This is a genomic window from Nitratireductor sp. J20-h4 (assembly GCF_056780505.1).
This window is the reverse complement of sequence record NZ_JBQUVI010000001.1, coordinates 115,343-171,721: the sequence shown is the minus strand read 5'-3', so window position 1 is coordinate 171,721 and position 56,379 is coordinate 115,343. Positions and strand designations below refer to the sequence as shown.

Genomic DNA, 56,379 nt, shown 5'->3' with positions numbered 1-56,379 from the left:
AGCTTGTCATTCCGGCTCAGCACGCTCGACAGGGCGCGGCCGCCCCGCAGGAATTTGACGGCATGCTCAGTGCCGAGCAAATAGAGATATTTTCTCTTCGCCGTCGGATGTTCGGCGAGCAACAGATAGTCCTTGAACACCGAATTCTGGCGGATCGATTCCGCGCCGCCCCGCCATCGTATGAACTTGAACTCGGCGACCCGCAGGTTGGTCTCCAGATCGAACTCGCGCCCCGTATTGCCAGCACCGAGCGACACATATTCGACCCGCTCGTCTTGCTCCAGGATGTGCGGAAGGCATAGCAGGATGCCGAGCGCATGGATGGTCACATTGATCTGCCCTGCCAGACGCTTCATTTCAGCGGCCGCGGCCAACGCCTCCCGACCTACGCCAGCGCTCTCGAGAAAATCTGCGCAATCCTCCGCCGCAACGCCGCGAACGCCGCTTTCGATCCGCGCAAGCGTCTGTGTCAGGTCCGGGCCGGTGAACCGTAAGAGCAAATCGCGGATATCGGCTGGGTTCGTCATGCGCTTGCCTGGCCGGCAAAACGAAGCCGATCTATCTGATTGTAGTTGATCACCGCGGGGTCGGCGCCGATCACCGGAAAGCGGCTGACCACATAATGCACGACCTCATCCACGCCCAGTTCCTGCTTTAGCAAATGTTCGCGACCACGTTCCTTCTTGAGTGCGCGCGCATAGTAGTTTGTCAGCGATCGGTTATATCGAACGTAAAGGGTGCGATCAGCCTCGATCTTCGAAAGATCGATCCAGTTGTTTTTGCACTGAATGTTGAAGATGACGCCGCTGCGTGTGGCGACGACATCGAATTCCTTCCGATTGATCCGCCTGATGTCCGTCACTAAAAAACCCATGCGCCGGAGATCGCGTTTCACCATGTCCTCGAAGATGAAGCCCGCGTGGATCTGAAAGCGTCGTCGGCTGCCCAGGTGAACATTCTTGAACGCATAGAGAAAGCGCGACAGAAGATTGACGTTTGAGACCACACGATCCCCCATATCCAGGAACGGCTGATAGGCATTGGTGTTCGTCGCATAGTCCGAAGGCTTGTTGACGAGGAGTATCTCAAGTTCGGCAGGATCCAGTTCGGACTGCGAGCGCAGCATCGAGCGAAACTTCTCCTTTCCGATCTCGATGTAATAGTCGTCGCGGCAATGGCGCGCGAAGGCGACTATCAGCAGGCCCATGGCGGAAAAATCGGAGTCCTTCAGGCCGAATGCCTCGTAAGCCGCACCGATCAGCTTCACGCTGTTCCGCAGTTCGGCGGTTGAGAATATCTTCTTTCGATCCTGCGGCTCCATGGCGGGCATTGTGAACTGGTCTCCCCGCAGCTCGGCCATCACATGGATCGATGCGCGTTCCGGTTCGAGGAAATAGTCGTCGAGGGTTTCGAAGCCGTGGCTCGCCATGACGCCGACTTGGTCGATCTCCAGACTGAAATCCGGCAGGGCCTCGAGCAGCGCAAGCTTCTGATGGAAGCCCGTGATAGCGATGCAGCTATGCTCGACCTGCGGCATCAGAACAGTCAACGCGTTATAGGGCTGGAGAATGAGGGAGCCGGAACATGCATAGGGCATGGTGTAAAGCAGCGATACGAAGTGTCGTCGTCGCGACTGGAAATAGTTGAGGGCACCGCCGATCGTGTGGAGTGTGATACTTGCGCTGCGAGCGTCGTAGCCGTGCTCAGCAAAAGCCTTGCCCATGGCGCCCGCGTAGAGCATGACCCGCGTGAAGCGAGAGACAACGGATGGCTCGAGATGCGGCGCGAGCGCCTCGCGAACGGCCAGCCAGGTCGGTCCTGGGTTCGCAACGAAGGCATCGTCCAAACGAACCGCGCATAACCAATCTCGGAGCTGATCGTCGCCGATCCCAAAAACCGGAAGGTTGATGAACTCCTCCACGGCTCGAATGGTCTCATGCCACGCTGCTACCGCATCATCGCGCCGATATTTGGCGAGAACAGAAAGCAGGCCATTGTTGTGTGCAGCCAATTGGCTTTCGATGACAGCCTTTGCCTCGTCTCCAACAATGACCCTCCTTTCGTTCAAATATCTCTCCGTAGTTGCTTGGGCCGACTGCGACAGCTTTTTCTTTTAGGGGCCAGGATATACCTTAGCACCACTCCTGAAGGCCTATGCACCTTCGAGCCTTACAGCCACTTGTACGGTGATAGGGACACTAGATGCGCGAAATTCCGCAGTGGGAATTCGATTTCTACGCTTTGTCGCTTCCTCGAGGACACGACTTCGGGGAGCAGACCCCTGTGGCCGCATGGATGGGTTCCGACGATCAAAGCTGCGGAATTGTAACTCGACTTGCGGCGGCTGGAACATTCGGAATCGTTTTGATGCGGCGGCGACTGGATTCTGTCTGGACCACTACGCGGCAAGAAAGTGGCTTCGCCTCAATCGATGCCGCTGCGGAAGCTCTGAAACCACTTCTGGCGGAGGAACGCCAGCCCGAGCCTTTGCCTCCGGGTGTCATCACGCGACCATCGCTGTTCGATCTCGAGGGCAGAGAGCCAAGTGATGTTTTTCGAATGCTCGCGACACCAGCGCGGCGGCCGGCTGCCTGGGCACTCAACCAGCTCTATCTGGCTCTGCCGAAACCTGATCGAAACTGGGTCAGCGACTGCCAAACGACAAACTTCCATACCCGAATCTGGGAGGCCCAACTGCTCGCCTCGTTCCGAGAACAGGGACTCCTCGTCGAGCAACCATTCGAATCGCCGGATTTTCGAATCGAGAACCGGGTCGGTGATGAAGCCTGGGTGGAGGCGGTCACGGCAAATCCGCCCGTGCCCTACAATCACGTCAACGCGCCCTTTGCCGACATACCGACTGAAAGAGAAGAGATCTTTTTCGGTGGCGCTGCCCTGCGCTTCGCGAAAACAATCGGCAACAAGCTAGACAGGCGATATGACCAGCTGCCCCATGTAGCCGGTAAACCGTTCATGCTGGCTATTGCCGATTTTCACGCCTCGGGCTCAATGATGTGGAGCCGGGAAGGGTTGATCGGCTACCTGCACGGATCAGGGGCGACGGTGGCAGACGTAAATGGCCGGCCGCAAGCAGTGCCGATGAACGCCGAGACCTTGCTTGGCCCAGCGCAATTTCCGGCAGGCCTTTTTGCAAACGATCGCCAGGCGGAGCTTTCCGCCGTCATCTTTTCGAACGCGTGTTCGATCGCCAAACTCAATAGAGTCGCGATTTCCGGCGGCGGTGCTCCAAAGGGCTTCCGCTACACGAGGATGGGGAAATTCTTCGACAGGTCTCCCGGCGCGCTGGAAGGTGTATCCTTCTGCCTTGACGTAACGAGCGACGAGTATCGCAGCCTTTGGCCACACGGATATGAGCCATGGACCGCCGAAATGGAGGTCTTTCACAACCCTTTCGCTCATCATCCTATTCCGTTCGACTTGCTGCCGGAAGCGCAGCACTGGTTTGAGGAAGATGGCGAGTGGCAATGCAGCTCCGTTTATGAGACGTCGATCTTGTGGTCGCAAACCAGGATCACTGACGCTGACAAGCCGGCGCCGACGCTACAAGACCTCTTGGACGCAGAAAGCCAAGCAAAGGACGAGCCTTCCGTCTCCGGGTTCTAGGCCTGTGAGCACGTCGAAATTCTTGACGCAGACCTGGCCAGTTATCCGGTAGCACAGGCGTTCGCACGACGGATGAAGGACGATGAAGGTATGAACGGCATCGCATTTCCAAGCCAACGGCGCGACAGCGGAGAATGCCTTGCGGCGTTCTATCCGGATGCCGTGACGCCACCGCGACAAGGAGATCACTTCCGGTAGCACTGGAATGGTCGTCGAGTAGACCTCGTTCAGAAAGTCACCGGAGAACGGACCGCTTCGACCTCAGCCAGGATTGAGAAGTAACATTCCGATCAATTCACGAGCCGCGCGCCGGGGGAAGAGGCGAAGGCTATGTGTCGTCAAGACGCCGATTGAATGCGGTCGGCTCTGGGTGGGCAAGCCGGGCAAGCGACGGACGGCTCCGTAGATTCATGGCGGACCACGGCCCGTAAGACAGGCCGGCCGTTCATGATTGCTTCGATTTGATTTTGAAACTCTCGAGGCTCTACCAAATACATACCTCCCCGGGCGCCTTCAAAGGCGCAATTCCAAGCGGCGAGAGCTTGGCCATAGCGAAGTGCCTTCGACAAACCTTGAGCGTCCATTCTCTTAAATCCTGACAGACCTTGTGTGGCACCTAAGGCGAGAATGCCCGCCGTGCACCAGTCACCGGAGCCGCAAGTATCAACGACGCTTGGTGCAGGGAACGCAGGGCAGATGCTCCAGTCGGAAATTTGCCCGTCGAGTCGGTGTCTGTACCGCATCCCTTGCGATCCGAGCGTCTGAATCTCGAGTAAAGTGGCACTTGAGGCAGTCATGGCGCCACCCGCCTCAGAAAGGCGTTGATCCGAGTACTTCACGATATGTGCGATTTTCATCGCTTCCGCGAACTGCTTTTCGTCGGATTTTCCGGAAGGTTCGAACAGGACTACAGCACCATTTTGCGCTGCTTCTGCTGCGAGCGTCAAAGCAGCTCTCGACAGCCTATCCATGAAGAAGACCGCAGAGCCCGGTAGTGCGAGTGTGACATCCTCCACTGCATGCTGCGTAACGGGCCTGTAGCTGGGCAGACGCTTTCCGCAGTGAGGGCACGTCCACAGGAACCGGTGGGTCGGCGATCCGTCGCGAGCGCGCTTAATTTGCTGAATTATGATCGGTGTATGGCCCGTCGGGGCGCAATTGGCAAAGTCCAATTTCACCCCCCATTTGGCCATGTCCGCCCGAACACGTTCCGACGCGGGATCACCATTCATTCGTGCGATTGGGTAAGCATCCCAACCCAAGTATCTCATTATTGTGAGAACGTTGCCGCATGTACCGCCGGCCCACGAGTGAACTGGCGCTTCGCTGTCGAGCCCAATTACAAGATCGAGCGCGATCAAGCCGGTGCCAAAAATCTTCGGCCTTTCCTCTGGATGGTTCATGGGGTGTGTCCTTTCTTCAGCCTGGGGCGCGGCTGCGGGTAGACCTCTCCCTCCAACCAGACATGAATGATGTGGGGCGTCGGCGAAGCAAGATCCGCGGACGCGTCGAAATCATACCCTATCGATTCGAGGTAAGCGACTGGTAAATCTCGCTCAAGGGCTGCCATCAGGGCGCCGAGGGACATGACTTTGCTACCCAGCGGAGAGAGAACCAGGATCGAGCCTCCGGCATCACGAAACACCGGCTTGCGCAGATCGTCCAACCGCAGAATTGTGCGATAAAGGTGTAGGGGATCCTGTTCATCCGCGTACACGACGTCGCGGGCATCGACTGACCAACCGCTCTCGAACTCTGCCAAGTATTCCTCTGCCAGCATGTCTCCGAGGCGCGGGTCGCGCGCCGGAAAAGGCAGGATTGGGCATGTGTCGTGCGGAGCGACGAAATCGTGGAGTTAGTGTCCGAGCACGTGGTGTAATTTCAGCGCCGTCATCGGTGTAATCCCGGGTGGCCATCGAGGTGTATGGTCGAGGTGGAGTTTGGCGACTTCAACCACGGACCACACGGAGACCCCGATGACCAAGACGAACATGGACCTTTCCGAGCTTCTCGCAAAGCACGACCAGGGCGACTTTCTGCGCGCCGTCGCCGAGGCGGTGCTCCAGCTGATCATGGAGACCGATGTCGAAGGCCTGATCGGCGCCGGACGGCATGAGCGCAATGGCGACCGCACGACCTGGCGAAACGGGTATCGAGAGCGCGCGCTCGATACCCGTCTGGGCACGCTGAACCTGCGGGTGCCGAAGCTGCGGCAGGGTAGCTATTTCCCCGGCTTTCTCGAAGCCAGGAAGACGTCGGAACAGGCGTTGGTAGCCGTCATTCAGGAAGCGTGGATCGGCGGGGTTTCGACCCGGCGGGTGGATGAGTTGGTGCAGGCCATGGGGCTGTCAGGCATCTCCAAGAGCACAGTGTCGAAGCTGTGCAAGGACATAGACGAGCGCGTCGGCGAGTTCCTGAACCGGCCGCTCAACGGCGAATGGCCGTATCTCTGGCTCGATGCCACATATCTGAAGGTGCGGCAGGGCGGCCGGATCGTTCCGGTTGCAGCCATAATCGCCGTGGCGGCCAACACCGAAGGGCGCCGAGAGATCATCGGTCTGGGCATCGGCCCTTCGGAGGCCGAGACCTTCTGGACCGAGTTCCTGCGCTCGTTGAAGGCCCGTGGCCTGGGGGGCGTCAGGCTGGTCATCAGCGACGCTCACTCGGGCCTCAAGGCTGCCATCGCCCGTGTCTTTGAGGCAACCTGGCAAAGGTGCCGGGTTCACTGGATACGAAACGCGCTCGCCCATGTCTCACGCGGCCAGCACACCGTCGTGGCCGCGGCGATCCGGCAGGCCTTCGATCAGCCCGATCGCGCCCATGCCGGCGAGACCTGGCGCAAGGTCGCCGAGCAACTGCGCCCGCGCTGGCCCAAGCTCTCCGACCTGATGGACGCCAGCGAGCACGACGTGCTGGCCTACATGTCCTTCCCTCGACAGCACCGGACGAAGCTTCACAGCACGAACCCGATCGAGCGGCTGAACAAGGAGGTGAAGCGCCGCGCCGACGTCGTCGGCATCTTCCCAAACGAGCCGTCCATTCTGCGCCTGATCGGCGCCGTCCTGTTCGAGCAGAACGACGAATGGCAGACCGCCAGCCGCTACATGATGGTTGAGGCCTTCGCACAAATCGACACCGAGGAGATCGACCCCATTCTCAGCATCACAACCGAAGCCGCCTGATCATGCCCTCAGGCCATCCGAGAAATTACACCAGCTTGACGGACGTGACCATCGTGGACGCGAGATAGAGCCTGCTGGCGCCCCATTGCGAGCTGTGGGAGCCATAACTTCGCTGCCCGAGAGGCAGCGTCGAGCGTCAGCCCCCCTTTGAACCCATGAACATAGCCTGGAACGTCGCTCGCCACAGAGGATATCTGCGCGTCGAGATTGGGATCATGCGACACAAAGAGATGCAGGTTCTGCGGATCCTTGCCTCGATTAATCCGCTCAACGAACAATCTGATCAAAGGGAACGCTGTTCCCACTGAAAGGGCGCTGATGTCGACGATCACGTCCGTGACCTCGGTCAGATCGTACCGCGACACGCCCAGTGTGACATTGCGTCCACCGACAACAGCGCCATCAGCTCCGAAGATTTCGACGGCAAGGATATCGTTCGAGGGAAGCAGCGTCTGAAGCTTCTCGATATTCTTTTCGGCGCGGCGGGTGAGTTCAGAGTCTGGATTGGGCCGGTTCTCTCTGATGAACAATGCTTGAGCATCGGCTCCGGCGGCAGCGAGACGTTCAGCAATCTGGGTCGCGCGTGGATCAAATCCACCACCTGCGATTAACAGCGCCTTCCTGCCAGTCTGCGAGAAATACTCGGACGCAAAGCTTTCAGCTTCTGAGCCGTCGTGCGAAATGCACGGATCCCATCGCCATCCGTGCGCCATTATTTGGCCTCGCCCAGCAAACGAGTAAGGTCTTCCACGCGTCGTTCAAGAAACCCTCCTCTCTTCAGGGTCAATCCGCTCTTGATGAGAACAACCCCGGATAGCTCGACGAGGCACCAGAGCTTGTTCTTCGCCCCATGGTTCGGAATGAGAACGAAGGCGTTGTATGCGACCCCAAATTGAAGGACCTTTGCGAGGTCGGGCTGTAACTTCGGGATCTGATCGAATTCTTCCTGAGGAATCCCGAACGCGTTGGCGCCGCCATTCAGCGATGCATTGCCCTCCAAGCTCTTTTCAATGCACTGGTCGGCGATCCCCTGAGACAGCCGTTTCACAAGATGATGGAGAGGGAAATCCCATTCGCGGATCATCTCGTCGGCGCGATCGCGCAGCAAGTTATGCTGGACCTGACTGGTTAGTGTCGGCGCCTTCGACCGTATCAATTGAGTCTCCGACTGCGCAACGAGCCGTGCCGCGAGGTGCAGGAACTGCTCCGCGTTTTCCGAGCTCGCATCGCAAAGAGAATCGATGCCGTAGTAGTACGGTCGGTCGAATTGGTGCAGCAGATGGATCTTGGCGCCGTCTGCGATTGCCGCGCTCGCTGTCACAGGACGTGACGGCTCGACGTCGGTCGCTTCCTCAAAGAGGCCGCGTTGGGGGGTTCGGTTTGCATACCGTTCGAGAAGTATGGCGAGCATCGACAGCCTTAGGTCGTTGGAAGGCTCCCCACTTTTCGCCAGGTATTCGGAAACCTCTCGTTCGAGCGCCTCTCGACGCTCAGCGGTGATCGAATTTCGTCGCTGAATAGCGTCGACCTTCTTCGTAAGCTTGTTGGCCTTTGAAGGCGGAAGATCATCGACATGCGTCGACAGAAGATCACCAAGGGTGTTCAAGCCCCGCCGATTGAAGACGTCCATCTGGCTGAGATACCGGCCAGCCATGTCCTTCGCCATTTTTCGGAAGGCTCGCCGCTGGCTCGATCTTCCCTCGCTACTTTGCATCCAGATGGTGGTGATTTCCCGAGCGCGCTTCAGACCGGGCTCACTCTCGTCGAAAGCATTCTGTCCCTCGATGAGTACATCCGCGGGAGCCAATGCGTCCAGGCGGGTGAGGATCCAGCGGGCCACCCGCAATTCCCTGCGCGTAAGCCAACGTTGGAGCGCTAGCAACTGGCTCGGATGTAAGAAATGTGCATCGTCGAAGACAACCAACGGGGTCAGTTGCAGGTCTCCAGACCCATCCTTGACCCGGAACGCGTCTATGACGTCCAGCGGTCGATACGCTGCTGCCGCCGCATTCTGCTCAACCTCATCTATGTCTGGAGGAACAAGGGCGGCTGAGATTTCGTAAATCGCAGTTTCCATCTCTCGGGCGCGCCGCTGCAGCCCGATACCGTTTTCGCCGCCGATCGCTTCTAGGGCAGCATCGGCATCGGGCCGAGCCACTATCTCTATATCCTCAAGGCTGATGCCAGCCGCCTGGGCATCTCGCAACCAGGCAAGCACCGCCCGCGCTTGAAGGAGCGCAACGGTGAGCGAGGACTTCAGACTGTCCGGATAAGGGAACTCCCAAAACTCGCGATATTCGCTTTCGAGTGAAATCCGGCAACCTATGACCGCTGGCCTGCCATCACGGATCGCGTCACAAGAAGTGAGCGCGTCGATGAGTGTCTTGTAGGTTTCGAATCCACGATTCCGAAGCAAGACCTGAAGCGTTGAGAATTTGAACAATCGCGCGAGGGTCGTCTTCCCGCTTCCGGGCGTCCCGATCACCATTGCTAGCCGGTCGTAGAGCTTTCCCTCGTTCGCCGGCTTCCTGAAAAACGTAGACAACGGCTCCGGGGTAACGACAGCCAGAAAGGCTTCGTCTTGAAGCAGATACTCGGTTGCACGCTTTTCAAATGGATTTACCAAGTCGCACCTATACGTGTCTCTGGCGGCGGCGGAAAAGCGGACTCATCGGCGGCGCTGTCAGGTCGCCTTCCCGTTCTCCGCCCTCCGTCTCCGCCCACAGCAGCGCCACTGAATTGTTTGGCGTGTTGTGATCCAAAACTAATGGCAACGCGCACCCGGCATAGCCGAGCCCCAAGTGCGTTACTCCTCCGACGTCAGTGTGTTTCGTTCGGATCGCGGGGTCATAGTAGATGTTCGTCAACTCGATGAAGTCACCGAAATTGTTTCCCGGCGCATTTATCGGAAGGTTTTCGGGTAGGATCGTTCCGAACGAGAAGTGAACTTCCGATGCCCAGCCTTCTGTCTGAAACGACGATCGCGCTTCTTGTTCGCGTTCTATCGCAGTTTGGGACGCTGCATGCGTCCCGATATAATGATGAACGCAGAGCTGCCAATCGTCGGAAAAAATCTTCCGGTCTGCGAGCTGCGCCTGAGCATGAACGATCGATTCTTTGAATTTTTTTAGTTTCCCCGACCACTTCTTCTTCTCTTCATTGTAGCGAAGAAACGAAGATCCGCTGCCCATGAAGTCGTCGATCAGATAGACAAGCCGAAACCTCGCATCTGGATCGCCAACGGCCTCCCCCAATTGGCTGAGCAGGTCTTGCCATTTCTCGGTGTCGAGCTGAGTCGAGACGACCATTTGCTCGTTGTTCAGCACCCCAACATTGCTGTGCCTCAACCCATCGATGCGGGCTCCGTCGCTGAGACCCATGAACAGCGTTTGGCGTCGCAGCCGCTCGACCGCGGCCCTCGCATCCGCGTCGGCATGAACCCTGTAAGGTGGGATCCCTTTTTCATTGGCAACCATACGAACCAGGCGGTCTCGAACGAACTTCGGATACATCTGCTCGACAAGCCTTTGCATCTCGCTAGGGCCGACGTAGACGATTGCATTTCGGGCAAATTCATAGGCCGTCTTTCGCTGGTCCGCAGTGGAAAATTGTTGCAGCCAGGTGGCAAGGCTCTCGATAAAACGCATTCCGGCTTGGAAGTCGCGATAACCGTCGTATTTCAAGCGGGCCATCAAGCGCAGCCAACGAAATTCCTTTCGAGCCTCATCGTCACTCCACTGCATGATCTCGCTGAGGATCCGAAGGCCGAGGTCTTCGTTCATAGCAGCGCCCCCTTTCGAAACCGCAGACCTTTCTCTGCGGAATCCAATGCGCCAAGATACATGCGGGTGACGGCGATCCCACGTTGCCCGGGTTCCGCCAGATTCCAGCAATTGCTCGGGTCCACGCTTACTTCGTCAACGCTGAGCCCCATGGGGGAACTGAGGAGCGCATAGTCGTTGCCCGGCCATTTTCCGCGGTCACCGATCGTGAGAATGTCGCGGTCTCTGACCTGGTCCTGCACATGACGGACCACATTCTTTTTCGAAACGCCGCTTGCAACAATATCGATCGAGTGGCTCGACCGGGTAATAATGGCGTCAGTACAGCCGACTTGAATGACGACCTGATGGGCAATGTCCCACAGCCGGTTTTCCGCCATGAAACGGATCGGCTCCAGCGTAATTTGGTAGCGGCGATTGGTCTGCCTTGCCGAGCCAGCAAGTTCGTGGCTTTCGGCAAGGGCATCCGCCAAGGTCTTCAGTTCTGGGCAAACTTCATCGGTTCCATCTGGCTGCGCATCATCCGCGAGCGAGCCAATCATGGCGCCGTTGTAGTAACCGACCACAACGTTCTCCCAAACCTTATTGGGCAACACGGATCTGAGGTCATTCCGCACCGATACACCCCGACCGGTGGCGATGGCCAATATGGCATCGCTGTCAGCAATCCTTCGGAGCTCGCCAGCAATTTCGGGTCGGGCGGGTTCAAATCGCTCGCGCGTATCAACGACCGTTCCGTCGTAATCCAACACCACTGCGCCGAAATTCTTCTTCTCCAGCCGGTCCACAAAATCGGCATGCGCGTTTTGCCAGAAGCGTAAGGTGTTCTTCTCGTGGAGGAGATGGACGCTCTCCCCGGTCTTTCGCCGGATTGCCGCAGCGGCGGTTGCTTCGATCCGCGGCGCTGTACCTCGGCGTTCTCTCTTTGGCAGCTTCAAGTGATACAGTTTGCGGCCGAACTCCGGAACTCCGGGCTGCCCAGGATCGATTTCACGAGCCTGGCCCGCCCACCCGGTGACGCGTAACGCAGCAAGGAGTGATCCGAGCTGCGCCGCCGGACCGGTGCCTGGGATGTCAAGGCTCGCGACGGGCACCTCCTTGGGGATGAGTCTCAGCGTTTTTTTGGCAAGCTCACGGTCGTCCTCGGCGACGAGTGCCAAAACTGAAGTTCGATCCTCACGCTTTGCGAGCCAGTGGTGCCGTCCATGAGCAAAGTTGCGGTAGTCCGCCAGTTGAATGTTTCCGAGCGCGGCCTCAGTGAATTTTGACTCGATGTCTGTGGCACCGACTTTCGTGGCCGGTCCATAGAGGACGATCGTCGTTGGTCGCTGCCACAGGGCGTCCGCCGCGGCGCGCCAAATCAGGACCGGTTTGCTCGACGCATCAAGTAGGGGAGCGACGACATCGGAAACTTCATTCCAATCTGCCGGGTCGCCGAAGACCGAAACGTAGGCTCGCGCGAGAAGTGATGAGAAGGCGAGCAGGGAGTTGGTGGCTAGGAATCCATCCTTTCCCGCCGGCGGAGGAAAAACCAAGAGGTCCACGAACGGGTGCCGTTCGCAGATAGCCGTTATAGGGCTGTTGGCACGCCCGCACAAAACGGCGATTTGACGGTGCTCTCGCTCAATAAGTGACTTCGCCGCAGCGTTGATGTCGACATTGGTGCCTCCGGCACTCAAAAGCCATTGGCTGACGGAAGCCTCGAACACGGCATCGACGGCATCGAGCGGCGTTTGAACAATTCCAGGCTTCCCAGTGTAGTATTGATGGAACGCCACGAGCGCCTGCGCAGCCGTTAGAGATCCCCCAGACCCTACCGCCGCCAGCGCCGAAAGGCCCGCAAGCTTGACCGCCTTTTCGAGATTACCGATGTCGGTCGCGCTGGCCCATCGAAAAGTCTCTTCCAGCCGCGATATTTCCAGTTCGTATGGCTTTGCCACTTGACTACCCCCAAATCTCACGGGAACATAACAGGAACACGTTATCACATCCCAGCGAAGTCAATACCCCTTTTATATCGCCAACCTAGTTCGCGGAGTGCATCGCCGTACCCGCGAGAAGAATATCAACAGTTGTTTTCGGCATTCCTCGTAGCCACTTGTTAGAATCAGTAAACAATGAGGGCACTCTGGCAAATTGAATGTCAATTGAGGAACGTATCTGTGTATTCCGATCAAATAATTCCCCACGCCCGATACCGACCCCTTCCCGTCATCTCGCGCACGCCGAGTTTTCCGATCAAATTCAACGCGCCGCGAGGGGATATCTTCGCCGACGTCGCAATCATGTGCGCCGACACGATCGGGCGCGACAGAAGCAGGTGGATTGCGACCGGCAGACTGCTCGTCGATCGCTTGCCCAGAGCCTTCCGCTCGAGCTGGCGTTTTGCCAGAGTCAGTCGGTCGATGTCCTTCATTCCAGCAGCGGCGGCCGCACCCATCGCATCCAGAAAGGCGACCAGTCGCACAGTCCGATCACTGGCACGGCGTCGTTCGCGCGGAACTTCACGCAGCCCGACGGCAAACGCCAGCAGGTGAGACCGCACTTTTCCGCGCGATCTCAGGAAATCCGAAATGAGCACCTGTCCGAGCCAGTGTTGACGCTGCAGCGGTTCGAGATGCTCCCAGGCGTCCCAGAGAAGCGCCGCCGCCAGTGTGGCTGGAAGCCGTTCGACCCGCTTGGCCAGCTCGAGCCACTCGCTAATCCGCTCGCCTTCATCCCAATCAGGATCGCGAATCAGCAGATCGCCGACACTGATCTCGGGATCTCGCTTCCTTTGTTCGACAGCCGCATTGCCATCGACCAGCCATTGGGTGCGAGCGAGGACCTCATCGATCTCGGCCAACTCGGGAGAGAGGGCCGCGTTACCAACCAAGTCGAGCTCGACCCCCTCCCCTCCCCTGTCGGGCGGTTCGGCTTCGATGGCGGGCTCCTCCGCGACGCCGGCAAGTGCCATGATCCCTGACCGCGAAACCGCCCAGCCAGGATCGTTCCTCACGACCCGACGCCTGGCCCGGACAATGCGATGCGCAATGACAAGCTCATGGCTGGGCGCGCGTATGTCCATCTGTGCGTCGTGGAGAACCAGGTCCTCGAGATGGACGAGTTCGCCGCCGACCCACATACTGGAAACGGATTCGAAGAAATCGGCCCGCTCGGCAAAGCCGGCCCCGACCTCGGACCGGGCGACGCGCTCATCGAGCCGCGCAAGCGCGTCCTCCGAGGCCGCCATCGGCGTTTGGAGGGTCTCGTGGTCCAATTTCCCGATTTCATAAGTCATTGATAAAACGGCGCTTCGGTTTTCATACGGAAGCTAACACGCTTCTCGCTTCCGTCACACCGATAATTCTCAAGCCCCTCTATATATAATGAGCACTGCGGCCTTCGGGATTGTACAGAGGCCCGGCAATCAGCGCTGTGATCGACGAGAGAGCCCGTTTTTCCGGGGTTTTTGGGGCGTTCGGCTGTCAATAAGGCACTCAAGAGACGTTTACAAACGATCAGTTATCTGTATCTTCTATGTTTGGAAATCCGGCTCTCAATGATCTCTCAGGCGCTGCAAATGGTCACTGACACACAAAATCGCACGTCTCGTCGACCACAGGGACGGCTTATCGGCTATGCGCGCGTCTCTACGGACGAGCAGGCGACACAGGCGCAGGAAATGGAGCTGCGGTCGGCCGGCTGCGAAACAATCGTCCAGGAACACGGCTCCGGCGCCTCTCGCGCCCGCCCTGCCCTCTCACGGCTTGTTCAGGATATCGCCGCCGGCGACACGCTCGTCGTGGTACGCCTCGATCGCCTGGCACGATCCGTCAGCCATCTGCTGGATGTCATCGAGGACCTGACGGCAAAGGGCGCGCATTTCCGTTCGCTGAGGGATCCGATCGACACGAGCACGCCCCAGGGCATGTTCTCGCTGCAGGTGCTGGGGGCTGTCGCCCAGCTCGAACGGGCGTTGATTTCCGAACGGACCAAAGCCGGGATCGCAGCAGCCAAGGCCAAGGGCCGCCTTCCTGGTAATCCCGGAATCCGCGAACGGCGGCCGGAGATGCTTTCGAAGATGAAACTGGCGCAACAAGCAGCCTATGGCGAGCGCCTGCAGGCAACGGCCTCACAATGGCTTCCGACTGTGAAGCGGATGCGTCCGGATCACACGTGGGATGACATTGCCCGGGTTCTCAAACAGCGCGGTTTCGACTGGACGCCAGAACGGCTCCGACGCGCGGTCAAGTGGATGGTCTCGGAAGGCATGGCCGATGCGTCGCTGCTGCGAAAGTCGCCGCCGCGGCCGCCCGAGCATCGTCTCATGACGCTCGTCGCCGGCATCCATTCTTCCAATCCGGGGCTAACACTGCGCGAAATCGCCAACCAGCTCGAACGTCTGCATGAGCGCACGCCACGTGGCGGAATCAAATGGGCGCCCTCTTCCGTCAAAAACCTCCTCGACCGCGCAAAACGCAGCGGCTTGATCGACGCTGCCGAGACAGAAATGCCGGGGTGAACGATCGGCGCGAACGCAGTACAAATCGCGCATCTCGAGCCTAGCCAGAACATAGCAAACAAACCGTAAAGCCCGGAGCGCACGCGCATGGAAACAGAGACGCTCATCATCAACAGCCGCGAGGACTTCGCGCAATGGGCGATGGACCGCGCCAATTGCATCATTGTGGAGCAGGGCTCGAGCCTCGCCACAGCCGCCCGGACAGGCGACGAAAGCCAGATTGCCGATGCGGCAAACGCCCTCGGCCAGACGATCGTCGACACCCTGCTCGATGCTTTCGACTGCCTTGTCGATACCGACTGACGTACTGGCCCGGCAGGAACCGGCTTTCTTGCCCAAGTGTGCGTCATGAATCCCACTTTTTCATCGACTGACGAAGAGCATCAGACACTTCGAAGCCCCCTTCCCGGCTCTCCGGTGGTTGCTGGGCCTGAGAAGACGCCTGGGCCGCGGCCTTGTCCGCCTCGAGCTTGGCATTCAGCAGTGCCATGATCATCGGCCACGCCGAGAATTTCCCTTCCCGCGCTTTGTCGGTCAGGCTGCGCAGATAGCCGCCGGGACTGTTGATCTGGTCGGCCCGCTGATAGATCGCAGCGAGCGTAATCGTCGCGTGCTTGTCGCCGAGAACCTCGCAGGCCTCGCGCCAGGCGCTCGGACTGACCCCCAGCATTACGCGACCGACCTCCGCGGCCGCCAAAAAGTCCCGCCAGTTTCGGATTTCCCCGTCTTTGGCCAGATCGCGCCAGCCCTTGCACGCATCCAGCACGATACCCAAAGGCAACTCCCGCTTCGGCAAGCTCCGCAGGTTGTCGTTTTCCTCGGCGGTGCTGCTCGCTTCATTTTCTTTTCGAGAGCGCTTTTCAGATTCAGATATGGAGTCTGGGTTTGAATTCTGTATGTGGCGCTCAGAATGAGACTCATTGGCGCTCATATTTTCTGATTTCGTGAATGATTCCAGTGCCTCATGCACTTCCGCCCAGAGCAGTTCGAGATCCTCGCAGATGGCCTCGAGGACCTGGCGAGGCGCCGTCCGCGGAAGCCTGGCCATGATTACCTGATAAGTCCGCGTCATCAGGCCCCACTCGCCCGGCACGCCTTCCTCGATGCCGGCGTCGATCATCTTGACCACATCCCGGCGTAATAGCGTCAAACGCTCTCTGACGGCCTTGTAAGCACGTTTCTCGGCCTGGACGGCCTCGGCGAGCTCCGCGAACTCTTCGGCGCGAGCGACGATCGGCGAGAGATCGAAGCCATAGGCCTGTTCGACCTGACCGCCCCTGCCCTTGCGCGCGAACCGTTTGCCATTCGGGCTGTCGCGGCGGATGATCAGCCCACAATCGACCAGGCAGGCCAGATGTCGTCTAAGGGTCGCCGGCGACATACCGTTGGCGCGAGCGGTTAACTGCTCGTTGGAGGGCCATACGATCAGTTCGCCTTCAGCTGTGAGTTCGCTCTCCGGATGGAACGACAACAGCGCGTTGAGGATCGCCAAAGCACGATCTGTGGCGCCAAGCGGCTCCTTGGCATCCCGGATCGCGTGGAAGGTCTTCCACTTTTCGACCTTTGCGCCTTCCCGCATGGATTTCGCAGCGACTTGGCTTGCCATCAGGCCAAGCGTCATCGGCCGCCGCCCAAAGGGCGTCGTTGTGATATGCGTCTGCATTTTCTTTCACCTATCGCTAGGCAATAGAAATCTGCTCGCCGAAATAGCGCTCTCGGCTCAAAAGAGCCTTGACTGTGATTCTCGGAAGTGCGATTCTCTAGCTACCAGACTAAGAGAGGGCTTCCGGAAGCGATTTCGGTGGCCTTTTTCTTTGCCAAATTTCCCTTGGCCGAGAGCCTCGGCCGTTGATTCAGTCGCCGCCCTCCTCTCTGCTGGATTGAAATTCCCGATAAAGGTCGTCGAGCTGCGCGGAAACGTAACGCGCAAACTCCGGTACGACCTTGTCTTCGAAAGTGAGCGTCGTTCGCCCGTTGCGGTCCTCTATCTTGGCCGCGCGCTTACCGGTCGGTGTTTTCCAGATGTTCGAGCTTGCGGCTTTCTTACCCGACCTCTTGGGCTCAACCGCGCGCAGAACAGCCTGAAACCTCGCGTCGCTGTTCGCGCCGGCAAGCTTGTCATCGCTGAAGATCGTGTCTGCCTCGAAGGAATCGCCGGCGTGCTCAAGCCCATCCGCCAGTTTAAGCCAGCGCGCTCGACCAGCCTTGGGTGCTGGTCCGATCCGCTTTACGAGGTGTTCCGGGACCCGGCGTGCAACAGCTATGTATCTGCTGACGTCGGACTTGTCCGAACACAAGGCCGAGACAATTGTCGATCTGTCGCAGCCCGAGTCCTCCAGATTTTTCGCAAAGAACGCCTTCTCAATGAATGAGAGATCTTCGCGATCAAGGTTCTCCCGGCCTTGGGCGACGATCAATTCCTGGTCCGTCAGCTTTCGAATGATGGCGCGGACCGGCCGGTTGAGCAGCTTCGCGGCTTTGAGCCTGCGGCGGCCATAGGCAATTTGGAATCGCCCTTGTCCGGCCGGACTGGGCCGAACCAGAATGGGGACCTGCTGGCCATTGTCGGAAATGGACTGCACAAGTTCGTCGAAGGCCGGATCAACATCGGTCGGGATGCGGTCGGCTATGGGGGACTGTTCAATGGTATCGGGCTCGATCTCAACGACGACGTCACCTTTCTCCAGCTGCTCCTGGAGCCGGGTCGCGAGCTTGGCACCATCGGTCATCTGCTTCAGGGACGTTCCCATCGCCGATATGGCGCCTGTGCGGACGCGTTCCGACGGCTTGTCGTTTTCGCCTGCAGCCGGCGTCGGCTTCTTGAGATAGAGAGAATTGATTGCGTCTTTGCGGCTCATGACTGCACACCCGAGTTTGACCATTCGGTCCGGGGCAGGGCGCTTGTTGGGAGCTCCCAACAAGACTGCCCTGCACACATCGTTTCTGCCGCGTCACGGGTGTGTTGGGAGCTCCCAACAGCCGTGAAACCTGGCCGAGCACCTCGAGGCAAAATTGGCGTGTTGGGAGCTCCCAACACGGTCGATTCAGATATAAGGCCCGCCGGAATCATGATCGCCCCCAAGCCGCACGCATCAGCTCTTCGATCTCGCCGTTCACCGCGCTCAGGGACTCCATCGCACGATCGTATGTGCTTCTCGTCAGATTCCCGGGTCCAATTTCATACAATGTCTGCTTCGTCAGGCCGGCATCCGAGATCGCGGCTGATTTGACCATCGGGTTGGTGAGAACATGGTCGTCGAAGAGATTGCGGAGCAGCGCGACGACTTTCGTTTGCGGTGCGTCTTGCGGCTCGTAACGCGTCAGCAGATATCGGACGAAGTCGAACTTAAGCCTCCCGCCGGCGTCGCGTACGACCCCAAGCAGGTCACGAGTCATCAGAAGGAACTGGCTCATCGATGACACGTCTAGCATCTGCGGATGAACCGTGACGATCATCGACGTCGCGGCACACAGGCCGCTGAGCGTCAAGAAGCCGAGTTGGGGAGGGCAATCAATGACTACGACATCGTAGTGGTCAGCAACGTCGTCGAGGGCGCTTGCGATCCGGGCAAAAAAGATTGCTCCACCATCAGACGCAGTGCCATCCGCGAGGGCTTTGGGCGTCGTATGTTCGAACTCCATGAGCTCGAGATTGCCGGGAACCAAGTCGAGACCGTCGAAATAGGTATTGCGGATCACGTCACCGAGCGGCCTCCGCTCCTCGTCATATCGAATAGCGGCGTAAAGCGTCTCGTTATGACCGACGTTCAACTCGGGCAAGACACCCAACAAGGCGGACAAGCTCGCTTGAGGATCAAGATCCACGGCGAGGACGCGATACCCCTGAAGTGCCAGATATTGTGCAAGATGGGCGGAGGTCGTCGTCTTGCCCGAGCCGCCCTTGAAGTTGGTCACAGCAAGCACCTGGAGATGCTCGTTCTCGCGCCGGTGTGGAACGAACTCGATCGCCTCGCGTCCGCGGGCGTTTCTTGCGAAGATCTGTCGTATCTCATTTATGTCGGAGAGTGAGTATAAGCGTCGTCCGTTTGTCGTGGTCTCCGGCTGTGGGCCTTCACCCGCCAAGGACATTTTTCGAAGCGTCGAATCCGAAACCCCGATCAGCTTCGCGGCTTCACCTGAGGTGAACTTGCGAAGCGCCTTGCTTGCGGCGGGGGGGAATAGGGCCTCGCTGATGCTGTGCAGCTGTGAACCCAGAAGTTCAGCGTGCGCACCAATAACGTCGTCGACATCAGGAAGGTGTGATCTGTTAATCTGCATCGGAGCGTTCACGCTAATCTCTTCAATCACGGTTATTTCGCAGTACGGGCGAATTTCCGTGATCATACCCAGGAAGCGTGGCCCAGCAAGATTATTTTGGTTAACAAGGCCTTAACACGAGTCGGCTCGAATTGGGAACGAAGCTCTCGTAGACGTAATATTTCTGTTTGTTTTCTTACACTTATCTCTACGTCGGCTTTTAGGACGCCAGATTCTTTCCCCGGCAAATTTGCCGGGTCCTATCGAGAGAATTAGCTTTGGCCGGTTGGCGGTGAGCCCAATTTCGTAGAAATCAGCCAGAATCGACTCGACTCAGCGACGTGAGTCGCGCCGTCTCAGTCATCGCGACAACGCCTAAGACAGGCAACGCAGGATTGATCCCGGCAGTTCTGCCGGGGTGACCTCCCCACACGCGCAGGTGAAAACAGCGCATCTCATCCAGGGGTAGCGGCGGTGCATGCGATGCAAACGGGATTCGGTCGAAATCATCGGAATCTAATCCTCCAGGAAGGGGCTCGCCGATGAGCTCCTCATCCTCCCATGGCCGATTGGTCCGCAAACTGCGCGAGGCGCTGGGCGATGCCATATGCACCGCGCTTGAAGATACCGACGTTGTCGAAGTGATGCTGAACCCGGACGGCCGCTTGTTCCTCGAGCGGCTGGGGGAGGGGATCGAAGCCATCGGCGAGCTCGCGCCAGGCGCGGCCGAGATCATTATCGGCAGCGTCGCGCATGCGCTTCAGACGGAAGCGGATGAAGACAGGCCGATCATCTCAGGCGAACTGCCGATCGGCGGACATCGCTTCGAGGGGCTTCTGCCGCCAGTTGTCAGCGCCCCGAGCTTCACGATCCGGCGCCGGGCCTCACGGCTCATTCCCCTGGCCGACTATGTGACCGCCGGCGTGATGACGAAGCTGCAGGCCTCGATCGTCCGGCAAGCCGTCCGGGATCGTCTCAACATCGTCGTGTCGGGCGGCACGGGATCGGGCAAGACCACGCTCGCGAATGCGGTCATCGCCGAGATCGTCGCGGACACCCCAGCGCACCGCCTGCTCATTCTCGAAGACACGGCCGAGATCCAATGCGCTGCCGAAAACGCCGTGGCACTGCATACGGCCGACACCGTCGATATGGCGCGACTTCTCAAGAGCACCATGCGCCTCCGGCCCGACCGTATCATCGTGGGCGAGGTTCGCGATGGCGCCGCGTTGACGCTGCTCAAAGCATGGAACACCGGGCATCCGGGTGGCATCACCACGATCCACGCCAACACCGCGCATTCCGCATTACGCCGCCTCGAGCAGCTGACGGCGGAGGTCAGCCAGCAGCCCATGCGCGAAGTCATAGGGGAGGCCGTCGACCTCGTCATTTCCATTGAGCGGACCGCGACTGGTAGGCGCGTGCGCGACGTCATGCGCGTCAAACAGTTCGCCGACGACCGCTACGAGACCGATCATCATTCCCAAATCGACGAGGACAGCCATGCCGCCTAAGACTTCACCAATACCAATCCTGAGATTTTCGCTTGTCGTGCTGTTGGTGGCAGTCGCCACACCAGCGCTCGCCAGTTCAGGCGGCGGCCTGCCGTGGGAAGGACCGCTGCAGCAAATCCAGGAATCCATCACCGGGCCGGTGGCCGGGTTCATCGCGCTCGCCGCCGTGGCGGTTGCCGGCGGCATGCTGATCTTCGGTGGCGAGCTCAACGATTTCGCGCGCCGGCTGATGTATGTCGTCCTCGTTGCCGGCATCCTGCTCGGCGCCACACAGATTGTCGGCCTGTTCGGCGCCTCGGGTGCCTCGATTGCCCTCCCTGGTCAGGCGGACCTGAGTGCGGCGGGGGAGGGGAGCGATGGCTGAATCCGTTGCTCCCCTCGTCCACTCACGCATTCACCGCGCGCTGTCCCGGCCGAACCATCTGATGGGGGCCGATCGCGAACTCGTGCTGCTCACGGGACTGGCGACGGTCATCCTGATGTTCGTGGTGTTGACCTGGTATTCGGTACTCCTGGGGCTAACGATCTGGATCGCGGTGGTCGGGATCCTGCGCCTCATGGCCAAGGCCGATCCGATGATGCGGCAGGTCTATTTGCGTCATATCGGTTACCGGCCGAGCTACCGGCCGACCACGTCGCCCTGGCGGAGGTACTGAACCGCCATGGTCGCGCTTCGCCAGTTCCGGGATACCAAACCGTCCTTCTCCGACCTGCTGCCCTATGCGGGCCTGGTCGATGACGGTGTGATCCTGTTGAAGGACGGCTCGCTGATGGCGGGCTGGTATTTCGCGGGGCCGGACAGCGAGAGTTCGACCAATATCGAACGCAACGAAGTCTCGCGCCAGATCAATGCCATCCTAGGACGGCTGGGATCAGGCTGGATGATCCAGGTGGAGGCGGTTCGCGTGCCGACGACGGCCTATCCCGCCCAGGAAGACTGCCACTTCCCCGATCCCGTGACACGGGCGATCGACGAGCAGCGCCGCGACCATTTCATGGCCGAGCGCGGCCATTATGAAAGCCAGCACGCCCTGATCCTGACCTACCGGCCTCCGGAGCCGCGGCGCTCAGCCATGGCGCGTTACGTCTATTCCGACGAGGCGAGCCGGACCGAAACCTATGCCGATGGCGTGCTGACCTCGTTCAAGGCATCTATCCGCGAGGTCGAACAATATCTTGGCAATGTGCTGATGATCCGCCGCATGGTGACGCGCCCGGTCACCGATCCGGAAACAGGCGATGAAGCGCGCTATGACGAACTCTTTCAGTTCATCCGTTTCTGCATTGTCGGCGAAAGCCATCCGGTGCGCCTGCCGGCGATCCCGATGTATCTCGATTGGTTGGCAACGGCCGAGTTTCACCACGGTCTGTCTCCCATGGTCGATGGGCGGTTCCTCGCAGTGGTCGGGATCGACGGTTTCCCCGCCGAGAGCTGGCCGGGGATTCTCAACACGCTCGACCTTATGCCGCTCACCTATCGCTGGTCGAGCCGGTTTGTGTTTCTCGATGACCAGGAGGCGCGGCAAAAGCTCGAACGGACCCGAAAGAAATGGCAGCAAAAGGTCCGGCCCTTCTTCGACCAGCTCTTCCAGACGCAAAGCCGCGCGGTCGACCAGGACGCGCTGACGATGGTTGCCGAAACGGAAGATGCGATCGCGGAGGCGTCGTCGCAATTGGTGGCCTATGGCTATTACACGCCGGTCATCGTCATGTTCGACACCGACGAAGCCCGGCTGCAGGACCAGGCGGAGGCGGTGCGGCGCCTGGTCCAGGCCGAGGGCTTCGGCGCCCGCATCGAGACGCTGAACGCCACCGAGGCCTATCTCGGCAGCCTTCCCGGCAACTGGTACGCCAATGTCCGAGAACCGCTGATCAACACCCGCAATCTCGCGGACCTCATCCCGGTCAATTCTGTCTGGGCCGGCAGCGCGACCGCACCTTGCCCCTTCTATCCGCCCAATGCCCCGCCACTGATGCAGGTCGCCAGCGGCTCCTCTCCTTTCCGGCTGAACCTTCATGTCGACGATGTCGGCCACACGCTGATCTTCGGACCGACGGGATCGGGCAAGTCGACACTACTGGCGCTGATCGCCGCGCAGTTCCGACGCTATAAGCACGCTCAAATCTTCGCCTTCGACAAGGGCAAGTCGCTTTATCCGCTCACGATCGCCGCCGGTGGCGACCACTACGAGATCGGGGCAGGGGAGGGCGAGACCGCGCTCGCCTTCTGCCCACTCGCCGAACTCAAGACGGAGGCGGACCGCGCATGGGCGAGCGAATGGGTCGAGACGCTGATCGCCATTCAAGGTGTAACCATCACGCCGGATCATCGCAATGCGATCGCGCGCCAGATCGGGCTGATGGCTTCGGCGCGGGGACGTTCCCTGTCGGATTTCGTCAGCGGCGTGCAGCTGCGCGAGATCAAGGACGCGCTCCAGCATTACACGGTCGACGGCCCGATGGGCCAACTCCTCGATGCCGAAGAGGACGGATTGCAGCTCGGAACCTTCCAGACCTTCGAGGTCGAGGAGCTGATGAATATGGGCGAGCGCAACCTCGTTCCCGTCCTTCTTTACCTGTTCCGCAGGATCGAAAAGCGCCTGACCGGAGCGCCGAGCCTGATCATTCTAGACGAGGCCTGGCTCATGCTCGGGCATCCGATGTTCCGCGACAAGATCAGGGAATGGCTGAAGGTGCTGCGCAAGGCGAACTGCGCCGTCATCATGGCCACCCAGTCAATCTCCGATGCCGAGCAGTCCGGAATCATCGACGTCCTGAAGGAAAGCTGCCCGACCAAAATATGTTTGCCCAATGGCGCTGCGCGGGAACCCGGTACGCGGGAATTCTATGAGCGCATCGGCTTCAACGAACGCCAGATCGAGATCGTCGCGACCGCTGTTCCGAAGCGTGAATATTACGTCGCTTCACCCGAAGGGCGCCGGCTGTTCGACATGGCGCTTGGCCCGGTGGCGCTCGCCTTCGTCGGCGCGTCGTCCAAGGACAATTTGAAGCGCATTGACGAGCTCCGGCAATCGCACGGTGCCGAATGGCCGGCTCATTGGCTCGAAGAAAGGGGAGTGTATGATGCCACACACGTTCTTACGCACAGCTAGATTTGCAGTCGCCGCATTGATGTCGGTCTCGACGTTCTCGAACACACAGGCCGGCGTCGGTGGACTCGGCGGCGCGACCGAGTGGACGCAGATCCTCAACAACACCGAGCTTGTGAGCCTCGTCGGATCGTCGGCCGAGCAGGTGCAGAACCAGATCACCCAGATCACGCAGCTGGCCGAGCAAATCCAGAACCAGCTCCGAATCTACGAGAACATGCTGCAGAACACGCTTACCCTGCCCAATCATGTCTGGGGCCAGGTCGAAAGCGATCTGATGCAGCTCCAGAGCCTCGTCAATCAGGGGCAGGGTATCGCGTTCTCCATGGGCATTGTCGACGACGTGCTCCGGCAGCGGTTCCAGAGCTTTGCCGATTTCAAATCGGGCCTCGCCAATGGCCAGACCTTTTCCTCAAGCTACCAGGACTGGTCGGACACCAATCGGGACACGATCGCCTCGACACTGCGGGCGGCCGGCCTGACGGCCGAGCAGTTCGGCTCGGAGGAGGCGACGATGAACCAGTTGCGGTCCATGTCGGAAAGCTCGGTTGGCCAGATGCAGGCGCTTCAAGTAGGCCATGAGATCGCGGCCCAGCAGGTCGCCCAGGCCCAGAAGTTGCGCGGTCTGGTCTCCCAGCAGGTGGCGATGATGGGCACCTGGTATCAATCGGAGCAGGCGGCCAGGGACCTCGCGCAAAATCGCCGGGAGGAATTCTTCAACTCGACCGCGCCGTCGACCTCGGGCGGCCAGGCCTTGGAGCCACGCTGGTGAACAGGACCCTGATCATCGTTGCGACCGTCATCGTGGTTGTCGTCGCCGCCGTCACGGTCTGGATCGCCATTCGCCCATCTGACGATGCCGGTGAGGCAGCAACGCCGGCGCCCGCACCGCAGAAGTTCGACACCAGGACCGGAAAGAAAATGAAGCCGCGCTGGAACGCCTCCGAAGGGGAACGGCAGGTGAACGGGGGAGCCGATGGCGCGGCCGACAACTAGAATTGCCCTTTGTGCCTTCGCCTGCATGTTCTTCGTCACGCCTGCGCTGGCGCAGGATGGCTCGCTGCTGACGACGCTTGAAAACGAGATCGCCAGTGCGGCGCAGGGCTGGCAGACGACGATCCTGAACGCGGCGCGGTCTTTGTTCTGGATCCTCGCCGGCATCGAGGTCGGGATCGCCGCGGTCTGGCTGGCGATTGCCGCGGCATCGCTCGATACCTGGTTCGCCGAGCTCGTGCGCCGGATCATGTTCATCGGGCTCTTCGTCTTCATCCTCGAGCAGGGCCCGGACCTGACCAAGGCCGTGGTCGACAGTCTTTTCCAGATCGGCGCGGGCGGCGGTTCGGCTTCGCCGGCCAATGTCTTCAATGCCGGGCTCCAGGTCGCCAGCGAAATGTCGAACAAGGCCCAGTTCGGCCTGTTCGAGGACAATGCGCTGGCGATCGCCGCCGTGTTCGCCATGGTGATCGTGGTCGTCTCCTTCAGCCTGGTCGCCGCGATCTTCGTGGCTGTGATGGCGGAGATGTATGTGGGCTTGCTCGCCGGCATGATCATGCTGGGGCTTGGAGGCAGCTCGTTCACCAAGGACTTCTCGGTCCGATATCTGGTCTATGCGTTTTCGGTCGGCATGAAGCTGATGGCCCTGGTGATGATCGCGCGGATCGGTTCCGAGGTGCTGATCGATCTTGCCAACGCGCCGACGGGCGGGGACGAGTTCCTGGCGACCCTCGCCATCGCCGGCATCTCGGTCATCGTTTTCGTGATTGCGATGTATGTGCCCAACATCATTCAGGGGATGGTCCAGGGCGTCTCGGTGACCGGTGGCATGGAAGTCATCCGCCACGGCGGTCAGGCCGCGAGCTTTGCCGCGGGCGGCGCCGCGCTCGCGGTGGGCGGTGCAAGGGCAGGGGGTGCGGCATATTCCGACGCCAGGGCGTCGGGCAGTTCCTTCGGTGCGGCGGCGCTCAAGGGCATGGCGACGGGTGTCGGCGCTGCCGGTGGAGCGGCCGCATCCGCCGCACGCGACAAGGCGATTGGCGTCCCGGGAACCTGGGGTGCATCCACGCTGGGTCTCGCCAACGCAAAACTCGATCAGTCTCAAGGCCGGCCGACACGCCGGCCCTCGAGCGACGACAAGGCTTGAGGTGAGGCATGGCCAGACACGAAAAGATCGACAACCCCTATATCGCAGCACGCATGGAGTGGAACGAACGCTATGGCTCCTATGTGAAAGCGGCGGCGGCATGGCGCATCGTCGGCATCACCGGGATGCTGATGGCGGTGACCGGCTTCTCCTATGCGCTCTATCAGAGCACGCAGGTCAAGCTCGTCCCGTACATCGTCGAGGTCGACAAACTGGGAACGGCGGCGACCGCCGGATATCCGCAACAGATCGAATATGCCGATCCCCGCGTGGTGCGCGCCACGCTCGGCAGCTTCGTGACGAATTTCCGCTCCGTCACCCCCGATACGGTCGTCCAGAAGCAATACATCGATCGCGCCTATGCGCATCTCAGATCGTCCGATCCGGCAACCGAGAAGGTCAATGCCTGGTTCCGGAGCAACTCGCCCTTCGATCGCGCGCGCGAAAAGACGGTGGCGATCGAGGTCAACAACATCGTCCCGCTCTCAAACCAGAGCTACCAGATCGACTGGACGGAATATGAGCGCGATCGGCAGGGCAAGGAAATCGCCACACGGCGGTTCCGCGGCATCGCGACCGTGACCCTGACACCGCCCCAGGATGAGGCAGTGATCAGGCTCAACCCGATCGGCCTCTACCTCAAGGATTTTGACTGGACGGCGCAATTGTGAGTGCCGCGGAGGGAATTGAATGAAGAAGAACACGAACCGCGGACCCATCCTGTGCGCAGCCCTTTTGGCGGTACTGGCTGCTTCGCCGGGCTCCGCGCAGCAATTGAGCGGCAACGAAGCGCGCGGAACGCAACTCTCGGCGCAATGGCAGCACGGACCTGGTGTCGTTGCACGCGGGCCCGACGGCAAGGTGATTTTCCTCTTCGGGGAGATCCAGCCCTCGGTGGTCTGCTCGCCACTGCAGGTCTGCGACATCGAATTGCAGCCCGGCGAAATTGTCCGCGACGTGCTTCTGGGTGACACGGTGCGCTGGAAGGTGGAGCCGGCGACATCGGGCGCACCCAACGCCCAGGCCGTTCACTTGATCGTCAAACCGTCCGAAGCAGGCCTGGTGACCTCGATGGTCGTCACCACGTCGCGCCGCACCTATCACATCCAGCTCAAGTCCCATCACCGCGACTACATGGCGCGGGTCGGGTTCGAATATCCCGAGGACATCAATGCCCGCTTTGCCGAGATCAATGCCCGCATCGAGGCGAGCGTCGTGCCAGGGGCAGGGGTGCCGGCCGAGCAACTGGATTTTGCTTTCCATATGAGTGGGTCGGCCCGCTGGCGGCCAACTCGGATCTACAGCGACGGGACGAAGACCTACATCCAGTTTCCTTCATCATTGGCCGGACAGGACGCGCCGGTTCTATTCGTCGTCTCCGGTGGTGAGAACCGGATCGTCAACTACCGTATGAACGGCTCGATGATGGTGGTCGATTTCAACATCGACCGCGCGATCCTCGTGTCCGGGGTCGGCATGCGCCAGCAGAAGATCACCATCAGGCGGGGAGGGTAACGATGTCGAACCTTCGTTCCTTCTTCCGCTTGATGGTTCTGGTGGCAGGGGTGAGCACGCTCGCCGCCTGCCAGACCATGACCGGCGCCGGACTCGTCACCAGCGAGGTCACCGCCGAGCTGACACCGGAGAGCGCCGGCGCCATAAGCGAGGATATGGTGGCCAAGCTCGCCGAACAGATCGGGCCGGGCAGCACGACGATCGCGTTGCGCTCCGACGGATCCGTGTTCGGCGCCGCGCTCGAAGCGTCGCTTAGAAGCTGGGGCTATGCGGTTGTCACTGACCAGGAAACGGGAGAGGCGATCACGGAACCGCTCGCCTATGTCGCCGATCCGTTCGAAGGCGGCGTTCTGGTGCGGCTCTCGACCCGGAAGGCCGAGCTTACGCGCATGTATACGGTCACTGCCGAGGGTGCGACACCGGCCAGCCCGCTTTCAGTGATGCAACGTGGCCCTGGTGAGACGACATGACGGAATCGCTCAAGCTTGATGGGGCCGGTCCGTCGTCCGGTCCCAGGATCAGACGGCTGAACCGCCTGCCTATCATCGTGGCGATCGCGCTCGTCGTGACGTTTTTCGCCGTCATCTTCTACGGTCTGTCTTCTCGAGGCTTGCGTTTCGGCGATGGTCAGATCGAACCGTCTTCGGCGCAGCCGGCCTCCAATGATGCGGAACGGCTCAAACAGGGCGTGCCCGACGGGATCATCGGTGAACCGCAGCCGGCCGTGCAACTGCAGCCGGCCCCGACCACCGAACCTGAGCCGGCCCGCAATCCATTCACCCCGGACGAGGAAGAAGAGGCGCCCGCGCCACGGGTGCCAGCGCTTGAGCCCGAGGAGGTCTGGCGGGCAAGGCTGCAGCGTGAATTCGATGAGCAGATGCTTCGTGAGTACAACCGGCAGCAAATGGCGAGCCTTCAGGCGGACGAAGCGGCCGCAAACTCGCCGATCGCCATCAACCTGAAGGGACTTGAGACCGGCAGCGACACGACGCCGGCGGCAACACCGCAGCCAGGCGCCACGATCAATCGCGGGACGAGTGCTCTCGATCTCTACAGTGCCGCGCTGCAGGCAGGGATCGGTCAGCAGAACGCTGACCCGAACGGCCAGACGGCGAAACAGCAGTTTTTCAATCAGGACATCGCCGATCTCGGCTACCTGCCGAATTCGGTCGTTCCGCAAATGTCGCCCTTCGAGCTCAAGCGCGGATCCGTTATCCCGGCCACGTTGGTTACCGGCATCAACTCTGACCTTCCCGGACGCATAACCGCACAGGTCTCGCAGAACGTCTATGACAGCGCGACCGGGCACCGGCTTCTCATTCCGCAGGGCGCGAAGCTCTTTGGCCGCTACGATTCGGAAGTGTCGTTCGGGCAGAACCGCGTGCTGGTCATCTGGACCGACATCATCTTCCCGAACGGATCAACCCTTCAGATCGGCGGCATGGCCGGCACGGATGCTGCCGGCTATGGCGGCTTCCGGGACAAGGTCGACAACCATTATCTGCAGACATTTGGTTCCGCGATCCTGGTGGCGTTGATCGGCGCGGGCACGGAAATGCTTCTGCCGCAGGACCCGGGCAATACCTTGAACGGCAACAGCTCCACCGACGCGGCGCGGAGATCGTTCGCCGAGACTTTCGGTCAGATTTCCGAGCAAACTGTTTCGAAAAACCTCAACGTCCAGCCGACCCTCGAAATCAGGCCGGGCTATCGTTTCAACGTCCTGGTCGACCAGGACATCGTTTTTCCAAAGGCCTATCCATGAGTTTGAGGTCGGAGGTCCTCGTTTCAACGCGCCACGGAGGCTGTGTTCGCAGAGCCTTACAATGTCGGATCTTGATCATAGTGAACGAATTGCTTTTGCATTTGATCGACACGCTTTCGCTGCCGCTCGAGGAGCGTGCGGCCCGTCGTGCGTTGCGCAATTTTGCCGAAGATGCCGGATTCGAGTTCTTTGCGTATCTGAACCTTAAAGGGCAGGAGAGTTTTGCTGTATCGAATTATCCCCAACAGTGGCAGGATCGATACGTGCAGATGAATTATCTTCGCGTCGATCCGGTGGTGACGCGCGCAAAGCATGGTCCACCAATCTTCATGTGGTCGGCTGAGGAAGCCAGGCGCCTAGGGCGGCGAGACGTGACACAGTTCTTCAAGGATGCGGACCGTTTTAGCATACGATCAGGCTTGTCGGTATCGGTTCCGGTCGGCTTTAAGGACCGCATGGTCTTCACCCTTGCGTCAGACAAACCGAGCGCGTGTAACGATGAGGATCCGGACCCCGTTACGGCAGCGATTGCCGTTGCATTTGTCCATTCTCGTCTTGCCTCGGCGACACGCGATGCGACGCTTTACACCGACATCCAGTTGTCGCCCCGCGAAGCGGAGTGCCTGAGATGGTTCGCAGACGGCATGTCCATGCCGGATATTGCCGATACTCTTGGAATTGGCTACCGCTCTGTACGTTCCTATCTCGACGAGGCGACGCGGAAACTTGGCGCAGCCAATAGTCGCCAAGCAGCTACAATTGCCACCCGCTTGGGTTTGATCTGAGCACGATCAGACGAGCTCGGAATGTGATGGCGACTTAGATGTCGCATAACACTTGTTATAGAACTGAAGACAGTCAGTGAAGCCCGGAGTCCGGCGGCACCTCCGGCACGTGGCCAAGCGTATCGACGACGATCCGGACCAGTTCGTGATACAGCTTCAACTCGAGCAACGCTAGACGGTAGCTGTGCCTCAGATCTTCGTTATCGCAGCCCCTCGAAGCCGGCTTCTCGAGCTGCTCGAACAGCGTTTGCGCATGATCGACAAGCCGGCGATTCTTGACGATGACATCAACCGCGAGGCGCGAGAGCTCGTCATTTGACAACCCTTCGAGGATGGTCACGATCGGTCGGTCATTGACCTGACCAGGTTGAAAACTACTGATCGACGCTCGGTTCGGCATTCACGGCCCGCGGCTTGCGCCGCGGTGCGCCCCCGCGACAAGATAAGATCTCGACCCCAAGCCGGGGGTTGGAAAACCGCCACAGACGGTCCTGCGACCTTTAGCACCGAGGCACCTGGACATGCGTCACAGGCCCCCGGCCGTTGGCCAGAGGATCCTCGGTGCCGCATCGGCCGGCACCAAACCGCTGTGGTGGGGTTTCCAAGCCCCGGAACGGCGCGTACCGTCCCGAGGCCTTAATATTCCATCCGGTCGCCGCTTACCAGCCATGCGAACCGAATTGCAACATCATCGTGTCAAGCGACGTGCCGTTCCGCTAATCCTTCTTCCGGTTGCCTTGACGGGCCGGCAAGGACAGTCGAAGGAAGATCGCCCACGGCGCCAAGTCGGCTGCGCATCGTATCCGTCATCTCGAAGACGCCGGCATAAGTCATGGTCTTGCCGATGCGCGTCGGCGTCCCGATGACCTCATACGGACAGTCCGCGGCCCGGAAAATCCTTGCCATGCGGGCGTCGAACACCGAAACGACATGGTCGATGCCCGCACTCCGGCAGACCTCGACGATGCCGCAGAGCAGCTCCAGGGTCGTCTTGTGAACGATGTGGTTGGCTTCCGCTCGTTCGGCCACTGAGAAGACACGCGGATTGATGGCGAAGCGCGAGCTTTCCCAGATCAGCGGGCTCTCCGGCGCACCGCCGGGAACCAGAACCGAAAACACGTCGCGCAGCATGTAAGGTCCGGTTGTCGGCAGCAGGCGGACAGCACCCTGGAGTACGCCGGTTTCGTCGTTGACTGACATAAGATATAGGGGATCTTCGTCGTCGAAGCGGTCGGTTTCGCGGCCGTCATTGACGCTCACCTCCCATCCGAGCCGGCTGGAAAACACCTCCGCGCGCATGCGGAACATCTGATCGATAAGGATAGGATGCTTTTGCCGGTCGATACTTTCGATAGTCATGATCATTTATGGTCTCCGTTGGTGTGTTCACAACGGAAGACCAAGTATCGGCTGACAGGTAGCCTTGTTATCCGGTCAAACGGCCGGATTTACACGATTTGCGAGAACAAACCGGTCTGATAAGCGATAGAGACAGCATGGGTGTTACTGCTCGCATTGAGCTTGTAGCGGCAGCTCTCAAGATAACAGCGCACAGTATGTTCGGAGAGACCAAGAATGACCGAACATTCCCAGGCTGTCTTGCCATCGGATATCCACTGCAGGCATTCAAGCTCACGTGGTGTGAGCTTCGCACGCAAGACCGGCTCCCCCTCAAGCTCCAGCACCTTGTCATGCAAATGCACCGCAAGGAGTTGGAATTCGCGCATGTATTCGAGCTTCTCTTGCTCCCATTCCCGTTCGGACAGATCCGATGTGACGCTAAACAAAGCGCGGTCGCCTCGTCGACCATGGACTGGAATGGTCAAACCGCGTCGACCAAGGCCGAATTCAGCGGCCTCTCCAAAGAAGGTCTTGAGCGCCCCTTCCAGTTTTCCGAACTCGTCCCAGTCCAGCGGCAGCAGCCGGCGCATTCCCGTCTGGATGACGGGATCAATTTTCACATAGCCCCGGTCTTTGTAGTGTTCCACCCAATTCGGGGAGTAGGTTACAGCAAGGTAAGGTTCTCTATTCGAAGCGCCGGACATACCAGCGCCCAGATAAGCGGCAGACCGGACGCCATGGCGGGAAGCCAGGCTTGCCATGACGGCATTCAGAGCCGCGCTAGTTGCAGCGTTGGTGATTTCACATAGGGAATTGACCAGATTGTTGTTTTCAATGAGTTTCATATGGACAGCAAATCCTTTTCACTACCGAGAGTGACTTAACAGCCGGCTCCGGGTTTCGCCCCGAGTTGGCGTCCGCAAACCCGCCCCCCCCCGGTCATTCGGGACGGTTAGCTTGTGCGGTAGCGGGCGACACCGTCACCGACAATGACTTTGGCCAGTTCCGCACGACGCAGCATGCGATTGACATGCGCGAGCGTTTCGGAAAACGCGAATCCGAATTGGTGCAAGTCCAGTTCGCGATGAAAGATCACAGGCACCAGTTCATTGGCCGTCATGGGCCGATCCAGCGTCGCCTCGCGGATCAGATCGCAACGCCGTTCGTGATGCTCGAGCAGTTCGTTACAACGCGCATGCAGGCCACGAAACGGCAGTTGGTGGCCGGGCAGGACGAGAGCGTTGTCCGGCACGTTGTCGCGGATCTCCCGCGCAGTTCGCAGGAAATGGCCGAGAGGGTCTCCATCGGGCTCGCTCGGCCAGACGGCGACATTCGGCGAAATCTTTGCAATCACCTGATCTGCGCAGAAGAACAGCCGATCCTCGTCGCAATAGAGCATGACTTGCTCGGGCGCGTGCCCGTCGCCCGTAAAGATCCGAAATCGCCGTTTACCCACCAACAGCGTATCGCCCGAGACCAGACGCAGGAAGCTATTCGGAAGCGCCGAGACCATCCGCAGGTAGTTGAGGCCATTGGTGCCCATCAGGTCGGCAACTTCGTTGGAAACACCGTGATTGGTGTAGAAATCGTGGAACTGCCGGTTCTTCACCGATTCCGGATCGAGCGCCAGATTGGCGCAGGCGAGATAGGCGGTCTGGCTTGTGAGCAGCGGAACGCCGGTTTCGCGACACAGCCAGCCTGCCATCCCGATGTGGTCCGGATGATGGTGCGTAACGATCAGTCGGGTCAATCGGGTTCCGGCGAGCGGTCCCGCAAGCAGCGCTTTCCACAATTCGATCGTGCGGTCGTCATGGATACCCGCATCCAACACGCACCAGCCGTCGCCATCCGCGATCAGGTAGATGTTGATATGATCGAGACGATATGGCAGCGGCATGCGCAACCAGAGAACGCCGGGGGCTACTTCCAGAAGCGCACCATTGGCCGGCGGCTCCGGATATGGAAAACGATAGTTTGTCATCACGTCCCCTATTCCCGGGATTTTTCTGCACCGGTCCGGCAAGTTCGATACCGGCACGGTATTCACTGGACGAACCTAAAGCTTCCTGAGGAGGACTTCCTCGACGAGGTGGTTCGCGCCCTTCTTGAGGATCAGGTCGGCGCGTGGCCGCGTCGGCTGGATGTTTTCTTTCAGGTTCTTCAGGTTGATATTGGTCCACAATCCTTCCGCGATGCCGAGCGCGGCGTCCTCCGACAGTTCCGAATAGCGATGGAAGAAGGATTTCGGGTCGCGGAATGCCGTCTGGCGCAGCCGCATGAAGCGGGTCACGTACCAGTCGTGTATCTGCTCCTCGTCGGCGTCGATATAGATCGAAAAATCGAAATAATCCGAGACGAAAGGCACCATCTTGCCGTCTTCCGGCAGATCGCGAACCTGCAGAACGTTGATCCCTTCGAATATCAGGATGTCGGGGCGGTCAATCGTGACATATTCGTCCGGCAGCACGTCATAGACCATGTGCGAATAAAGCGGCGCACGCACCGAGTGTTCACCTGCCTTGATCGCCGAGAGGAAGCGCAGCACCGCGCCGACATCGTAGCTCTCGGGAAAACCCTTGCGCTCCATCAGCCCCTGTTCGCCCAACACGGCGTTGGGCAGCAGAAAGCCGTCTGTGGTGACTAGATCGACCTTCGGGCTCGACGGCCAGCGTCCCAGCAACTCCTTAAGGAAACGCGCTGTGGTCGACTTGCCGACGGAGACCGAGCCGGCGATGCCAATGATAAAGGGCGTCTTGATCGCCCCGTCGATGTTGAGGAACTGCTGGCGCTGCTCAAACAGGCTTTGCGAGGCCTCGACAGGCGAATAGAGCAGCCGCGACATGGACAGATAGATGCGCCGCACCTCGTCGAGATCGACCGGGTCGTCGAGCGAGCGCAGCCGCATGACCTCATCCTCGTAAAGCGTTAGCGGCGTGTCAGCTCGGAGTTCCGCCCACATCGCCGCTGGGAAGCGGCGGTACGGCGATAACTCCAAGCCGGAAAGCTGGTCAGATGGGCGCGATTGCGTCGGGATTCCGCTTCTCTTGTCGACCCGGTCCATCAACATCGCCGATTACTCCCTTGAGCATTCACATAACGCTGTAAACCGGCCCCTCGCCGCCCTGCGGCACCGTCCAGTTGATGTTCTGGTTCGGATCCTTGATGTCGCAGGTCTTGCAGTGCACGCAGTTCTGCGCGTTGATCTGGAAGCGGACATTGTCGCCCGGCTTGCGGTCAGCGTCGGCGGGAACCGAGTTGCCGTCGGCATCGATCCACTCGTAAACGCCGGCCGGGCAGTAGCGAGCCGAAAGTCCTGCGAAATCAACATATTCCGAAGATTTCTGAAGGTTCTCGTCCTTGACCTTGAGATGGACCGGCTGATCCTCCTCGTGGTTGGTGTTCGACAGGAACACCGAGGACAGGCGGTCGAAGGTGAGCACGCCGTCGGGCTTGGGATAGGCGATCGGCTTGAAGTGCGACGCCTTTTCGGTTGCGGCATAGTCCGGCTTGCCGTGTTTCAACGTGCCGAGCGGCGACCAGCCGCCGGTCAGCTGGGCGATCCACATGTCGATGCCGCCGATGCCGACGCCGAGCACGGTTCCGAGACGCGACCAGAGCGGCTTGACGTTGCGGACCCGCTTCAGGTCCTTGCCGATCTCGCTGCCGCGCCATTCGTTCTCGTAGGCGTCAAGCGCGTCGTCATTGGCCTTGCCGGCGGCAAGCGCCTCGGCGACCTTGTCGGCGGCGAGGATGCCGGAGAGCACCGCGTTGTGCGAGCCCTTGATGCGCGGCACGTTGAGGAAACCGGCCGAGCAGCCGATCAGAGCGCCGCCCGGGAAGGAAACCTTCGGCACCGACTGCCATCCGCCCTCGGTGATGGCGCGCGCGCCGTAGGCGATGCGCTTGCCGCCCTCGAAGGTGCCGCGGATCGCCGGATGCGTCTTGAAGCGCTGGAATTCCCCGAACGGGTAGAGATACGGGTTCTTGTAGTTCAAATGGACGACGAAACCGACCGCGACGAGATTGTCCTCCAGGTGATAGAGGAACGAGCCGCCCCCGGTCGTCATGCCGAGCGGCCAGCCGAAGGAGTGCTGCACCAGCCCCTGGCGGTGGTTCTCCGGCTTGACCTCCCAGAGTTCCTTGATGCCGATGCCGAACTTGGCGTAGTCGCTCTCGGCATCCAGCTTGAAATTGGCGATCAGCTGCTTGGCGAGCGAACCGCGCACGCCCTCGCCGATCAGCGTGTACTTGCCATGCAGCTCCATGCCGCGGGCATACATCGGGCCCGGCGTGCCGTCGCGCTGGACGCCCATGTCGCCGGTGGCGACGCCCTTCACCGAGCCGTCCTCGTTATAGAGCACCTCGGCGGCGGCGAAGCCCGGATAGATCTCGACGCCGAGCGCCTCCGCCCGGCCCGCCAGCCAGCGGCAGACATTGCCGAGCGAGACGATGTAGTTGCCGTGATTGTTCATCAGCGGCGGCATGGCGAAATTCGGCAGGCGGATCGAGACGGCGGGGCCGAGGAACAGGAACTGGTCGTCCTTCACCTCGGTCTTGAAGGGATGATCCGGGTCGTCGCGCCAGTCGGGGATGAGCTTGTCGATGCCGACTGGATCGACGACTGCGCCCGACAGGATATGCGCGCCGACCTCGGCGCCCTTTTCCAGCACCACGACGGACAGATCGGCATTGGCCTGTTTCAACCGGATCGCGGCGGCAAGACCGGCCGGTCCGGCACCGACGATCACCACGTCGAATTCCATGCTTTCGCGCGGTTCGGTTTTCATTTCGGTCTCTCCACTAGCTTGCTCTGCTGAATCCCTCCCCGCGGGTTCCAAGAATTATCCCAACCCAATACCGGAATGAAGTATGTAATAATAATCTTCTATCTCTACTTTGATGCCTCCGTTTTTGTGACTATGACATTGTCAATTAACCTTATTCCGCCAAGCCAAACCGCCGATAGTATCCGAGTGGGCTGATCAGCTTTTACCAATGGAATAAGTTTATGTTCATCGCATAGCTCTAAATATTCGACAGATTGAAACCCTTGCTCAAGAATACACGAGCGCGCACGGTTTAAACATTGTGCAATCGGCTCGCCTGCAACAATCTTGTCTGCTGCTTGAAAGAGCTGTCTGGCGAGAATCGGCGCAATTGCCCTTTCGCTAGCCGATAAACGTAAGTTCCTGGACGACATCGCTAGCCCATCTTCTTCGCGCACGGTCGGACAGCCAATGATCGCGACAGGTATGTCGAGATCGGCGACGAGCCGCCGCACCACCTGCAACTGCTGGAAGTCCTTCTCGCCGAAGAAGGCGAAATCCGCGTCCGTCTGCATAAGCAGCTTTGCAACGACCGTCGCGACGCCGTCGAAATGGCCCGGACGATACGCGCCGCACAGGCCCTCACTGACACCGGAGACTGAGACCGTCGTCGCGAAACCCGCTGGATACATCTCTTCACCGTCGGGACAATAGAGGAGATGCGCGCCGAGCGGCGTAAGCTTCGCTGCGTCTTCCTTTTCGGTGCGCGGATAGGCCGCGAGATCTGCCGCGCTGTTGAACTGCTTCGGGTTAACGAAAAGCGTCACGATCACCCGGTCGGCGGTGTCCAGCGCCGCCTGTACCAGGCTCAAATGCCCCGCGTGCAACGCCCCCATCGTCGGCACGACGGCAATGCTCTCTCCTTTGGAGCGCCACTCGGCCACGGTTCGCTTCAACTCGTCGACCGTTCTGGCGATCGGTACGCTCATCTGTTTCCTCCCACTGACGCGCCCGGCGCGGCCTCCACGAACACGTGCTCCCCGCCCGGAAACCGCCGCGCGGCCACCTCCTCGGCGTAGGACTCGATCGCCGCATCCGCTTCACTCCCCAGTTCGGCGTAGCGCTTGACGAACTTCGGCCGGAAGTCGCTGAACATGCCGAGCATGTCGTCAACGACCAGCACCTGTCCGTCGCAGGCCGGCGACGCGCCGATGCCGATCGTCGGCACGGGAATTTCCTGCGTGATCGAGCGGGCAAGGGGTTCCGTCACTTTTCCAGCACCACGGCGAACGCGCCGGCCTCAGCGACCGCACGGGCATCGCGCCGGATACGTTCGGCGCCCTCGCCGCGTCCCTGCACCTTGTAGCCACCGAAGGCGTTGACCGCCTGCGGCGTCAGCCCCACGTGCCCCATCACAGGGATGCCGCGCGCGGTGAGAAAGCGGATCGTTTCGCGCATGCTCTCCCCGCCCTCCAGCTTGACCGCCGCGCAGCCGGTTTCGGCCATCAGCCGCGCCGCGTTGCGGAACGCCTGCTCGGGGGTTTCCTCGTAGGAACCGAACGGCATGTCTATGACCAGCAGCGCTGTCTCCACGCCGCGCCGCGCTGCCTTGCCGTGCAACACCATCATCTCCATGGTCACGCCGAGCGTCGACGGGAGCCCGTGCAGAACCATGCCGACGCTGTCGCCGACCAGGACGATGTCGCAATGCGCGTCGCAAAGCTTCGCGACCGGGGTCGTGTATGCCGTCAGACACACCAGCGGCGCTCCACCCTTGCGCGCGATGATGTTAGGCACCGAGATGGGCCTCGACTTACCTGGAACGCTCATATGTCAAATACAAACAGGATTGAATTGATGATTCTCCGCCCATCGCCATGCCCACAGAGAGAACGAGGCTCTCGTTGAAGGCATGAAATATAGCGCTCTGATGTTATTCTTAAGATAACAGGTCCTAAGTTCAAGAACGATCGATTTTTTGCCCTGATCGGAGTCTGATAAGTAATTTATATTTCATATTTACATCGCATGTTTAATGGTTTTCTGTCTATCTGGATCATTGAGCGCGGTCGGACCCGAGATTTCGCTGAGAAGCTCTCCCACCCCCGAATGGCACATCCAATCGCCTACAGGTGAAAATCGCGAGGAGCTCGGTACATCACTGACTCTCTCTGGTGTACTCCTGCGGTGCCCAAGAAAAGAGCGCGGTTCAGATGAATTCATATACCCAGCCCTTGACATTCCTCTCTGCAGGCTCGCTGCTTCCATAGCAAATCCTCCTTGCTATCCTTGTTGGCTGCTTACGACATGGCGTATTTATTCTAGCCATATCCTTTTTGTAAGCTTCGACGATAACATTATCTCCGCTCCACGGTCGCAAGAACGGTTCGGGCCCGGGCGCGCGCAGGTTCGTCCACCATGATACCGTCAATAGAGACAGCACCATCGCCGGTAGCTATTACCCGATGCGCCCAGTCAATTTCTGACTCTGTTGGCGCGAATGCGCGTTTTACTTCCGCGATTTGGCTCGGATGAATACAGAGCTTTCCGGTCATACCAAGATTGCGCGCGTGCGCCGCGTCGTCACAGGCAAGTGCTCTATCATTCAACTGCATCGTTACTCCATCGATTGGCGCCATGATTCCGGCAAGACGCGATGCCAGAACCAACTCGGACCTTGCCGGCAAGAGGACTTCGCGCAGGTGTCCGCACCCCATATCAGCGCAGAAATCGATCGACCCGAATGCGAGACGAACCACCCCTTTCTGCGCCGCAATGGCGCGAGCCTGCGCCACACCCCGCGCCGTCTCGATAAGTGCTATTAGTGGATTGCCGTTCAATTTGGAAACAACGCCTGCCACTTCCTCGGGATACTCCGATTTGGGCAGCATGACTGCCACTCCACGCAAGTTGCTCACTGCGGCAATATCGGCCTCGTGCCATTTCGTGCCTCTGCCGTTTATCCGGACGATGACCGGAAGACTGGTGAAATCGCAGCCAATGTTCGCCCGCGCGACCTCCTTGTGATGTTCCGCCACGGCGTCCTCAAGATCAAGGATTACCGCGTCTGGACGCGAAAGCACTGCTTTGGGAAATAGCGTGGGCCGTGACGCGGGGACAAACAGCGGCGCTTGTATAAAGCCTACCATTCAGCGAACGCCTCCATTGCTATTGGACCATCGCGACGTGAGGTCCACAATCGTAGTCCTTTGAAATCCTCCTGTGCATTGGTCGCGAAATCCGTGTCATTGAAAATCGGAGACTGACTACGGAAACGGAACATCCGGGGCGTTCTTCCTTTGAGATCCGCCGCTATCTGGCAAAGCAGGGTGGCCTGCAATGGACCGTGAATGACGAGACCTGGATAACCCTCCGTCTCAATGGCATATGGCTTGTCATAGTGAATACGATGGCTAATGAATGTAATCGCCGAATATCGGAACAACATTGGTGCCGAAGGGACGACTCGCCGACTATACGAACCAGCAGGCGCTATTTGGGACGCAAAGGCCGTCACACCTGCAGCTGTGTCGCCATCGCGATAGACAATGTCCTGGCACTCACTCACAATCAAATGTCCTCTACAGAATATTTCGTGCTCAACGGTGACAAAACACAGCCGTCCGCTCCGGCCCTGCTTCAACTCTGCGTTCTTGACAGTCGCTCGACGATGCAAGAGATCACCGACATTGATCTCTCCGTGGAACGTTAACGAACTGCCAGCCCACATCCTTCGCGGGAGTGGCACCGGGGGCAGAAAGTCGCCGCGTTCGGGATGACCGTCAGGACCGAGACTCGCACACGGTGCACTTGGCTGGGTCAGACAATAGTGTATGAGCATCGGCGCACGATCGCCGATCTCGGTAGGCGCATCCCGATCGAACGTGGCGTTGAATCGCCTTACAAATGCTGGAGTCAACACTTCTGTATCGGTTTGTTCCCTGCCAATCCATTTTCGCAATTGTTCAATTTCGACAGGAATGATCATCGCTACAACATTGAATCCGCGCATATCATATGAAGTTCTCGCGCTTCGCAGGATAAATACGGGCAGGACATCGGACGCGACAGGTTTCTTCTGATGTTACAACTCGCATCGCGTCACCTGCCACGACTGCTGTCCCCGACATCGGGTGGTTCTCCGCATATGAAAACCTGTGTCACATTTACGCCCTGATCAGGTCTTGGTGCTGAGCCAGCCTTGAGCTTTAACATTACAGTCCTGTATGGCGAAGTCTGCGCCATCAACCATCCTTCTGGTTGACGATTAGTGGAGCGTTTTCCGGCAGCGACTGAACAACAGCGACGTCGTCGGCGCGAATGCGGGCATGCAACTTAAACGCTTCGTTGGCGGCCTCACGGCCGGCTTGCTCGTCCGCGCCCTCTTCCAGCACTAGGGACAGGCGGACCGTGTCGCGGTCGTTCTCGCGGGTCACGATGGCTTGAGCCGCCTTGGCACCCGGCGTCGCGATGACAACCTCCTCGACCACGCGCGGATAGACGAAGATCTCGCGCACCTTCACCGCCGCTCCGACCCGACCCTGCAACGCCGACAGGCGGCTGACACTGCCATCCGCGTTGCTGTCCAGCGCATAGGCGCTGTCGCCGGTGCCAAACCGGATCATCGGCCAGGTTGCGTGTCGTGCGGTCACAACGATCTCGCCCCGCGCGCCCTGAGGCAGCTGTTCGCCGCTGACCGGATCGCAGATCTGCACCACGCGATCCGGATGCACGACATAGCCCTCGCCCCCATCTTCATAGGCCACCAAACCGAGATCCGCGGTGGCATAGGCCGCCCAGGTTGACACACCATAATCGGCCTCGATCCGGCGGCGCTTGGCCATCCAGTCGCCCATTTCGCCGCCAAGAAAGGCGGTCTTTACCTTCCAGGCATCGCGGCCATAGGTTTCGATCACCTTGTCCGCCAGGGTTAGAAAGAACGCGGTCGAGGCACAGATCGAGGTCACGCCGGTTTCAACGACGATCTGCGCCTGAAGCTCGGTGTTGCCAACCCCGCCGGGGATCACCGTGGCGCCCGCGGCCTGCGACGCCTCATCAAAGAGCAGACCCGCCGGCACCAGGTGATACATCCAGGTATTCAGGATGATGTCGCCCGCCCCGACCCCGGCGGATTTGAACAGCAGGTCCAGCCCATGGCCGCCACCGCCCGGCAGCGCCGGCTCAAAGATTGGACCGGGAGAAACATAGATCCGCCCGATATCCTTCATGTCCGCGGCCAGGAACCCGCCAAAAGGCGGGTTGTCCCGCTGAAGCTTCAGAAGCTCCTCCTTCGTCATCACCGGCAGACGCGACAGGTCCTCCAGCGATGTCATGGCTGCCGGATCGAACCCGGCCGCCGCAAATCGTGATTTCAGGCCCGGGGCCTTTTCGGCCGCGGCGGCATAGGCTTGCGCGATGTTTTGATAGATGCTCTCGGACATGACCATACCTCCTCGACCCTGCGCCCCTTAAAGCGGACAGTCCTTGCGAAAGTTCGGCGCCCGCTTCTCGCGGTGCGACAGAACGCCTTCCTTGACGTCCTCGCTCATGAAGCCAAGCATTTCAAGCGCGGTCGAGGCATCGAAGATCGGCCCGGCCTGACGAAGCCAGTTGTTCAGCGAATACTTGGTCCAGCGGATCGCGCTTTGCGACCCGTTGGCCAGTTCGACAGCCGTATCCAGGGCGATCTGCTGCAGCTCGTCATCCTCGACGCACATCGAGACCAGCCCGATGCGTTCGGCCTCTTCGCCCGAAACCGGCTTGCAGGTCATCAGATAGTATTTGGCCTTGGCCATCGAGGTCAGCAGCGGCCAGATGATCGCCGCGACGTCGCCCGCGGCCACGCCCAGCCGCGGGTGTCCGTCGACGATCTTGGCCCGTTTGCCCGCGATCGAGATGTCGGCCAAAATTGCGACCACCAGACCCGCGCCGGCGGCCGGGCCGTTGATGGCGGAGATGATCGGCTTATTGCAATTGATGATGTTGTAGACGAGGTCCTTGGCCTCTTTCCACGTCTTCATGATCTCGTGCGAATTGCCGATCATGCTTTCGATCAGGCTGAAATCGCCGCCGGCCGAAAACGCCTTGCCCGCGCCGGTCACGATGACCGCGTTGATATCGGGGTCGCGATCGATGTCGATCCACATATCGGTCATCTGGGTATGGGTTTCTGCATCGACCGAGTTGAAGCTCTCGGGCCGATCGAAAGTGATGCGCAGGACGCGATCCGCCGGGTAGTCAAATTTCAGCTTGTTATATTTCGCGTAACGGTTGGACATATCCTAGTTCCTTGTTGGTTTTCCCTTTGTGTTCAACCCGGCAGCCCGAGGACTGCTTTAGACAGGATGTTGCGCTGGATCTCGTTCGATCCGCCATAGATCGTGGTCGGCCGGGCCTTGTAGAAGCTAGCCAGGACATCGACGCTGACATTGCCGACCTGAAGTGGACCGATGGTGCCGCCATCGGGACCCGCGGCCTCGATCATCAACTCGGTGATGCGCTGGAAGCACTCAGTAACCCAGATCTTGAGCATCGAGACATCCGCGCCCAGCGTCTCGCCGCGCTTAAGCTGATCGGCGTAACGGGCATAGAGCGCAGCGTGGTCTTCCACGTCGAGCGCGGCTTGGGCGAAGCGGTCGCGGAACACCGGATCGTTAAAGGCGCCGCGGCCGCGCGCAAAGCTTTCCAGTTGACCCAGAGCGTTCTGCGCAAGGCTGGGTGAGCCAATGAAGATGCGCTCGAAGCTCAGGAGGGCCTTGGCCATCGTCCAGCCCTTGTTCAGCTCGCCCACGAGGTTTTCGCGCGGCGTGCGGGCACCGTCGAAGAAGACCTCGCAGAACTCAGTTTCGCCGGCGAGCGTCCGGATCGTGCGCACCTCGACACCGGGCTGGTCCATCGTCGCCAGAATAAAACTAATGCCCTGCTGCTTTTTCGGCGCGTCGGGATCGGTCCGCACCAGCATGAAGATATGCGTGGCGTCATGCGCCATGGTGGTCCAGATCTTCTGGCCATTGATGACAAAGTCATCCCCGTCGATCTCTGCGCGGGTGCGCAAGTTGGCCAGATCGGACCCGGCGCCTGGCTCGGAATAGCCCTGACACCAGATGTCTTCACAGCTCAGGATCCGCGGCAGCCAATAGTCCTTTTGCGTCTGGGTACCGAACTTGATGATGAGTGGGCCGACCATCTGCACACCCATGTCGCGCCCACGGTTCACGCCCCAGCGTTGCTGTTCTTCGTAAAAGATCAGAAGTTTCGCGGCGCTCAGCCCCATGCCGCCATATTCGGCGGGCCAGGCCGGGGCGACCCAGCCCTTGGCATGGAGTTTGCGATGCCAATGCTCGACCTCGGAAAAGGTCGGGCGGTGCGGCAGATGGCGAAGTTCCTCGGGGTATTCGGATTCGAAGAATTGACCGACCTCGCGCCGGAAATCCCCGTCGGTCATGGCGTTCCAGTCCGTCATCGTTGCGCCCCCTCCTTGTCGCGGGCATCAAGCCAGAGCCGCCGGTGATAGGTGTCGTCCCCGAGCCAGGCCGACAGCACCAGCGCCCGGTTCAGGAATAGCCCGATGTCGAATTCATCGGTATATCCGACCGCCCCGTGCAGCTGGACCGCATCGCGCGTGATCTTCTTTGCCGCCACGCCGGCGCGAGCCTTGGCGCGGCTGGCCTGGCGGGCACGCACCTGGGGGCCGGCCGCGGCACGGTCCATCGACGACAGCACCTCGCGCACCGCTGCCTGGGCGACCTCCTGCATCACATACAGGTCGGTCGCGCGGTGCTGGATGACCTGAAAGGCGCCGATGGGCTTGTCGAACTGTTCGCGAGTCTTGACGTAATCAAGCACGATCTCGAAGGCACGACCGCTTAGCCCGACAAGCTCGGCCGCGGCCAGCGCGGTGGTGTCGCTGACCGCTTCGGCCAGAGCCGCCTCGACCGCCGCCCCCTCGGCCAGAAGCTCGGCCGGCGTCGCCGAAAAGGACAGTTCGCCCAATGCGCTGCCATCGGCCTGCCGGCGGCCTTCGACGTTCAGCCCGGCCGCGCCCGCCTCCGCATAGGCAAGAACCGCGCCGCCGTCGCCTTCGGCCACCACCAGATAGCCGTCGGCCCCGACCGCACCGGCGATCCAGGCTTTCGCGCCGGTCAGCCTGCCGCCCGCAAAGCGGCAGTCCCTGCCCGGCGCGACCCCCGCCGCGCCGCGTTCCTGCCAGGCCGTCGCCAGCACGGTTTCGCCCCCGATGGCCTTTTCCAACATCCCGTGATCCGGGCAAAGACGGTACAAGAGACCGATCGTCAGCCCGATTGTTGCCACCACAGGTTCGGGGGCAATGACACGGCCGGCCTCCTCGGCCAGCACGCCGGCAGCAGCAAGACCCATGCCCAGGCCGCCGTTTTCCTCCGGCACCGCGACGCCGAAAACGCCAGCGCCGGCAAGTTCGGTAATCATGCCGTCACCCCACCGACCACCGGCATCGCGCAGTTTTCTGGCGCGGTCGCTGCCGCCTGCCCGGGCGAACAGGGTTTGGGCGCTTTCCCTCAGCAGGCGCAGGTCTTCCTGATCCTGGGTGTTGTCTTCAGTCTGTTTCATTTGGTTTTCGCTTGATCATGACAGGCGTGTCTGTGGAGAAAACGACCTCGCCCGCCGGGTTCTTGGCACGCAGCGTATAGTGGAGAACACCCCGGTCGGGCTTGCTGCGCGACGGCGTGACCGAGTTGACCTGCATCTGGATATCGAGCGGTTCATCGGGGCGAACGGGGCGCGACCAGCGCAGATTGTCAAAGCCCATGCCGCCGATATTGGCCACGTCGACCATCATTTCGATCATGATGGGCTTGAACGCCTCCAGCATGGTCTGAAAACCGGAGGCAATCAGGCTTCCGTGCATGGCGGTGGCATAATCCTCGTCGGTATGCAGCCGCTGTGGGTCCCATTCCAGGGCAAAGGCCTTTATCGACTCCACGCTCATCGGTGCACTTCGAAAGCGAAACACCTGGCCTGGATGGAAATCCTCCAAGTATTTCATGACTCGCCTTCTACCGAGAATCCGGCATCATACCCTTTGGAGCCGTTGGCAATGCGAACGCGGTTGAACTCCTCCAGCTGGGGATAGGTTTCCCGGAAAACGCGCAGGAACTCGGTTATCGGCGCATCGAAAAAGAGACCACGGTCGTTCACATATTCCATGTGCCGATTATTCTTTTCGTCGAACTCGTGGAACAGGGCATCGTGATGGCCGTCGAAGACCAGCGGTTTCACCTCGAACCTTTCGCACAGCTCGATATTGAAGGCTGGAGTGACCTTGTAGACCTCGCCATCCAGCCACAGCTGGACATAGCCGTGATAGATGAACAAATCCGTGCCCATCAGCTCTTGCAGTTTGGGTGTGTTCAGGTGGTTGCGGACATCGGCAAAACCCAGCGCCGCCGGTATGCCCGCCGCCCGAAGACAAGCCGCTAGGAGAATGGCCTTGGGGACGCAGAACGCCGCCTCGGCGCCCGCGATCCGACTGGCTCGATAAGATTCTTCATCCAATGCAAAACAATATGGGTCGTAACGAATGCCATCGCGTACCGCCTCGAAAAGGCGGATCGCCTTGTCCCGGCCGGTTGCATCGGCAGGCAGATCACGCAATGCTGAGGAAACGAAATCCTGCACTTCCACGCTGTCGCTCTCAACAAAGCGCGATGGCATCACATACTGACCGGCCTCAGCAGACAAGCCCTCCTTGGACTGTGCCATCGCAACTCTCCCTTATATTTCTAACAAATGTTAGAATAATGCCCGAAAGCCCATGCGTCAACGGGATTCATTTCGGCTCAAGTTCCACCACACCATGGCGCGCATTGTCTTCTCCCAAAGATGGCGCGCGACCGATTTGATCCGCCGGACCACGAAATCCGGGGGCGATTGGCAATGGCAGGGCCGATACCTTGGTGCCGGCAATCGCCAGCTTCCGGCCGAACACCCCGCGCGCCGCGAAATGCGGGTCTGCGGCGGCCTCGGCAGGGGTTTTCACAACCGTACAGCAACAATCCGCCTCCTCCAGAAGCGGCGCCCAATCGGACGAAGGCCTCTCTGCCAGACGCCGCGCCACTTCTGCGGCGCAGGTTTCCGGATCAACCCAATCGTCGCGCAGATCGACCGGCTGGCCGATCACGTCGCAGAAGGCCTGCCAGAATTTCTCTTCCAGCGCGCCAACCGCGACCTGCCGTCCGTCGCCCGCAGTATAGAGCCGGTAGCGCGCAAGCCCGCCTGTCAGCCGACTGCCGCCGCTGTCTATGTCCTGGCCAGCGATCACGCCTTCGGCATGAGCCCAATAAGCAAAGGCAAAGGCGCCCTCGGCCATCGCGATATCCAGATGGATCCCCTGCCCGTTCCGGTCGCGAGCCCGAAGCGCGAGCAGGATGTTCATCACGGCTGGATAGGTGCCGCCGCCAACATCGGCGATCAGACCAGATGGCATCGTCGGATTATCGTCGGGGCCCCGGCTGAGCGACAGTAAGCCCGAATCGCCTGCATAGTTCAGATCGTGCCCGGCGGACGCCGCCTTTGGCCCGGTCTGGCCATATCCGGTGATCGAGCAATAGATGAGCCCCGGATTGATCCGGCGAAGGGTGTCATACCCCAGCCCTAGCCGATCCATGACGCCCGGGCGGAACTGTTCGACCAGCACATCGGCCTTCTCGATCAGGGGGCGCAGCGATTCCACCGCGCCCTCTGCCTTCAGATCAATTGCTACCGATCGCTTCCCATGGTTCAGCACGGCAAAGCCGATGCTTTCACCATTTAATTTGGGATTCGTATGGCGCGCGCCCTCGCCTGTACCGGGGCGCTCGAACTTGATTACCTCAGCGCCGGCCTCGGCCAACATCAGCGTCGCCATCGGACCCGGAAGAAGGGTGCTGAAATCGAGCACCAGGATATCGTCGAGCGGCTGCATTTTTCCCGCCCTCACGCGAACCTGGCGGCCCCGTTGTTCAGGACCACCACCTCGCGTACAGGGACCGAGGCACGGAACCGGGCCTCGCCCCCGTCTTCCCAGATCTCGAACCGCACGGTTTCACCCGGATAGACCGGCGCCGAGAACCGCACATCCAGCCCGACGAGACGGCTGGCGTCGTAGTCCAGCAGCGATTTGAGGATCGCGCGCGCCGCCAAGCCATAGGTGGCCAGCCCATGCAGGATCGGCCGGTCAAACCCGACCGAGCGTGCTACGTCGGGGTCGGCGTGCAGGGGGTTGTAATCGCCGCTGAGCCGATAGATCAGCGCCTGCCGAGGCAGCGTTTCGATGTCGCAGACATGATCGGGTGCGCGGTCGGGCAGCTCGGCAGGCGTCGGTCCGGGGCAGTTTTCCCCGCCGAAGCCGCCGTCACCACGGCAAAAGGCCGACATCGCTACGCGAGCCAGCTTTTCGCCGGTATCGGCGTCGATGATTTCGCGGCTTTGATAGATGACGGCGCCTTTGCCCTCGCCCTTGTCGGAGATGAAGTCGATCTTGCTGCGGCCGACGATATTGCCCTTCACCGGCAGCGGCTTGTAGATGTCCAGCCACTGCTCGCCATGCAGAACCTTCTGCCAGTTCACGCCGGTTCTCGGGTCGCGCAGCCAGAACCCCGGATAGCCCATCGTGACCGCCATGGACGGCACCGCCTTCAGCCCGTCCTCGTAGACATAGGCCAACTCCTTCCTGTCGGTAGGGTCTTCGCCGAAACCCAGCCCGAGCGCATAGAGAATCGTGTCTCTTTCGCTCAGCGTCTGTTCGATTTCCTCGAAATCCCAATTCGAAAGCGCCTCGAAATCCAGCGGCATGTTTCTTCCTCCCTGGAACGCCCTACAACGTGTTTCCCGATCCCAAGATCGCCGTGACCTGGCTGGACAGAACGCCGCCATTGCCGTGGGCAAGCGCCAGGTCGATATTCTCTAGCTGCTGTCCGGGCGCGTCGCCACGGATCTGCCGCGCGGCTTCGATCACGGTAAAGATGCCGTACATCCCCGGATGCACGCAGGACAGCCCGCCGCCATTGGTGTTCACCGGCAGCACCCCGCCCGGGGCGATGCGTCCACCCTCGACAAAGGCGCCCCCTTCGCCCTTGGCGCAGAACCCGAGATCCTCCAGGAACAGGATTGTATTGATCGTGAACGCGTCATAGAGCTCAACCAGGTCTATATCGCCCGGCGCCACTCCGGCCGCCGCGAAGGCGCGCGCGCCGGATTCGCGGGCCGCCGTAGTGCTGAAATCCCGCATCTGTGATATCTGCCGGTGCGAACTGGCTGCGGCGCTGCCCAACAGATAGACTGGCGGCTTCGGACAATCCCTGGCACGGTCGGCGCGCACCATCACCACCGCGCCGCCACCGTCGGTCACCAGGCAACAGTCGCGCACAGTCAGCGGGTCGCCTACCATGCGCGCGGCCAGCACGTCCTCGCGGCTCAGCGGGCCGCGATCGAACGCTTCGGGATTGAGCCGCGCCCAGGCGCGCGCGGCCACCGCCACTTCGGCCAGTTGCACGCGGGTGGTGCCGTATTCGTACATATGCCGGGCCGCGGCCATCGCATAGGCAGAGATCGGATAGCGCGGCTTGTACGGGGCCTCGTATTCGGGTGGGCGCGAGGCCGTCACCAGCCGTCCCGACGCGGTTCTCTGATTCGAGCCATAGACGATCAGCGCGACGTCGCACAGTCCCGCATCGAGCGCCATCGCCGCCGAGGTCAAGTAGTTCACGAAGGACGACCCGCCGGTCATCGTACCATCGACGAATCGCGGCTGGATACCAAGATACTCGGCCGCCATCAGCGCCGGCATGCTGTCTTCCATCATGGTGCAGAACAGCCCGTCGACATCGGCCAGCGACAGTCCCGCGTCGGCCACCGCCGCCAGCCCCGCCTGGGCCATGATGTCATAGGCGGTCAGGCCATGCGCCTCGCCGAATCCGGCATGGCCGGTGCCCACGATGGCAGCCTTTCCCCGCAATTCTCCCGTCATCGCTCAGCCCTCCACCGGCCTGCACAGCACCGCAGGCTTTCCGTCGATCTCGCCGACATAGACGGTGACCGCCATACCGATCGCCACATCCGCGGGCGCGACCCCCTCGACCCGGCTCATCATCCGCACGCCTTCTTCCAGCTCGACCATGCAAATGTTGTAATCCCCGCCCTGCTCGGACCTGCGTCGGACTACGGTCGTCGTATGCACCTCTCCACAACCGCTGGCCTTGTGCCAGGACAACGCCGTTTCATGGCAATGCGGACAGACGACGCGCGGGAAGAAATGAAATTTTCCGCAACTGTCGCATTTTGGGAGCGCGATCTCGCCATTCGCCAGCGCGCGCCGGAATGTCTGATCCGATCCGGTAATTTCTTGCATTGTTGCCCTTCTTTTGGTTGCAATCCGAGTGTGTTGACCTTGTTTCTAACAGATGTTAGATTTTTTTCAACCCGGTATTGCCGAAAGTGAGACGATTATGACTCCTCCGAATTCGGGCCCTCTCGCGGGCACGCTGATCGTCGCGCTGGAACAGGCCGTCGCGGCGCCGTTCTGCACATCGCGGCTGGCCGACGCCGGCGCCCGGGTGATCAAGATCGAGCGCAAGGGGGCCGGCGACTTCGCCCGCGGCTACGACACCGCAGCACACGGCGAAAGCGCCTATTTTATCTGGCTGAACCGCGGCAAGGAATCGGTTGCTCTGGACATCAAGTCCGGCGAGGACCGAGCGCTTCTGCTTGCGATGCTGGAACGCGCCGATGTGTTCATCCAGAACCTACTACCCGGAGCGCTGGAAAAGTTCGGGCTCGATTCGGCGACGCTTCGCGAACGGTTTCCACGGCTGATCACCTGTGACATCACCGGATATGGCTCCGATGGACCGATGCGGAACGCCAAAGCCTATGACCTTCTGATCCAATGCGAAAGCGGCCTGGCATCGGTCACCGGTACGCCAGACGGTCCCGGCCGGGTGGGAGTATCGGTTTGCGATATCGCGACCGGCATGACGGCCCATGCCGCGATCTGCGAGGCACTGTTCGAACGCAACCGCACAGGGAAGGGAAGCGGAGTTTCGGTTGCAATGTTCGATACGCTTGCAGACTGGATGGCGGTACCCCTTGTGTTTCACGACTACGCAGACCGCCCAACCCCTCGGGTTGGTCTCAGCCACCCAGTAATATGCCCCTACGGCGCATATACCTGCCGCGACGGCGAACAGATCGTGATATCGATCCAGAATGAACGAGAGTGGGGGCGGTTCTGCGCGGCAGTGCTTTCACGGCCAGAATTGGCGACAGATCCGCGCTTTGTCAGCAATGACAGCCGCAACAGCAACCGGGGCATACTTCAGCCGATGATCGAAGCCGCCTTTGCTGCGCATGACCGCCCCGATATGCTCGATCTGCTTGCGCAAGCCGATATCGCCTATGGCGCGGTCAACGATGTCGCGGCCTTGTCCGAACATCCCCAACTCGACCGTGCGACGATAGCGTCGTTCGCCGGCGAAATCCGTCTGCCCGCGCCGCCGATCAGGCGAAGCGGGGGAAATCCGGCGCTCGGCCCCTCGCCCGGCTTCGACGCGGATGGCGCGGCAATCCGGACGGAATTCGGCGCGATGTCCAGAAAGGACCGCTGAGACCATGAAAACGGAACCCAAGGCATCGATTCTCGATGGCGTGACGATCGTCGACCTGACCTCGGTGGTGTTCGGCCCGCTGGCGACCCAGATGCTGGGCGAGCTAGGTGCCGATGTGATCAAGGTCGAAAGCCCGGAGGGCGACCTTTTGCGGCAGGTCCAGCCGTCGCGGAACAAGAAGATGGGCGCGGCCTTTCTCGGCACCAACCGCAACAAGCGTAGCGTCGTTCTCGATCTGAAGACCGCTAACGACCAGGGACGCTTGCGCAGGTTGCTTGCCGATGCGGATGTGATGATTTCCAGCATCCGGCCCGCCGCGCTCGCGCGCCTGTCTCTCGACCCCGAAACCCTGCGGCGCGAGAACCCGAACCTGATCACCGTTTCGGCCACAGGCTACGGCCAGGACGGGCCCTATGCTGATCGGCCCGCCTTCGACGACATCGTACAGTCGGTTTCGGGACTGGCCAGCCTTGCCGCCCTGCGCGACCCCAACGCGCCGCCTGCCTATGCGCCGACAATCCTGGCCGACAAGCTGGGCGGCGTGACCGCGGCCTATGCGGTGATGGCGGCGCTGTTTCACCGCGAACGCACCGGCGAGGCACAGCATGTCGAAGTGCCGATGTTCGAAACGCTTTCTTCCTTCCTTCTGGTCGAGCATCTCGACGGTGCCACGTTCGAGGAGACTCCGCAGGATTTCGGCTATGCCCGTATGCTGGTGCCGCACCGCCGACCAGTGCAGACACGGGACGGCTACATCACCATCCTGCCCTATACCAACGTCCAATGGGCACGCTTTTTCCAGGCGGTCGGCCGCACCGACATGGTCGATCATCCCTGGGTGACGGACATGGATGCGCGCAGCCGCAATATCGGCGCGGTCTACGACATGGTGGCCGAACTGGCACCGACCCGGACCACCGATGAATGGATGGAGCTGATGCAACAGGCCGACATCCCGGCGATGCCGGTGCGAAACCTCGCCGATCTGCCAGCCGATCCGCATCTTGCCGCGACAGGCTTCTTTCAGCGGCTGGACCACCCCAGCGAGGGCACGATCTGGGCGACACGCCCGCCGGTACGGTTCTCGGCCACACCGGCGCGGTCCGACCACCGCCCGGCGCCCCGCCTGGGCGAGCATACCGCCGAGATCCTGGGGGCCGGCGACGACTGACGCCGCACCGGCCCGGTGGCGCGGGTCAGATGTCGATCGACCGCGCGATCAGTTCCTTCATGATTTCGTTGGTGCCGCCATAGATCATCTGCACCCGGCTGTCGGCGTAGAGCCGTGCGATCGGGAACTCCATCATGAAGCCATAGCCGCCATGCAGTTGCAGGCATTCGTGCATGACCTCGTTCTGGGTCTGGCTGCCCCACCATTTCGCCATCGACGCGGTAGCCGCATCCAGCCTGCCGGTTTCCAGGCGGGCTATCCCGTCATTGACGAAGCTGCGCAGCAATTCGGCCTTCGTCTTGCATTCCGCCAGCTTGAACCGGGTGTTCTGGAAATCCATGATCCGGCTGCCGAACGCCTTGCGGTCCTGGACGTATTTCACCGTCTCGGCGATTGCGAAGTCGATGAAGCCAAGCGCGGTGATGCCGATCATCAGCCGTTCCCAGGGCAGTTGCTTCATCAGTTGATAGAACCCCTGCCCCTCCTCCTGGCCCAGCAGGTTCGCCGTCGGCACCCGCACATCCTCGAAGAACAGCTCGGCCGTATCCGACCCCTTCATGCCGAGTTTCTTCAGATTCCGCCCGCGGCGAAACCCTTCGGCATCCTCGGTTTCCAGCACGATCAGCGACACGCCCTTGGCCCCGGCGCTGCGGTCGGTTTTGGTCACGATCACGATGATGTCGGCGGTGTGCCCGTTGGTGATGAATATCTTCGAGCCGTTGATTTTGTAGTGATTGCCGTCCTTCTCCGCATAGGTCTGGACGTTTTGCAGGTCCGAACCCGTTCCCGGTTCGGTCATGGCGATCGCCGCCACGCTCTCGCCGCTGATCAGCCGGGGCAGCCACTTCTTCTTCTGCTCTTCGCTGCCATAGGCGTCCAGGTAATGGATCACGATGCTCTGGATACCGTACCCCCAGCCGGTGTCGCCGGTGCGCCCCTGTTCGTAGACAGTAAGCGCGTCGAAACCGATGCCGCCGCCGAACCCGCCATATTCCTCGGCGATGGAACCGCCCATGACGCCCTGTTCGCCAACCTTGCGCCAGAAATCGCGGTCGACGATCCCCTGTTCGGCCCATTTGTCGACATTCGGCGCCATCTCGGCGTCGAACAGCTTGCGCGTCGTTTCGGCGAACATCCTGTGTTCGTCCGAAGCCCAGGCCGAGGAATTCGTGATCAGCGACATTGTGAAACCCGTAGGTTTGCGGTTGCTTGCAAAAATCTAACAAATGTTTAATTTTTCAGCAACCGACCTGACCCGTGGAAAACGCCGTGTCACGCGCTTTCTCATCGGCAGCGAAATGAGCTTTCGCGACATGCAGGTCCTCACGCGAGTTGTTGGGCTTCAGCACCCGCCGTGCTCGCGGTTCGCCGTAGAAAATAACATTATGCCCCTTCGCCGGTCTTGATGTGTTTGGACTTGTCCGGATTTTGTGGAGCGGCTTTCACTCTGCGATGGCCATTTCGGCCTCGAATGATACCGGCGATTCGTATCCCAGAGCGGAATGCCGCCGACGTGGATTGAAAATGCCATCGATATGTCGGCCAAGAGCCAGTTCTGCGGCGGTGCGGGTCTGGAAGATCGTTCTTCAGACCAGTTCGTTCTCCTTGCGAAGTCGTGCCAGTTCCTTGGCCGTATCCTCGTGCGGACCGGCCAACAAATCAGCTTCCCGGTATTGCCGCTTCCAGCGCGTCAGGCTCGATAATCCGATCCCCAAGTCGTCCGCAACCTGCATAACCGTTGACCTGATCCTCGTCGATCTCCGGCTTCGGTCGGCCCGCGCCCGAAGCGCCTTCGAGCAACGCACGCTTCCACTGATGGATCATCGTCGGGTGAACACCGAACCGGCTTGCCAGTTCCGATACCGTCTCCTCGCCCTTTACTGCTTCCAGGGCGACCTTCGCCCTGAAGTCCGGCGAATGCTGCTTGCGTTTCGACATCTCTGATCTCCTTCTCGTCGAAGACCAGCAGACAACAAATCGTAGCTTACGTCAGTGTCCGATTTCCGGGGGGTATGTATTGACCTGCTCCCCGAGTTGTCCCCATTCATAAGCTAGTCCTGTTCACGTTGTGGTCTGCTACCCGATGCGCCCTCGGCGGGCGCTAGAGTTTTCCGGCCTTGATCAGCAACACGGGCTGGCTGCGTGTGCCGATTTCATGAGCGCGGCCGGGACCTTGTTCCCGATCGCGCCGTGTGGCCGCTGCTCGTTGTAGTCTCCACGCCAAGCCTCCAACTTTTCCGCCGCATCTGCAAGGCTCAGGAACCAGTGGGCGTTCAAGCATTCCGCCCGCAGCCTGGCATTGAACGCTTCGATGAACGCGTTGTCGGTCGGTTTGCCCGGTCGCGAGAAGTCCAGCGTGACACCGCGCTGGTAAGCCCATAGGTCCAGGTCCCGGGAGATGAACTCAGAGCCCTGATCGACGCGGATCGTCTTCGGATAGCCGATCCTCGAACACACCCGCTCGAGCGTGGCGACCACATCCTCGCCGCGGTAGCTGAACCTGGCATCGAGAGCCGGTGAGTAGCGCGAGAAGGTATCGACCACCGTCAGCACCCGTATCTTCCTGCCCGTCGCCAGCTGGTCGTGCACGAAGTCCATGGCCCAGACGTCATTGGGACCGACTGCCTCCTGCCGATCGTCTCTGAGCTTCGCCTTCACGCGCCGCTTCGGCGTCTTGTTGCGCAATTGCATGCCCAACTCCTTGTAGACCCTGTAGGTCTTCTTCTGATTGATCTGCCATCCCTCCCGCCGAAGCAGGACGTGCACACGCCGGTAGCCGAAGCGCACGCGGGTCTGGCAAATCTCCTTGATCCGCTGTTCCAGAGCGGCCTGACCGGGCCGACGGGATTTGTATCGGTAGGTCTTCGGGTCGAACAGGATCGCCGCACAGGCACGGCGGATCGAGGTCGCCCATTCGACACGCATCACGTCGACCAGCGCTCTCTTCCGGCCAGGCCTCAGATTTTTCGTTTGATGACGTCCTGCAGCATCTCCTTGTCGAGGCTCAAGTCCGCCACGATCTTCTTCAGCCGGGCGTTCTCATGCTCCAGTTCACGCAGCCGCTTCATCTCCGACGGCATCATGCCGGAATATTTCTTTTCCAGTTGAAGTAGGTCGCCTGGCTGATCCCGGCCTTGCGGCAGATCTCCGCCACCGGCGTGCCATCCTCGCTCTGCTTGATGATGAACGCCTTCTGCGCGTCCGTGAACTGCGATGCCTTCATTGCTTCCGCTCCTCCTCCCAGCCAGGGAATCTGACGCGGAAAACTCTAACCCGATTCGAGGGCATTCACGGGAGGCAGACCACGTCTTGCCCAGATCAATCCCAAGAACCGTGATATCCATCAGAATGCTCCTTCTTCTCCACCAAACGCGCGACAATAGCTGCGTCTCGGCGGGAAGGCAGTTCATTCCATTAGCTCAAATCCGGCACCGCCTTGATGACAGCTTACGTTCCGTGTCTGGACTTTGGCTTATACGGCAAACAATTCTGCAACGAGAATCAGCACGCGAACGTCGCGCAACTCACCGCAAGACGAAACACCGGGTCCGGTGGGCGCTTACTCTGACACCAAAAGAGGCCCCGGTCTTGCCGGAGCCTCCAATCGTTTCCAAACAGGCCGGGATGGCGGGCCTTTTCATATTCGAAGTGGAACTGGACTTACAGCTTTTCGATCAGTTCGGGTACAGCGGAAAAGAGGTCTGCGGCGAGGCCGAAGTCGGCGACCTGGAAGATCGGCGCTTCTTCATCCTTGTTGATCGCCACGATAATCTTGCTGTCTTTCATTCCCGCGAGATGCTGGATGGCGCCGGAAATGCCCACTGCGACATAGAGGTCAGGAGCCACCACCTTGCCGGTCTGTCCGACCTGCCAGTCATTCGGTGCAAAGCCCGAATCCACTGCAGCACGCGACGCGCCGACGGCGGCGCCCAGTTTGTCGGCCAGCCTCTCGATCAACGCAAAATCGTCTTTGGAGCCGACACCGCGACCGCCGGAAACGACCACGCCGGCCGAGGTGAGTTCAGGGCGGTCGCTCTCGGCAACCTTGTCTTCAACCCATTCAGATAGCTCTGGGTTGTGCGCGGCACCGATTGTTTCAATGCTCGCCGAGCCGCCATCGCCGGCAGCGTCGAATGTCGATGTCCGGAAGGTCACAACCTTGGTTACATCCTTTGACCTCACGGTCTGTACTGCGTTGCCTGCGTAGATGGGGCGCTCGAATGTATCGGCGTCAACGACCCCGGAGACATCTGAGATAACCATGACATCAAGCAATGCAGCCACACGGGGCATGATGTTTTTGGC

General features: G+C 60.3%; 52 protein-coding genes and 4 pseudogenes (2 of these 56 only partly in view). 19 read left to right on the top strand and 37 right to left on the bottom strand.

The genetic code is table 11. The features are described 5' to 3' along the window. Nucleotides 1–527, bottom strand: the 5' portion of a protein-coding gene (locus tag ACT2B0_RS22315; RefSeq protein ID WP_473466331.1) for a hypothetical protein. The gene continues 142 nt to the left of window position 1, outside the view; the window shows 527 of its 669 coding nt (coding positions 1–527); the start codon lies at nucleotides 525–527; the stop codon falls past the left edge of the window. Then, nucleotides 524–2,068, bottom strand: a complete 1,545-nt coding sequence (locus tag ACT2B0_RS22310) for a hypothetical protein (RefSeq protein WP_473466329.1) — start codon at nucleotides 2,066–2,068, stop codon at nucleotides 524–526. Before ACT2B0_RS22310 ends, ACT2B0_RS22315 begins: the two co-directional genes overlap by 4 nt. A 134-nt stretch (nucleotides 2,069–2,202) precedes the next feature. Between ACT2B0_RS22310 and ACT2B0_RS22305 the strand changes: the two genes are divergently transcribed. Continuing rightward, on the top strand, nucleotides 2,203–3,624 hold the full coding sequence (locus ACT2B0_RS22305) for a hypothetical protein (protein WP_473466327.1): 1,422 nt from the start codon (nucleotides 2,203–2,205) through the stop codon (nucleotides 3,622–3,624). A gap of 72 nt (nucleotides 3,625–3,696) precedes the next feature. Then, on the top strand, nucleotides 3,697–3,822 hold the full coding sequence (locus tag ACT2B0_RS22300) for a hypothetical protein (RefSeq protein ID WP_481658489.1): 126 nt from the start codon (nucleotides 3,697–3,699) through the stop codon (nucleotides 3,820–3,822). A gap of 140 nt (nucleotides 3,823–3,962) precedes the next feature. Here the strand turns inward: ACT2B0_RS22300 and ACT2B0_RS22295 are convergent, their stop codons facing one another. Both ACT2B0_RS22295 and ACT2B0_RS22290 read right to left on the bottom strand, forming a co-directional pair. Next, complete coding sequence (locus ACT2B0_RS22295; protein ID WP_473466325.1) at nucleotides 3,963–5,027, bottom strand: PfkB family carbohydrate kinase; 1,065 nt, start codon at nucleotides 5,025–5,027, stop codon at nucleotides 3,963–3,965. Next, complete coding sequence (locus tag ACT2B0_RS22290; RefSeq protein ID WP_473466322.1) at nucleotides 5,024–5,404, bottom strand: hypothetical protein; 381 nt, start codon at nucleotides 5,402–5,404, stop codon at nucleotides 5,024–5,026. The genes ACT2B0_RS22295 and ACT2B0_RS22290 overlap by 4 nt, the downstream gene beginning before the upstream one ends. 196 nt (nucleotides 5,405–5,600) lie before the next feature. Between ACT2B0_RS22290 and ACT2B0_RS22285 the strand changes: the two genes are divergently transcribed. After that, nucleotides 5,601–6,806 carry an IS256 family transposase gene (locus ACT2B0_RS22285; protein WP_348345084.1) on the top strand — a complete coding sequence of 402 codons (1,206 nt, stop codon included), beginning with the start codon at nucleotides 5,601–5,603 and terminating at the stop codon, nucleotides 6,804–6,806. An 8-nt stretch (nucleotides 6,807–6,814) separates the two neighbouring features. Here the strand turns inward: ACT2B0_RS22285 and ACT2B0_RS22280 are convergent, their stop codons facing one another. The 5 genes from ACT2B0_RS22280 to ACT2B0_RS22260 all read right to left on the bottom strand — a co-directional run bounded on the left by ACT2B0_RS22280 (nucleotide 6,815) and on the right by ACT2B0_RS22260 (nucleotide 13,868). Then, nucleotides 6,815–7,519, bottom strand: a complete 705-nt coding sequence (locus ACT2B0_RS22280) for a hypothetical protein (protein ID WP_473466319.1) — start codon at nucleotides 7,517–7,519, stop codon at nucleotides 6,815–6,817. After that, nucleotides 7,519–9,432 (bottom strand): hypothetical protein, encoded by a 1,914-nt coding sequence (locus tag ACT2B0_RS22275; protein WP_473466316.1) that lies wholly within the window; start codon nucleotides 9,430–9,432, stop codon nucleotides 7,519–7,521. The genes ACT2B0_RS22280 and ACT2B0_RS22275 overlap by 1 nt, the downstream gene beginning before the upstream one ends. Nucleotides 9,433–9,439: 7 nt before the next feature. After that, entirely contained in the window at nucleotides 9,440–10,588 is a 1,149-nt protein-coding gene (locus tag ACT2B0_RS22270) for a phosphoribosyltransferase-like protein (protein WP_473466313.1), read from the bottom strand. Further along, nucleotides 10,585–12,528 carry an HAD family hydrolase gene (locus ACT2B0_RS22265; RefSeq protein ID WP_473466310.1) on the bottom strand — a complete coding sequence of 648 codons (1,944 nt, stop codon included), beginning with the start codon at nucleotides 12,526–12,528 and terminating at the stop codon, nucleotides 10,585–10,587. Before ACT2B0_RS22265 ends, ACT2B0_RS22270 begins: the two co-directional genes overlap by 4 nt. A 233-nt stretch (nucleotides 12,529–12,761) precedes the next feature. Next, the gene (locus tag ACT2B0_RS22260; protein ID WP_473466307.1) at nucleotides 12,762–13,868 is read right to left on the bottom strand and encodes an RHE_PE00001 family protein; all 1,107 of its coding nucleotides are present in this window, start codon (nucleotides 13,866–13,868) and stop codon (nucleotides 12,762–12,764) included. A gap of 282 nt (nucleotides 13,869–14,150) precedes the next feature. Between ACT2B0_RS22260 and ACT2B0_RS22255 the strand changes: the two genes are divergently transcribed. Next, the gene (locus ACT2B0_RS22255) at nucleotides 14,151–15,092 is read left to right on the top strand and encodes a recombinase family protein (RefSeq protein ID WP_473466556.1); all 942 of its coding nucleotides are present in this window, start codon (nucleotides 14,151–14,153) and stop codon (nucleotides 15,090–15,092) included. Nucleotides 15,093–15,179: 87 nt separating this feature from the next. Next, entirely contained in the window at nucleotides 15,180–15,395 is a 216-nt protein-coding gene (locus ACT2B0_RS22250) for a hypothetical protein (protein WP_473466304.1), read from the top strand. Nucleotides 15,396–15,438: 43 nt separating this feature from the next. Here ACT2B0_RS22250 and repC read toward each other — a convergent pair whose 3' ends face one another. The 3 genes from repC to repA all read right to left on the bottom strand — a co-directional run bounded on the left by repC (nucleotide 15,439) and on the right by repA (nucleotide 19,370). After that, complete coding sequence (gene repC / locus ACT2B0_RS22245; RefSeq protein ID WP_473466302.1) at nucleotides 15,439–16,755, bottom strand: plasmid replication protein RepC; 1,317 nt, start codon at nucleotides 16,753–16,755, stop codon at nucleotides 15,439–15,441. A gap of 190 nt (nucleotides 16,756–16,945) precedes the next feature. After that, complete coding sequence (gene repB, locus ACT2B0_RS22240) at nucleotides 16,946–17,950, bottom strand: plasmid partitioning protein RepB (protein ID WP_473466300.1); 1,005 nt, start codon at nucleotides 17,948–17,950, stop codon at nucleotides 16,946–16,948. A gap of 208 nt (nucleotides 17,951–18,158) precedes the next feature. Beyond that, a complete protein-coding gene (gene repA / locus ACT2B0_RS22235) occupies nucleotides 18,159–19,370 on the bottom strand; it encodes a plasmid partitioning protein RepA (protein WP_473466554.1) in 1,212 nt (403 codons plus the stop codon). A 521-nt stretch (nucleotides 19,371–19,891) separates the two neighbouring features. Here repA and trbB point away from each other — a divergent pair. From trbB to ACT2B0_RS22175, 12 genes are all read left to right on the top strand, one after another. Then, complete coding sequence (trbB, locus tag ACT2B0_RS22230; RefSeq protein ID WP_473466297.1) at nucleotides 19,892–20,863, top strand: P-type conjugative transfer ATPase TrbB; 972 nt, start codon at nucleotides 19,892–19,894, stop codon at nucleotides 20,861–20,863. Next, on the top strand, nucleotides 20,853–21,227 hold the full coding sequence (locus ACT2B0_RS22225; RefSeq protein WP_454011599.1) for a TrbC/VirB2 family protein: 375 nt from the start codon (nucleotides 20,853–20,855) through the stop codon (nucleotides 21,225–21,227). Before trbB ends, ACT2B0_RS22225 begins: the two co-directional genes overlap by 11 nt. Then, nucleotides 21,220–21,519: a conjugal transfer protein TrbD gene (locus ACT2B0_RS22220; RefSeq protein WP_473466294.1), complete on the top strand. Its 300-nt coding sequence runs from the start codon at nucleotides 21,220–21,222 to the stop codon at nucleotides 21,517–21,519. Before ACT2B0_RS22225 ends, ACT2B0_RS22220 begins: the two co-directional genes overlap by 8 nt. 6 nt (nucleotides 21,520–21,525) lie before the next feature. Then, entirely contained in the window at nucleotides 21,526–23,976 is a 2,451-nt protein-coding gene (locus tag ACT2B0_RS22215; protein ID WP_473466291.1) for a conjugal transfer protein TrbE, read from the top strand. A 19-nt stretch (nucleotides 23,977–23,995) separates the two neighbouring features. Next, entirely contained in the window at nucleotides 23,996–24,745 is a 750-nt protein-coding gene (trbJ, locus tag ACT2B0_RS22210; RefSeq protein ID WP_473466290.1) for a P-type conjugative transfer protein TrbJ, read from the top strand. Next, on the top strand, nucleotides 24,742–24,969 hold the full coding sequence (locus ACT2B0_RS22205; RefSeq protein ID WP_473466287.1) for a hypothetical protein: 228 nt from the start codon (nucleotides 24,742–24,744) through the stop codon (nucleotides 24,967–24,969). The genes trbJ and ACT2B0_RS22205 overlap by 4 nt, the downstream gene beginning before the upstream one ends. Next, nucleotides 24,950–26,113, top strand: a complete 1,164-nt coding sequence (trbL, locus tag ACT2B0_RS22200; protein WP_473466284.1) for a P-type conjugative transfer protein TrbL — start codon at nucleotides 24,950–24,952, stop codon at nucleotides 26,111–26,113. The genes ACT2B0_RS22205 and trbL overlap by 20 nt, the downstream gene beginning before the upstream one ends. Before the next feature lie 8 nt (nucleotides 26,114–26,121). Next, nucleotides 26,122–26,784: a conjugal transfer protein TrbF gene (locus tag ACT2B0_RS22195; protein ID WP_473466282.1), complete on the top strand. Its 663-nt coding sequence runs from the start codon at nucleotides 26,122–26,124 to the stop codon at nucleotides 26,782–26,784. Between the two features lie 19 nt (nucleotides 26,785–26,803). Continuing rightward, nucleotides 26,804–27,628, top strand: coding sequence for a P-type conjugative transfer protein TrbG (gene trbG, locus ACT2B0_RS22190; protein ID WP_473466279.1), 825 nt, complete (start codon nucleotides 26,804–26,806; stop codon nucleotides 27,626–27,628). A gap of 2 nt (nucleotides 27,629–27,630) precedes the next feature. Next, the gene (gene trbH / locus ACT2B0_RS22185; RefSeq protein WP_473466276.1) at nucleotides 27,631–28,098 is read left to right on the top strand and encodes a conjugal transfer protein TrbH; all 468 of its coding nucleotides are present in this window, start codon (nucleotides 27,631–27,633) and stop codon (nucleotides 28,096–28,098) included. Beyond that, the gene (trbI, locus tag ACT2B0_RS22180; RefSeq protein WP_473466273.1) at nucleotides 28,095–29,393 is read left to right on the top strand and encodes an IncP-type conjugal transfer protein TrbI; all 1,299 of its coding nucleotides are present in this window, start codon (nucleotides 28,095–28,097) and stop codon (nucleotides 29,391–29,393) included. The genes trbH and trbI overlap by 4 nt, the downstream gene beginning before the upstream one ends. 80 nt (nucleotides 29,394–29,473) lie before the next feature. Next, entirely contained in the window at nucleotides 29,474–30,178 is a 705-nt protein-coding gene (locus tag ACT2B0_RS22175; RefSeq protein WP_473466270.1) for an autoinducer binding domain-containing protein, read from the top strand. A gap of 73 nt (nucleotides 30,179–30,251) precedes the next feature. Here the strand turns inward: ACT2B0_RS22175 and ACT2B0_RS22170 are convergent, their stop codons facing one another. The 20 genes and pseudogenes from ACT2B0_RS22170 to ACT2B0_RS22075 form a co-directional block, all read right to left on the bottom strand. After that, nucleotides 30,252–30,518, bottom strand: coding sequence for a transcriptional repressor TraM (locus tag ACT2B0_RS22170; protein ID WP_481658488.1), 267 nt, complete (start codon nucleotides 30,516–30,518; stop codon nucleotides 30,252–30,254). A gap of 356 nt (nucleotides 30,519–30,874) precedes the next feature. Continuing rightward, the gene (locus ACT2B0_RS22165) at nucleotides 30,875–31,543 is read right to left on the bottom strand and encodes an acyl-homoserine-lactone synthase (RefSeq protein WP_473466265.1); all 669 of its coding nucleotides are present in this window, start codon (nucleotides 31,541–31,543) and stop codon (nucleotides 30,875–30,877) included. Nucleotides 31,544–31,626: 83 nt separating this feature from the next. Continuing rightward, on the bottom strand, nucleotides 31,627–32,364 hold the full coding sequence (locus ACT2B0_RS22160; protein WP_473466264.1) for a helix-turn-helix transcriptional regulator: 738 nt from the start codon (nucleotides 32,362–32,364) through the stop codon (nucleotides 31,627–31,629). Nucleotides 32,365–32,471: 107 nt separating this feature from the next. Then, nucleotides 32,472–33,500, bottom strand: a complete 1,029-nt coding sequence (locus ACT2B0_RS22155; RefSeq protein WP_473466261.1) for an MBL fold metallo-hydrolase — start codon at nucleotides 33,498–33,500, stop codon at nucleotides 32,472–32,474. 75 nt (nucleotides 33,501–33,575) lie between these two features. After that, nucleotides 33,576–34,478, bottom strand: coding sequence for a type I pantothenate kinase (gene coaA, locus ACT2B0_RS22150; RefSeq protein ID WP_481658487.1), 903 nt, complete (start codon nucleotides 34,476–34,478; stop codon nucleotides 33,576–33,578). Nucleotides 34,479–34,608: 130 nt separating this feature from the next. Beyond that, a complete protein-coding gene (locus ACT2B0_RS22145) occupies nucleotides 34,609–36,306 on the bottom strand; it encodes an electron transfer flavoprotein-ubiquinone oxidoreductase (RefSeq protein WP_481658486.1) in 1,698 nt (565 codons plus the stop codon). Nucleotides 36,307–36,410: 104 nt separating this feature from the next. Beyond that, nucleotides 36,411–37,274, bottom strand: a complete 864-nt coding sequence (gene panC / locus ACT2B0_RS22140) for a pantoate--beta-alanine ligase (RefSeq protein WP_473466549.1) — start codon at nucleotides 37,272–37,274, stop codon at nucleotides 36,411–36,413. Beyond that, nucleotides 37,271–38,115: pseudogene (panB, locus tag ACT2B0_RS22135) on the bottom strand (3-methyl-2-oxobutanoate hydroxymethyltransferase). The gene panC and the pseudogene panB overlap by 4 nt, the downstream one beginning before the upstream one ends. 527 nt (nucleotides 38,116–38,642) lie before the next feature. Next, the gene (locus tag ACT2B0_RS22130; protein WP_473466547.1) at nucleotides 38,643–39,434 is read right to left on the bottom strand and encodes an HpcH/HpaI aldolase/citrate lyase family protein; all 792 of its coding nucleotides are present in this window, start codon (nucleotides 39,432–39,434) and stop codon (nucleotides 38,643–38,645) included. Beyond that, nucleotides 39,428–40,267, bottom strand: a complete 840-nt coding sequence (locus ACT2B0_RS22125; RefSeq protein ID WP_473466569.1) for an HTD2 family dehydratase — start codon at nucleotides 40,265–40,267, stop codon at nucleotides 39,428–39,430. The genes ACT2B0_RS22130 and ACT2B0_RS22125 overlap by 7 nt, the downstream gene beginning before the upstream one ends. A gap of 262 nt (nucleotides 40,268–40,529) precedes the next feature. Then, nucleotides 40,530–41,726: a phenylacetate--CoA ligase family protein gene (locus tag ACT2B0_RS22120; protein WP_473466545.1), complete on the bottom strand. Its 1,197-nt coding sequence runs from the start codon at nucleotides 41,724–41,726 to the stop codon at nucleotides 40,530–40,532. Nucleotides 41,727–41,753: 27 nt separating this feature from the next. Beyond that, a complete protein-coding gene (locus tag ACT2B0_RS22115; RefSeq protein WP_375197935.1) occupies nucleotides 41,754–42,563 on the bottom strand; it encodes an enoyl-CoA hydratase/isomerase family protein in 810 nt (269 codons plus the stop codon). A 32-nt stretch (nucleotides 42,564–42,595) separates the two neighbouring features. Then, nucleotides 42,596–43,747, bottom strand: a complete 1,152-nt coding sequence (locus ACT2B0_RS22110; RefSeq protein WP_473466542.1) for an acyl-CoA dehydrogenase family protein — start codon at nucleotides 43,745–43,747, stop codon at nucleotides 42,596–42,598. Next, complete coding sequence (locus ACT2B0_RS22105; RefSeq protein ID WP_375197937.1) at nucleotides 43,744–44,871, bottom strand: acyl-CoA dehydrogenase family protein; 1,128 nt, start codon at nucleotides 44,869–44,871, stop codon at nucleotides 43,744–43,746. Before ACT2B0_RS22105 ends, ACT2B0_RS22110 begins: the two co-directional genes overlap by 4 nt. Beyond that, nucleotides 44,858–45,307, bottom strand: a complete 450-nt coding sequence (locus tag ACT2B0_RS22100) for a MaoC/PaaZ C-terminal domain-containing protein (RefSeq protein ID WP_375197938.1) — start codon at nucleotides 45,305–45,307, stop codon at nucleotides 44,858–44,860. The genes ACT2B0_RS22105 and ACT2B0_RS22100 overlap by 14 nt, the downstream gene beginning before the upstream one ends. Further along, the gene (locus ACT2B0_RS22095; RefSeq protein WP_473466540.1) at nucleotides 45,304–46,023 is read right to left on the bottom strand and encodes a transglutaminase-like domain-containing protein; all 720 of its coding nucleotides are present in this window, start codon (nucleotides 46,021–46,023) and stop codon (nucleotides 45,304–45,306) included. The genes ACT2B0_RS22100 and ACT2B0_RS22095 overlap by 4 nt, the downstream gene beginning before the upstream one ends. Before the next feature lie 67 nt (nucleotides 46,024–46,090). Then, a complete protein-coding gene (locus tag ACT2B0_RS22090; protein WP_473466538.1) occupies nucleotides 46,091–47,224 on the bottom strand; it encodes a CaiB/BaiF CoA transferase family protein in 1,134 nt (377 codons plus the stop codon). An 11-nt stretch (nucleotides 47,225–47,235) separates the two neighbouring features. After that, nucleotides 47,236–48,093 (bottom strand): MaoC/PaaZ C-terminal domain-containing protein, encoded by an 858-nt coding sequence (locus tag ACT2B0_RS22085; RefSeq protein WP_375197941.1) that lies wholly within the window; start codon nucleotides 48,091–48,093, stop codon nucleotides 47,236–47,238. A 22-nt stretch (nucleotides 48,094–48,115) separates the two neighbouring features. Next, the gene (locus ACT2B0_RS22080) at nucleotides 48,116–49,267 is read right to left on the bottom strand and encodes an acetyl-CoA acetyltransferase (RefSeq protein WP_375197942.1); all 1,152 of its coding nucleotides are present in this window, start codon (nucleotides 49,265–49,267) and stop codon (nucleotides 48,116–48,118) included. A gap of 3 nt (nucleotides 49,268–49,270) precedes the next feature. Further along, nucleotides 49,271–49,648 (bottom strand): Zn-ribbon domain-containing OB-fold protein, encoded by a 378-nt coding sequence (locus ACT2B0_RS22075; protein ID WP_473466534.1) that lies wholly within the window; start codon nucleotides 49,646–49,648, stop codon nucleotides 49,271–49,273. Between the two features lie 97 nt (nucleotides 49,649–49,745). Between ACT2B0_RS22075 and ACT2B0_RS22070 the strand changes: the two genes are divergently transcribed. Further along, a complete protein-coding gene (locus ACT2B0_RS22070) occupies nucleotides 49,746–50,903 on the top strand; it encodes a CaiB/BaiF CoA transferase family protein (RefSeq protein ID WP_473466531.1) in 1,158 nt (385 codons plus the stop codon). Nucleotides 50,904–50,907: 4 nt separating this feature from the next. Beyond that, nucleotides 50,908–52,074, top strand: coding sequence for a CaiB/BaiF CoA transferase family protein (locus ACT2B0_RS22065; RefSeq protein WP_473466528.1), 1,167 nt, complete (start codon nucleotides 50,908–50,910; stop codon nucleotides 52,072–52,074). Nucleotides 52,075–52,099: 25 nt separating this feature from the next. Here the strand turns inward: ACT2B0_RS22065 and ACT2B0_RS22060 are convergent, their stop codons facing one another. The 5 genes and pseudogenes from ACT2B0_RS22060 to ACT2B0_RS22040 form a co-directional block, all read right to left on the bottom strand. Continuing rightward, nucleotides 52,100–53,257 carry an acyl-CoA dehydrogenase family protein gene (locus ACT2B0_RS22060; RefSeq protein WP_473466526.1) on the bottom strand — a complete coding sequence of 386 codons (1,158 nt, stop codon included), beginning with the start codon at nucleotides 53,255–53,257 and terminating at the stop codon, nucleotides 52,100–52,102. A gap of 406 nt (nucleotides 53,258–53,663) precedes the next feature. Beyond that, nucleotides 53,664–53,879, bottom strand: a pseudogene (locus tag ACT2B0_RS22055) (transposase); the annotation flags it as partial. Continuing rightward, nucleotides 53,854–54,012 (bottom strand): annotated as a pseudogene (locus ACT2B0_RS22050) (transposase); the annotation flags it as partial. The pseudogenes ACT2B0_RS22055 and ACT2B0_RS22050, both read right to left, overlap by 26 nt. Nucleotides 54,013–54,195: 183 nt before the next feature. Beyond that, nucleotides 54,196–55,297 (bottom strand): annotated as a pseudogene (locus ACT2B0_RS22045) (IS3 family transposase). 437 nt (nucleotides 55,298–55,734) lie between these two features. Then, nucleotides 55,735–56,379: the 3' portion of an FAD-binding protein gene (locus ACT2B0_RS22040; protein WP_348195828.1), read on the bottom strand. Its footprint extends 282 nt past the window's final position; 645 of the gene's 927 nt are visible here — the last part of the coding sequence; its start codon lies off the right edge, out of view; its stop codon occupies nucleotides 55,735–55,737.

Excerpts from the sequence above, each read along its gene's own strand:
- trbH (WP_473466276.1), top strand. The coding sequence starts at position 27,631 with ATGTCGAACCTTCGTTCCTTCTTCCGCTTGATGGTTCTGGTGGCAGGG.
- panC (WP_473466549.1), bottom strand. The coding sequence starts at position 37,274 with ATGAGCGTACCGATCGCCAGAACGGTCGACGAGTTGAAGCGAACCGTG.
- ACT2B0_RS22110 (WP_473466542.1), bottom strand. The coding sequence starts at position 43,747 with ATGACGGACTGGAACGCCATGACCGACGGGGATTTCCGGCGCGAGGTC.
- ACT2B0_RS22100 (WP_375197938.1), bottom strand. The coding sequence starts at position 45,307 with ATGAAATACTTGGAGGATTTCCATCCAGGCCAGGTGTTTCGCTTTCGA.
- ACT2B0_RS22130 (WP_473466547.1), bottom strand. The coding sequence starts at position 39,434 with ATGGTAGGCTTTATACAAGCGCCGCTGTTTGTCCCCGCGTCACGGCCC.
- ACT2B0_RS22160 (WP_473466264.1), bottom strand. The coding sequence starts at position 32,364 with ATGAAACTCATTGAAAACAACAATCTGGTCAATTCCCTATGTGAAATC.
- ACT2B0_RS22080 (WP_375197942.1), bottom strand. The coding sequence starts at position 49,267 with ATGACGGGAGAATTGCGGGGAAAGGCTGCCATCGTGGGCACCGGCCAT.
- trbB (WP_473466297.1), top strand. The coding sequence starts at position 19,892 with ATGAGCTCCTCATCCTCCCATGGCCGATTGGTCCGCAAACTGCGCGAG.
- ACT2B0_RS22155 (WP_473466261.1), bottom strand. The coding sequence starts at position 33,500 with ATGACAAACTATCGTTTTCCATATCCGGAGCCGCCGGCCAATGGTGCG.
- ACT2B0_RS22280 (WP_473466319.1), bottom strand. The coding sequence starts at position 7,519 with ATGGCGCACGGATGGCGATGGGATCCGTGCATTTCGCACGACGGCTCA.
- ACT2B0_RS22290 (WP_473466322.1), bottom strand. The coding sequence starts at position 5,404 with ATGCTGGCAGAGGAATACTTGGCAGAGTTCGAGAGCGGTTGGTCAGTC.
- ACT2B0_RS22090 (WP_473466538.1), bottom strand. The coding sequence starts at position 47,224 with ATGCAGCCGCTCGACGATATCCTGGTGCTCGATTTCAGCACCCTTCTT.
- ACT2B0_RS22075 (WP_473466534.1), bottom strand. The coding sequence starts at position 49,648 with ATGCAAGAAATTACCGGATCGGATCAGACATTCCGGCGCGCGCTGGCG.
- ACT2B0_RS22070 (WP_473466531.1), top strand. The coding sequence starts at position 49,746 with ATGACTCCTCCGAATTCGGGCCCTCTCGCGGGCACGCTGATCGTCGCG.
- repB (WP_473466300.1), bottom strand. The coding sequence starts at position 17,950 with ATGAGCCGCAAAGACGCAATCAATTCTCTCTATCTCAAGAAGCCGACG.
- ACT2B0_RS22120 (WP_473466545.1), bottom strand. The coding sequence starts at position 41,726 with ATGTCCGAGAGCATCTATCAAAACATCGCGCAAGCCTATGCCGCCGCG.
- trbL (WP_473466284.1), top strand. The coding sequence starts at position 24,950 with ATGGCGCGGCCGACAACTAGAATTGCCCTTTGTGCCTTCGCCTGCATG.
- ACT2B0_RS22295 (WP_473466325.1), bottom strand. The coding sequence starts at position 5,027 with ATGAACCATCCAGAGGAAAGGCCGAAGATTTTTGGCACCGGCTTGATC.
- ACT2B0_RS22195 (WP_473466282.1), top strand. The coding sequence starts at position 26,122 with ATGGCCAGACACGAAAAGATCGACAACCCCTATATCGCAGCACGCATG.
- ACT2B0_RS22065 (WP_473466528.1), top strand. The coding sequence starts at position 50,908 with ATGAAAACGGAACCCAAGGCATCGATTCTCGATGGCGTGACGATCGTC.
- ACT2B0_RS22085 (WP_375197941.1), bottom strand. The coding sequence starts at position 48,093 with ATGCCGCTGGATTTCGAGGCGCTTTCGAATTGGGATTTCGAGGAAATC.
- ACT2B0_RS22095 (WP_473466540.1), bottom strand. The coding sequence starts at position 46,023 with ATGGCACAGTCCAAGGAGGGCTTGTCTGCTGAGGCCGGTCAGTATGTG.
- trbI (WP_473466273.1), top strand. The coding sequence starts at position 28,095 with ATGACGGAATCGCTCAAGCTTGATGGGGCCGGTCCGTCGTCCGGTCCC.
- ACT2B0_RS22060 (WP_473466526.1), bottom strand. The coding sequence starts at position 53,257 with ATGTCGCTGATCACGAATTCCTCGGCCTGGGCTTCGGACGAACACAGG.
- trbG (WP_473466279.1), top strand. The coding sequence starts at position 26,804 with ATGAAGAAGAACACGAACCGCGGACCCATCCTGTGCGCAGCCCTTTTG.
- ACT2B0_RS22225 (WP_454011599.1), top strand. The coding sequence starts at position 20,853 with ATGCCGCCTAAGACTTCACCAATACCAATCCTGAGATTTTCGCTTGTC.
- ACT2B0_RS22300 (WP_481658489.1), top strand. The coding sequence starts at position 3,697 with ATGAAGGACGATGAAGGTATGAACGGCATCGCATTTCCAAGCCAACGG.
- ACT2B0_RS22260 (WP_473466307.1), bottom strand. The coding sequence starts at position 13,868 with ATGACTTATGAAATCGGGAAATTGGACCACGAGACCCTCCAAACGCCG.
- ACT2B0_RS22165 (WP_473466265.1), bottom strand. The coding sequence starts at position 31,543 with ATGATCATGACTATCGAAAGTATCGACCGGCAAAAGCATCCTATCCTT.
- ACT2B0_RS22115 (WP_375197935.1), bottom strand. The coding sequence starts at position 42,563 with ATGTCCAACCGTTACGCGAAATATAACAAGCTGAAATTTGACTACCCG.
- ACT2B0_RS22305 (WP_473466327.1), top strand. The coding sequence starts at position 2,203 with ATGCGCGAAATTCCGCAGTGGGAATTCGATTTCTACGCTTTGTCGCTT.
- ACT2B0_RS22220 (WP_473466294.1), top strand. The coding sequence starts at position 21,220 with ATGGCTGAATCCGTTGCTCCCCTCGTCCACTCACGCATTCACCGCGCG.
- ACT2B0_RS22250 (WP_473466304.1), top strand. The coding sequence starts at position 15,180 with ATGGAAACAGAGACGCTCATCATCAACAGCCGCGAGGACTTCGCGCAA.
- ACT2B0_RS22105 (WP_375197937.1), bottom strand. The coding sequence starts at position 44,871 with ATGAAACAGACTGAAGACAACACCCAGGATCAGGAAGACCTGCGCCTG.
- repA (WP_473466554.1), bottom strand. The coding sequence starts at position 19,370 with ATGCAGATTAACAGATCACACCTTCCTGATGTCGACGACGTTATTGGT.
- coaA (WP_481658487.1), bottom strand. The coding sequence starts at position 34,478 with ATGTGGGCGGAACTCCGAGCTGACACGCCGCTAACGCTTTACGAGGAT.
- ACT2B0_RS22215 (WP_473466291.1), top strand. The coding sequence starts at position 21,526 with ATGGTCGCGCTTCGCCAGTTCCGGGATACCAAACCGTCCTTCTCCGAC.
- ACT2B0_RS22255 (WP_473466556.1), top strand. The coding sequence starts at position 14,151 with ATGGTCACTGACACACAAAATCGCACGTCTCGTCGACCACAGGGACGG.
- ACT2B0_RS22145 (WP_481658486.1), bottom strand. The coding sequence starts at position 36,306 with ATGAAAACCGAACCGCGCGAAAGCATGGAATTCGACGTGGTGATCGTC.
- trbJ (WP_473466290.1), top strand. The coding sequence starts at position 23,996 with ATGTCGGTCTCGACGTTCTCGAACACACAGGCCGGCGTCGGTGGACTC.
- repC (WP_473466302.1), bottom strand. The coding sequence starts at position 16,755 with ATGCAGACGCATATCACAACGACGCCCTTTGGGCGGCGGCCGATGACG.
- ACT2B0_RS22270 (WP_473466313.1), bottom strand. The coding sequence starts at position 10,588 with ATGAACGAAGACCTCGGCCTTCGGATCCTCAGCGAGATCATGCAGTGG.
- ACT2B0_RS22285 (WP_348345084.1), top strand. The coding sequence starts at position 5,601 with ATGACCAAGACGAACATGGACCTTTCCGAGCTTCTCGCAAAGCACGAC.